We start from the raw sequence: 43,313 nt of genomic DNA on the forward strand, positions 1-43,313 counted from the left end.
TGCCACTACCAAATGGAAAAGTAAAGAAGCTTCGTGCGTCATACTACCTAATGGGTGCAATGCTAGGTCGTTTCAAAAAAGCGGTTATAGGATTACCTGGGGGATGTCATCTTGGTCCTCGACCAATTGATCAACATATTAAAGGATTTGAAGCTTTAGGTGCTCAAATCACAAACGAACAAGGTGCCATTTATCTCCGCGCGGACGAGCTGCGAGGAGCCCGAATTTACTTGGACGTTGTGAGTGTAGGAGCAACAATTAATATTATGCTTGCTGCTGTATTGGCAACGGGCAGAACAATTATTGAAAACGCTGCAAAGGAACCAGAAATCATTGATGTTGCAACTTTACTTACGAGTATGGGTGCAAAAATTAAAGGAGCTGGAACTGATGTAATCCGAATTGATGGAGTTGAACGCCTACATGGGTGCCGCCACTCAATCATTCCGGATCGAATTGAAGCTGGAACTTACATGATAATCGGAGCTGCAATGGGCAAAGAAGTCATGATTGATAATGTCATTCCACTTCATTTGGAATCACTGATTGCAAAGTTTAGAGAGATGGGAATTCACGTTGAAACGAGTAATGACCAAATCTTAATTCTTGGCGGTCAAAAAGAAATAAAGACGGTTGATATTAAAACATTGGTGTACCCCGGATTTCCAACTGATCTTCAGCAACCGTTTACTTCACTGTTAACAAGAGCTACCGGTACAAGTGTGGTAACTGACACGATTTACTCCGCTCGATTTAAACACATCGATGAGTTAAGAAGAATGGGCGCGAAAATTAAAGTGGAAGGTCGATCTGCAATTATTACAGGTCCGACTAAGCTACAAGGTGCAAAAGTAAAAGCTAGTGACTTACGCGCTGGGGCTGCACTCGTTTGTGCTGGATTAATGGCAGATGGTGTTACTGAGATTACTGGTCTCGAGCATATTGACAGAGGGTACAGTCAGCTGGAGGAAAAGCTTGTAGGAATAGGTGCTACAATTTGGCGTGAACGACTGTCTGAGAAAGAAATAGAGCAGCTTCAAAGCTCATAAAAAGAATTGCAACAAAGGGGAGGAACACAGGGTGGAAAGAAGTTTATCAATGGAACTAGTACGCGTTACAGAGGCAGCAGCATTAGCTTCTGCAAGATGGATGGGACGCGGTAAGAAGGATGAGGCAGATGAAGCAGCAACTTCTGCAATGCGAGATGTTTTTGATACAGTGCCTATGAAGGGGACCGTTGTAATTGGTGAAGGGGAAATGGATGAAGCACCAATGCTCTACATCGGAGAAAAATTAGGTACAGGCTATGGACCACGTGTTGACGTTGCAGTAGACCCACTAGAAGGGACCAATATCGTCGCTTCAGGTGGTTGGAATGCACTGGCTGTCATTGCAGTTGCCGATCATGGAAATCTACTAAATGCACCAGACATGTATATGGAAAAAATTGCAGTTGGTCCAGAAGCAGTTGGATGTATTGACATTGAAGCGCCAATAATTGATAACCTTAGAGCCGTTGCAAAAGCAAAAAATAAAGACATTCAAGACGTTGTTGCAACGGTTCTTAACAGATCTCGACATGAACACATCATTAATCAATTAAGAGAAGCAGGAGCTCGTATTAAATTGATTAACGATGGTGACGTTGCAGGAGCGATCAATACCGCTTTCGATCATACTGGTGTTGATATTTTATTCGGATCTGGTGGCGCACCTGAAGGAGTTCTAGCTGCTGTTGCATTGAAGAGCCTCGGTGGAGAAATCCAAGGAAAGCTTTTACCACAAAGTGATGAAGAATTAGAACGTTGCATTAGAATGGGATTAGATGTTCATAAAATCCTACTTATGGAGGACCTTGTAAAAGGGGATGACGCCATTTTTGCAGCAACAGGTGTAACAGACGGGGAACTTCTCCGAGGCGTTCAATTTAAAGCCTCAATTGGGACAACCCATTCAGTTGTTATGCGTGCAAAATCAGGAACCGTTCGTTTTATAGATGGAACACATAGCTTGAAGAAAAAGCCGAATTTAGTTTTTAAATGACAAAAGCGGAAGCGCATGGTTCAGCCTTAGGCATAGGATAAGCCAATTATAAATAGAAGGCGGGTTTCTGCCTTCAATTTATAATTGGCTTATGACCTCGAGGCAGTCAAAAACGGGACGTCAATCGCCATGACTGCACTAGCACGTCCTGTGCAACTATTGTTATAATATCTCTTAAACTTTTCATTTTTATTTCAAATGTTAGGAAACCATTGATTAAATTTAGAAAATAGGGTAAAAATAAAGAGTGCTATCTTTAACAAAGAAAAAGTTTTAAACTGCAAAGACTACTTCAACGTTTACCTTCATTTCCTTCTCTATCCATTTACAAGTATTTTTAACTTCAAAAGTTCAACTAGGATGTTATCACGTTTTTTTACGTATACGTCCAAGTCTTTTTTACTGTTCAAGTATGAAACTTTTAAGAATGAAATATGGTGGATGAAATTTGTTAGTTAATTGTACATGAATCCTATTAGAAAAAAAGTTGGTGTTTATATGAGTCAGGTTTCAATTTCGAGCTTAGAACATATGAAATTGAAGGAGTTATATGAGCTTGCACGTCGTTTTAAGATATCTTATTACAGCAAGCTTACAAAAAAAGAATTAATTTTCTCCATTTTAAAAGCAAACGCAGAACAAGAAGATTTACTATTCATGGAAGGTGTATTGGAAATTATCCAATCAGAAGGCTTTGGTTTTCTACGTCCAATTAATTACTCGCCAAGCTCTGAAGATATTTACATATCTGCATCCCAAATTCGTCGTTTTGATCTTCGTAATGGAGATAAAGTTTCAGGAAAAGTGCGCCCGCCTAAAGAGAACGAACGCTACTATGGCTTGCTTCATGTTGAGGCAGTTAATGGTGATGATCCAGAATCTGCGAAAGAGCGTGTTCATTTCCCGGCACTTACACCTCTATATCCAGACCGTCAAATTTTCTTAGAAACAACTCCGAATGCACTATCTACACGTATTATGGATGTGTTAGCACCAGTAGGTTTTGGACAACGTGGCTTAATTGTCGCACCTCCAAAAGCGGGTAAAACCATGCTTTTAAAAGAAATTGCAAACAGCGTAACGACAAATAATCCTCAAGCAGAACTAATTGTTCTGTTGATTGATGAAAGACCAGAGGAAGTAACTGACATTGAGCGCTCAGTAGCAGGAGATGTTGTAAGCTCTACATTTGATGAGGTTCCTGAGAATCATATTAAAGTAGCAGAGCTTGTTCTTGAACGTGCAATGCGCCTTGTGGAACATAAAAAAGACGTTATTATCTTAATGGACAGCCTCACACGTTTGGCTCGTGCTTATAATTTAGTCATTCCACCAAGTGGTCGAACATTATCAGGTGGGATTGACCCCGCTGCCTTCCATCGCCCAAAACGCTTCTTTGGAGCAGCTCGTAACATTGAAGAAGGCGGCAGCTTAACGATTCTTGCAACAGCACTTGTTGATACGGGATCAAGAATGGATGACGTGATTTATGAGGAATTCAAAGGAACAGGAAACATGGAGCTTCATTTAGACCGTTCACTAGCAGAAAAGCGAATCTTCCCAGCAATTGATATTCGTCGATCTGGAACACGTAAAGAAGAACTTCTTATTCCAAAAGATCATTTAGAAAAGCTTTGGGCGATTCGTAAGTCAATGACAGATTCTCCTGACTTTGTCGAAAAGTTTTTAAGAAAGCTAAGACAAACTAAATCAAATGAAGAGTTTTTCAGTAACCTTGATGCAGAGATGAAGTCAGCTGGTATTACACCAGGAAGACGTCACTAAGTTTTTGTAGGAAAAAGGGGTGTCCTTCCAAATCAGGAAATAGTCCTCAATAACTAAACCTTGATTTTAAAGTGAACCCTTGTTATAATTTTTGCATGTGCTTTCTAGGGTAATGTATGGTGAGTTCTTAGGACGAGTCATGCTCCCGAGGGAACGATAACTCTGTTTCGAATGATTCAGGGCAGAAGGAGATGAAAAAGAATGAAAACAGGAATTCATCCAAACTTTAAAAAAGCTATGGTGAAATGCGCTTGTGGTAACGAATTTGAAACGGGTTCTGTAAAAGAAGAGATCCGCGTAGAGGTTTGTTCTGAGTGTCATCCATTCTACACTGGACGTCAAAAATTTGCTGATGCAGGTGGACGTGTAGATAAATTCAACAAAAAATACGGCATTAAGTCAGAACAACAACAATAAGCTATTATTCAAACAGGCAAGATCGTGTTCTTGCCTGTTTTTTTACGCGCTAAAACTTGTTTTTGTCCTTTATTTATACATTTTTATCCAAATACCTACATATTCAACAGTAGGCTTTGAAAAGTAAGTAGGGCGAAGGGAGAGACCGTTTGCATGTATGTTATGAAGCAAAGTGGTTGGCTTGAAGTCATCTGCGGTAGCATGTTTTCCGGTAAATCAGAAGAGCTTATTCGTCGAGTTCGTCGAGCTCAGTTTGCTAAACAAGAAATAAAGGTGTTTAAACCAGTAATTGATAATCGCTATAGTGAAGAAGCGGTTGTTTCACATAACGGTACAGCAATCATTGGGATACCTGTGGCATCTTCTAATGAGATATTGAATCACGTCACACAAGATACGGATATTGTGGCAGTGGATGAAGTGCAATTCTTTGATGAAGGTGTAACAGAGGTGCTAACATTGCTTGCAAATCAAGGCTACCGCGTAATCGTGGCAGGTCTTGATCAAGACTTTAGAGGTGAACCGTTCGGAGTCGTGCCAGAATTAATGGCAATTGCTGAATCAGTTTCCAAACTTCAAGCGGTCTGCTCAGTTTGCGGATCGCCTGCAAGTAGAACGCAGCGTCTCATTAACGACAAACCTGCTTCTTATCACGATCCAATCATCCTTGTTGGTGCTTCTGAATCATATGAACCGCGTTGTCGCCACCATCACGAGGTACCGTCAAAGCCTGTAAAAAGCTTTGTAAAAGAAGATCACACATCAAGTAGCGTATAGCCTAGAGCTATACGCTTTTCTTCTGTATAAAAAACACTGAAATATAAAATCCCCTTTTTGAGTCTGATTTTTTGTACTTTTGCATTCATGGAACATTTAGTGTTAGGGCATCTTAATTTTAGGAGGTGCTTTTGATGAAGAAATTCTTTTTTATTGTTGTATTAATGATGCTTTTACCAGCTTGTGCAGGAAATCAAAACGTAGCTCACCCGTATGATCGAGAGGACAGCAATGGTACAAAGCTTATGACCAACCGGGAAGGCAATGGAATTTATAACCGTGAATTAGATGATGATCGAACAAACACAAATCAGAATCCTAACTTCATTGATCTAAGTGAGTCTCGTCCAAATTATGGTACTGACGAAAATAAACTTTCTGAAGCATTGATTGGTGAAGAGGGTTTAACGATGGGGCCTGTCGTAAGAAATGGACAAGATATCAGAGTAACGGTCTATACAAGCGATGATCTGTCTAAAAAGGAATTACGAGACAGAGAAGAGGAGCTTCATAATAAAATGGTCCGTGCTCTGCCAAGATATCATATTAAAATTAATCTTGAAAAACGATAAAAAGACCTGAGTATATAATTCGGAATGCAGGTCAAAAATGCGCTGCGAATGGACGTCGCAAACTTAGCCTTTCTTCCTTTTGTATATGTCACCCTAAACTTTTCAAAAACTAAACAAAGAGCTGATTAGATTTTTTCGTTTTGTTTTTTTAGGTGCTTGTCGATGATCGAAAACAAGTATATTATCTTTTGGTTGAGATTTAGGTTGACTCTCTAACAACTCGACCTTTTCTTCAAGACGATTAATTTTTTCTAATAGCTCTTCCATTTCACGTCGATGCTGTAGCAATTGATAGGAAACGACGGCATCTGCTTTGCTGTTGACCTTACGTTCAATTTCATCAAGACGAGAGGCTAGTTTTTTTACACCTTCACGATCGGAATCTGATAAAACGCGTGTTGTTCCTTGACGAGTTGCTGGCTTTTGAACAACAATTTCTTGTAGTAATATTCCTTCACTCAGCTGTTGCTGTACTTTTTTTAGTCGATCAACATCCTGTTCAGAAAAAAGGTAATGACCAAGTTCGTTCCGTTCCATTTGCAGACTTAGTTGTTTAACCCATCTTTGCACCGTTTTTGGAGAGACACCAAGGATCTTTGCGACAGTAGCAGTATTCACGTTTCTTCCCCCTTATAATTGTTAGTAAGGAAGGTTTTCTACGTTATTACCGTATTCCCTTCACGTTAGACAAAACAAGTACTCATTCGGCAAAGAAAGTGGTTCTTTTACGAAATCTGCTGAACTTTTGTCGAGAGACGTTACTTTTCGTAGAATTCAAGCGGAAGTCCGTCTGGATCTTGAAAAAAGGTGTATTTTTTGTTTGTGATTGGATCCACTCTAATCGGTTCAACATCAACTCCCTTAATAACAAGCTCTGAGACGCACTCTTCAATATGATCCACTTCAAAAGCAAGATGCCTCAAACCCGCTGCCTCAGGACGGGTGGGACGAGCTGGAGGATTAGGGAAAGAAAATAGCTCAATCTGATAGTGGTCACCTACCAGTAAATCAAGTTTATAAGAGTTCCGTTCTTCTCGGTATGTTTCAGACAGAACGGTTAATTCAAGTGTGTGTACATAAAAGGCTTTTGATGTTTCGTAATTAGAACAAATAATGGCTACGTGGTGAATTCGGTTTAATTTCATTCGTTTCCTCCTAGGGAATAGTTTTTAGCTGAGTTAGGAATTATTCTACAGTGGAATTCCCTTAATATAAAGCGAAAACATGTGAATTTGCTTTTGACGCTTGAAGTAACCTATACTATAATTAGAATGTTATGGATTAAAATTGAGGTGACGTATAGTGTTAGATCGGTTACAATCATTAGAATTTCGTTATGATAAATTAAATCAGCTTTTGATGGATCCTGATGTGATTGGTGATTCTAAAAAGCTTCGTGAATATTCAAAAGAACAATCAGATTTACAAGAAATTGTTGAAGCTTATCGCGAGTATAAGGAAATTCGTGATCAAATAGCAGAAACGAAGGCAATGTTAGATGAAAAGCTTGATTCTGATATGCGTGAAATGGTAAAAGAAGAGCTATCTGAGCTTGAAGAACGTAATGAGGCAATACAAGCAAAATTGAAAATTCTCCTAATACCAAAGGATCCCAACGATGATAAAAACGTAATCGTGGAAATTCGCGGAGCAGCAGGTGGAGAAGAAGCAGCATTATTTGCTGCGAACTTATACCGTATGTATAGCCGTTTTGCAGAGGTTCAAGGGTGGAAAACGGAAGTAATGGAAACAAGTGTGACTAGCTCTGGTGGGTACAAAGAGATCATCTTTATGATCAATGGAAAAGGTGCCTACTCGAAATTGAAATTTGAGAACGGTGCACACCGCGTTCAACGTGTTCCTGAAACAGAGTCCGGCGGAAGAATTCATACGTCAACCGCCACTGTTGCGGTCTTACCTGAAACAGAAGAGTTAGAAGTGGATATACACGACAAAGACATTCGTACAGACACATTTACTTCCAGTGGACCTGGCGGACAAAGTGTAAACACGACAATGTCTGCTGTTCGCTTAACACATTTACCAACAGGCGTGGTTGTGTCATGTCAAGATGAAAAGTCACAGATTAAAAACAAAGAAAAAGCGATGAAGGTACTACGTGCTCGTGTTTACGATAAATTCCAACGTGAAGCACAAGCTGAAATTGATCAAACCCGTAAATTAGCTGTTGGAACAGGCGATCGCTCTGAACGGATTAGAACGTACAATTTCCCGCAAAATCGTGTCACAGATCACCGAATTGGCTTAACTATTCAAAAGCTAGATCAAATTCTCGAAGGAAAGCTTGATGAAATCGTCGAGACATTAGTCATCGAAGACCAATCAAGTCGACTTCAAGAGGCTGGAGAGTAAGATGAACTACGTATACGAAGCCCTCAAATGGGCTTCTTCTTTTTTAATTGAAGCCGATCGAGATGAAAATGCGGGAGAAATATTGCTGAAACATCATTTAAACATGGATCGTTCGACGTTGCTTTCTAACTTAAGAATGAAAATGGACACAGAAATAGTAACAGCTTTTCAAAACGATGTAGAAAAACACGCAAATGGCGTTCCAGTACAATATATGACTGGCTGGGAAGAATTTTATGGACGTTCTTTTGACGTTAATAAGGAAGTGTTAATTCCGCGGCCTGAAACGGAAGAGCTTGTAGCTGGAATTCTCGAGCGCTCATCCATTCTTTTTGAAAAGGATGAGCAGGTAAAGGTTGTGGATGTTGGAACAGGTAGTGGAGCGATCGCGATTACACTTGCATTAGAAAATCCAAAGTTCACCGTGAAAGCCATCGACATTGCCGAAGAGTCAATTGAAGTAGCGAAGAAAAATGCTAGTAAATTAGCTGCTACTGTAGAATGGGTCCATGGCGATCTATTGAAACCTCTAATCGGTGCTACTAAAATCGATATCATTGTCTCCAACCCACCTTACATTCCCAATCAAGAAATAAACACACTGTCAACAGTTGTGAAAGACCATGAACCAATGCGTGCCTTAGCAGGTGGCGAAGATGGCCTGGATTTCTATCGGAAACTAGCCGAACAAATACCAAAGGTCATATCAAAACGTGCTTTAGTTGCCTTTGAAGTAGGTGCTGGTCAAGGGGAGCAAGTAAAAACAATGCTTGAACAGTCACTTTCAGCTGCGCATGTAGAAGTAATTAATGATATTAACGGAAAAGATCGAATGGTTTTCGCAACGATTAAGTAAATAAAATGAAAAACCGTCAAGAAGTGTCGAGCTATTTTTACACTTTTTTTCGGTTTTTTTTCATACACCAGAATTTATATAATTTAAAAAGTAATCATCCAATCCTAGTGAAGTCTAATTTTTTCTAGTTTACTAGATTTTTTCTAAAAACTAGTTTAAGAAGCTTATCCCCTGTCCATACTGCTTTTATAAGGGGAGGCGTTAAATATGAAAAAACAATTAATGGTTATTATATATATCTTTTTACTTTTAATAGGTGGAATTGCTAGTGTTTATAAAGAGCCAATCGAGGCGAATGCACAAGCACAAGCACCAGTGGTCATTCCTGATGAGGCGATTCGCCTTCGGATTTTAGCAAATAGTGATTCCGAACAGGATCAGGCCTTAAAACGTTTAATAAGAGATGAAGTGAACGCTGAAATCACACAGTGGGTTGAAAAGCTAACGTCAATTGAAGAGGCTAGACAATTAATTCAGTCGAGATTACCAGAAATAGAAACAATCGTAGAAGGCGTTTTAGCACGAGAGAATCAGCCGCAATCCTATACAGTCAATTTCAATAACGTTAGTTTTCCGACGAAATTATACGGTAATTATATCTATCCAGCAGGAGACTATGAAGCAATTTTAATTACACTAGGTAAAGGACAAGGTGCGAATTGGTGGTGTGTCTTATTTCCGCCATTATGTTTCTTGGATTTTTCAAACGGTGAAGCGGTTCAAGCTGCAGAACAAGAAGAAACTAGTGATAAAAATGACAGTGAAAAAACCAAAGAACAACTATCCTCGCTAATTGTAGATGAGGAAGAAGAAAAAGTTGAAGTGAAGTTCTTTTTAGTAGAATGGTTTCAAGGCCTATTTTCATAAGTGGTATCAAAACTCAGTAAGTTAACGCAAAAATGATGTTAAAATGGTATATTCTTAATTTCATCTCATAGATTTGTAGTAGGAAATTAAATGGGGTGAAATAATGTTTTATCAATTAAAAATTGCAGAAGAGAATGATGGGAATAAATTAACAGAGTTTGTTGAAAAGGCAGGCGTAAGTTCAGAGGGTATTACGTCGATGCTTGATTACTTTGTGATGATGGAAGATGGTGAAAACGAAGTAGTTGCCTGCATTGGAGTTGAACCAGTAGGAGAAGATGGAATCCTGCGTTCACTTGTCATTTCGGACAAGCTTAAGCAAGCGCATGTTTTGACACTCTTTCAAAGCGTTCAAACATTAAGTCAGCAAAAAAATATGAACAACTTATATTTAGTTACAAACAAAAAAGCATCGGTAGATTTTATGCTGCTAATGGGATTTGATGTTGTGGAACTCAATGATGTACCTGGTCATTTATCCACATCAGAACATATAAAAAACTCATTACTATCACCAGATACAACCGTAATGGTAAAAAACAATTAAAAAGTAACACTTGGTGCATATCCACAAAGTTGTCCACAAAATAACAAGTCTTATCCACAATTTGTGGATAAGGCTTGTATTATTTTGTCGATTCTTTTATACTTTCATCATTAAAAGGTTGTTTACTCGCTAGTAAACAAAGTAATAATGGAAAACCGAGGGAGTTATTATAGATGGAAACAAAATGTTGGACTGTGGATGAAGCTGTTGATATATCCAAAGCTTATCCACAAATTGCACAAGCTGCAAAATTACTGAAGGAAAATGAGGTTGTAGCGTTTCCTACTGAAACGGTGTATGGACTAGGCGCAAATGCTTTTTCAGACGAAGCGGTACAAAAAATATACGAGGCAAAAGGAAGACCAAGTGATAATCCACTGATTGTCCACATTTCCTCTGAGGATCAAATAAATGAAATTGCCACTGATGTTCCAGACTACGCAACGACTTTAATAAATAGCTTCTGGCCTGGTCCTTTAACACTTGTTCTCAATAAAAAAGGAGGGTTATCCACATTTGTCACCGCTGGTTTAGACACAGTTGCTGTCAGAATGCCTGATCATCTCCTTGCACTTGCTCTTATCAAAGAGGCAGGTATACCAGTTGCAGCTCCAAGTGCAAACCTTTCTGGAAAACCGAGTCCAACACGAGCTGAGCATGTTCTCAATGACTTAGACGGTAAAATAGCAGGGATTGTAAATGGAGGTCCAACAGGTGTAGGGCTTGAGTCAACGGTGCTAGATTGTTCTGGTGCTACACCAGTCATTCTAAGGCCGGGTGGGATAACAAAAGAACAGCTACAGTCTGTAATTGGACATGTCGAAGTTGATCCAGTGTTAGAAGATACCAATTCTTCACCAAAATCACCAGGAATGAAATATACTCATTACGCACCAAATGCACCTTTAGTTGTTGTGGATGGAAGTCTGATGTTTATCCAAACGTTAATAAAGAAAGCCCAAGCAAATGGAAAAAAAGTTGGAGTTTTAACCACAGAGGAAGCTAAGCGGAGCTACGTGGCAGATACCATTTTAGCTTGTGGACAACGTGTGAATATAGAAACTGTCGCAACCCAGCTATATAGTGTATTAAGGGAATTTGATGAACATGATGTCGATGTTATTTTTAGTGAAAGCTTTCCTACAGCAGGAATGGGCCAGGCGGTAATGAATCGACTATTAAAGGCAGCTGGTCATCAAATTATCAATGAAAAATAGGATTGTGTTGTCACTCCTATAACAGTTCTAGAAATGTTCTATTCCAAATCGGACGTGCATAAATTTAACTAGGCGTGTCCGAGGAGGTTACTATGAATATTGAAAGTATAATAGGAGAATTTTTCACCTTATTTATTATGGCGTTTGCATTAGGAATGGATGCTTTTTCAGTTGGACTCGGAATGGGTTTAATTAAATTAAAAGTACGTCAAATCTTTTACATAGGACTTACAATAGGTGTTTTTCACATATGGATGCCTTTGATTGGCATGGTAATAGGAAAGTTTCTAAGTAATACATTTGGAATGATTGCTACATTAATTGGCGGAGGGTTATTAATTTTCTTAGGTATTCAAATGATTTATGCTTCATTTAAAAAGGAAGATGAACCACTAATTACACCGATCGGCTTTGGATTAATTATTTTTGCTCTTAGTGTAAGTCTTGATAGTTTTTCGGTAGGACTAAGTCTAGGAATCTATGGAGCAAAAACGATCGCAACCGTTATTATGTTTGGAGTCGTTAGTATGATGCTAACATGGGTCGGTTTACTAGTCGGAAAACGAGTTCAAAGTTGGATCGGCCCTTATAGTGAAGCACTAGGAGGAAGTATTCTACTCGCTTTTGGAATCAAACTAATTTTTCCAATCTAACCATATATAAAAAACACCACATTTTGAGTCATGTGGTGTTTTTTATATTACGAAAGTTCGCTGAGCTTTCCCTCCATTTTTCTTTCCATTATAATAATAGTAAGGGAGTGACCGATGATGAAAAAGATCCTGTTTGTTTGTACTGGGAATACGTGTCGAAGTCCGATGGCCGAAGCGATTTTTAACCATCTCAAGCAATCGAATCAACTAGCTGTAAAATCGGCAGGAGTGTTTGCAAATGATGGAAGTGATGCGTCACAATTTGCAAAAGAGGCGCTAAACGAAAAGGGCATTCTCTGTAAGCATAATTCATCACTTTTAAGTGAAGAACATGTTGAATGGGCGACCCTCATCCTTACAATGACAAATAATCATAAGCAATTGGTCATTGAACGATTTCCGCATGCAGGGAGAAAAACGTATACATTGACTGAATATGCTCAGGATGATTATGCCACTTCACAAGACGTATCAGACCCTTTTGGTGGTACACTTCACAACTATCGAAACACACGAGATGATCTCGAAGTGTTATTAAAAAAGTTACTCGGAAAATTAGAAGAATAGCTCGAACGGAATATTAGATTACGATAGACAATTAGGAGGATTCAGATATGAAAGTTGCAATTGCTTCAGACCACGGTGGAATAAATATTCGCGAAGAAATCAAACAATTAATGGATGAACTGAAGATTGACTATACGGATTTAGGTTGTGAGTGTGATACTTCAGTAGATTATCCAGACTATGCAATTCCTGTTGCAGAAAAGGTCGTAAACGGAGAAGTAGATCGGGGAATCCTAGTGTGCGGGACAGGAATTGGCATGAGTATAGCTGCTAATAAAGTAAAAGGCATTCGTTGTGCATTAGTTCATGATGTTTTTAGTGCAAAAGTAACTCGCGAGCACAATGATTCAAACATTTTAGCGATGGGTGAACGAGTAATTGGACCGGGACTAGCGCGTGAAATAGCAAAAATGTGGTTAACAACAGAATTTGAAGGTGGCAGACATGAAACAAGACTAGGTAAAATAACGCATTACGAGAAAAAACACCTTTAAAAGGAGCTTTTGCTTATGACGAATATACAAGAATGGCAAGCACAGCTCACGACAATCTTACAAGATTTTGAAAAGCAGGCTAGTTTTGAAACTAGCGAATTACTTGTAGTTGGATGTAGTACAAGTGAAGTGATTGGCGAAAAAATTGGCACAGCTGGAACAATGGAAGTAGCGGCTATGATCTATGATAAGCTAAAACAACTCCAAGGTAGAACAGGTATTGACCTCGCTTTTCAATGCTGTGAACATTTAAACCGGGCATTGGTTGTCGAACGTGAAGTAGCCAAAAAGCATTTTCTAGAAAAAGTAACCGTTATCCCTGTAAGAAAAGCTGGTGGAGCAATGGCGACTTATGCCTATCAACATGCGAAAGATCCAGTTATGGTTGAAAAAATTAGTGCAGATGCAGGTATTGATATAGGTGATACGTTTATTGGCATGCACTTAAAACCTGTAGCGGTCCCAATTCGAAGTTCAATAAAAGAACTAGGCCATGCCCATGTCACAATGGCTAAAACACGTCCGAAGCTAATTGGTGGATCAAGAGCAGTTTACGAAGTGAATGATGAAAATGAATCGTGTTCGTAAAATTTTTGGATCAGACTGACTCTTAAAGGGTTAGTCTCTTTTTTCTATTGTAGTGATAATATTTCAAGAAAAACTCATTCATTTTAAATAAAAGTGCACATAAAAATGGGTACAAGAGAAGAAGATATTGAGGTGCCAAAAAAAAGCAATAGGAGGATATAAAAATGCCACAACCAATTGATACGGAACAATTAAAAAGAGCTGCAGCAGCAGTGTCACTTTCTAAAGGACTTATTACACAAGCAATTGAGCAGTCTGCTGCTGATCAACTTCAATGTGAAGAAGCATTAAAGCAAGCCTCAACTGAGATCGCACAAGCACAAACCCTGGTCAGTCAAGTTCAGTCGTCGCTTCAGGCAAGTCAACAATCATAATAAGTTAATTAATATTTTAACAAAAAGACACTGGTGATAAATCAGTGTTTTTCCAATTTGTAGAAAACTTAATTGAGGCGATTGTTATTCAAGGTGTTACTTTTGCTATTATTCTAAGGTACTCTTGGTTTTTAACGAATAATGAAATTATGTTTATAGGTAAATGTTCGCATTTAGAGGAAAAGAGTCCCGTTATATTGGATATTAGAAAAAAAATTTAATAAATCTTTTACAATCCCTATTTGAAACGTGTACAATAGTAGTGATAATTGTCGTAAATTAGATTGAAAAAATCAATGGTTTGAATGAAAGGGGATCTCACATGAAACATTTGCCAAAGCAAGATGAGCGAATTTTTGAAGCGATTCAAAAGGAACGTACACGTCAAGAAACGAAGATAGAATTAATTGCATCTGAGAATTTCGTGAGTGAAGCAGTAATGGAAGCGCAAGGCTCTGTTTTAACAAACAAATATGCAGAAGGATATCCAGGACGTCGTTATTATGGTGGATGTGAACATGTAGACGTTGTTGAAGACATTGCAAGAGACCGCGCAAAAGAAATCTTTGGTGCTGAGCATGTAAATGTTCAACCTCATTCAGGCGCACAAGCGAACATGGCTGTGTACTTTACGATTTTAAATCATGGTGACACGGTACTCGGTATGAACTTGTCTCACGGTGGACATTTAACACACGGAAGTCCAGTGAACTTTAGTGGAGTTCAATATAACTTTGTTGAGTATGGTGTAGATTCAGTTACTCATCGTATTAACTATGAAGATGTGCTAGAAAAGGCTAGATTACATAAACCAAAATTGATAGTAGCTGGAGCAAGCGCGTATCCACGTGAAATTGATTTCAAGAAATTCCGCGAGATTGCAGATGAAGTAGGGGCTTACTTTATGGTAGATATGGCTCACATTGCAGGATTGGTTGCGGCTGGTTTACATTCAAATCCAGTTCCTTATGCAGACTTCGTGACAACAACAACACACAAAACACTACGTGGACCTCGCGGCGGAATGATTCTGTGTAAAGAAGAATGGGCTAAGAAAATTGATAAATCGATTTTCCCTGGAATTCAAGGTGGCCCACTTATGCACGTGATTGCTGCAAAAGCAGTTTCATTTGGTGAAGTACTACAGGATGATTTTAAACAATATGCAAGCAACATTATTGATAACGCGAAACGACTTGCTGAAAGCTTAAAATCAGAAGGAATTACACTTGTTTCAGATGGAACTGATAATCATCTTGTCTTAATTGATGTTCGTTCTTTGAATTTAACAGGTAAAGTTGCTGAGAATGTTTTAGATGAAATCGGAATTACTGTAAACAAAAATACAATTCCATTTGATCCAGAAAGTCCTTTTGTAACAAGCGGAGTTCGAATTGGAACAGCTGCAGTAACAAGTCGTGGATTTGGTGGAGAAGAAATGGATGAAATCGCGAAACTAATTGCTTTTTCATTAAAAAATCATGAAGATGAAGCAAAACTTGAAGAAGCAAAACAGCGTGTTGAAGCACTTACAAGTCGTTTTCCTTTATACCAAAACTTATAATAGTGTCGAAAAAACAACTGTTGCTAACTGGCAACGGTTGTTTTTTTATATACTTACCTGGTAAGACCTGTTATTCTAGACAATGTCCTTGAAACGGGTAAGGGTTTTATGTAAAATCTATTGAAGTGCCTAAATTAAAAAGGAGATGAGTAAATGGGGAAAGTATTTGTATTTGATCATCCGTTAATTCAACATAAACTTACATATATTCGTGATAAAAAGACAGGAACGAAAGAGTTTCGTGAACTTGTAGATGAAGTAGCAAGCTTAATGGCGTTTGAAATTACAAGAGATCTGCCTTTAGAAGAGGTAGACGTTGAAACTCCTGTATGTATGGCAAAATCAAAAGTACTATCAGGTAAGAAATTAGGGATCATCCCTATTTTACGTGCTGGTTTGGGGATGGTAGACGGAATTTTAAAGCTTATTCCTGCTGCGAAGGTTGGTCACATCGGCTTGTATCGTGATCCGGAAACTCTCACACCTGTCGAGTATTATGTAAAGCTTCCTTCAGATGTTGAAGAGCGTGATTTCATCGTTGTTGACCCAATGCTAGCAACAGGTGGCTCTGCAGTTGAGGCAATTAATAGTCTGAAGAAACGCGGCGCAAAAAACATCAAATTCATGTGCCTAATTGCAGCTCCAGAAGGCGTGGAAGTAGTGAAGAAAGCTCATCCAGACGTAGATATCTATATTGCAGCTCTAGATGAAAACTTAAATGACCATGGCTACATCGTTCCAGGACTAGGGGACGCTGGGGATCGTTTATACGGTACGAAATAAAGGAAAAGCGCTCGGACTTTGCTCCGGGCGCTTTCCTTTTTTATACTATCAGACTTAATCTGTCAATTAAGTGAAATGAGTATTTTAGATTGGTTACCAACCATAGATCATCAACTTAATTTCTAATCCAAGTTAGCATGTTTTAAATCCACTTCGTAAACACTATATATGAGGTGGAAATATGAAAATCTATAGAAAAACATTTCTATTTGTTATGCTTCTTTTCATACTAACTCCAATATCATTAAGCGTTGATGCAGAAACCTTTCCAAAAAGACCGCCATTACCAAATGACACCCACGAAACTGAGCAAGTCATCTTAGTAGTAAAGAATGAGCAGTTCCAGACTTTTAAAAAGGAAGTTCTTGATCAGTATTCTGAAATCAAGATTCATCGAACATACAAAAAAGTATTTTTCGGCTACTCCATCAGCGGTCCAACAAACACCATTCAAAAAATAACAAAAGATTCTGCTTTACTTCATTCAAGCCCTGTTTCATCCTATTCCTCCCATATTGAAGAAAGCATTCCGTTCATTGGTGGAAGCGAAGTCCGGGGTATATTTGATTCTAATAACCATCGACTAACTGGAAAAGGAATTAAAGTAGCTGTGATTGATACGGGTGTCGATTATCGTCATCCTGACTTACGCAGAAATTATCGCGGAGGATTTGATGTAATTGATGGTGACGAGGATCCGATGGAAACCTTGGCAACCGATGGAACAGAAACCATTCATGGTACGCATGTTGCAGGAATTATTGCGGCTAATGGAAAGTTGCAGGGAATTGCACCAGAAGCAGAAATCATTGCATACCGAGCCCTAGGTCCAGGCGGGTTTGGCACATCAGATCAAGTGATTGCCTCAATTGAGAAAGCAATAGAAGATAGAGTAGATGTTCTCAACCTGTCCTTGGGAAATACGGTAAACGGTCCAGATTGGCCAACTAGTTTAGCTTTAGACAAGGCGGTTGAAGAAGGAATTATTGCTGTTACCTCAAGTGGAAACTCAGGTCCTGAAGTATGGACAGTGGGTTCGCCTGGAACTTCTTCTAAGGCCATTTCAGTGGGAGCATCCACCCCTCCAATGAATGTACCTTACTTACAAATTTCCGGGTTGACGAAAGCGATTCCGTTACGATCACTTCAAGACTCAATGGCTTGGAATTTGAAAAGTGCTGATCAAATTGTCTATGCAGGAATAGGCGAGGAAAATGAGTTAACCGAAGAGGTAAAAGACAAGGTAATTTTAATGAAAAGAGGAAAACTGACCTTTACAGAAAAAGCGATGAATGCAAAGAAAAAAGGTGCAAAAGCTGTGATTATTTTCAATAACGTGAAAGGAAGCTTTTCGGGATCACTAGAAACCAAGTTGAACATTCCAGTTGTTTCAATATCAAAAAAAGATGGTCAAGCAATCTTAAACCAGTTAAGTGAAAAGCCTATTATGCGAACCACCTACAAGAAAGAGCAGGATCTGTTGGCAGACTTTAGCTCGCGTGGCCCGGTAACCGTGACGTGGGAGATTAAACCAGACATAGTTACACCTGGCGTAGCAATAGATAGCACTGTTCCGAAAGGTTATTTAGCTCTCCACGGAACAAGTATGGCTGCACCACACGTCGCAGGTGCAAGCGCATTAATCAAACAAGCACACCCAAATTGGAGTCCAGAGCAAGTAAAGGCAGCACTTATGAATACTGCAGTGCCTCTATATGACAAGACTAGATCTCTATATTTGCCGATTGAACAAGGTACCGGAAGAGTTGATGTAGCAAAAGCAATTGCAACAGAAACACTGATTTATCCTGGCTCACTTTCTTTTGGACAATATGAATCAACACATCCTAGAACACAAAAATCAAGAATCCTCACTCTTGATAATCAATCAAACAAAGAGAAAACGTTTTCATTTGAGATACCTAAACATCAGCAGGGTGTTCAGTGGAAGTTGCCGAAAACAGTAACGGTTCCACCAAAGGAGAAAAGAAACATAAATGTAGCATTAGATATAACCCCATCTGTCATTAATAAAGGAATTAAACAAAATTGGTTACAGATAGAAATAGATGGAGAGACTTTAAAGCTACCTTATATTTTTGTGATAGATGAACCGAACTATCCTAGGGTAATGGGATTTGAATTTGCACTTGGTGATAAATTAGACACCTATAAATATCAGTTATACCTACCAGGTGGAGCAGATGAAATGGGGATCGCACTCTATGATCCTGATACGTTGAGATTTCTAGGATTTATGGATTGGAAAAGAGATGTTCCAAGAGGTGTGTTGGAAGAAGTCTTAACAAAACAGGAATTACCCTTTGAAAATGGAGTATACAAAGCACTTATTTTTGCCAAAAAAGGCAACAAAGAAGACTCGATCGAGACGGACCTCATTTTAGATGAGCATTTTTATCGACAGTAGTATGAAAATGTGAACAAATTGTGATGGCTATGTCAATTGTGAACTTTTCGACATGAAACGCATTGACATAGCCTATGTGAAATTGTTATGCTAAACGAGGGTAAAATGAGAAGGTTTTCATAACCTGTAGAAACCATTTTACACACCCCTGAAATCCTTTATAAATCAAGTAGCGAGGATTTATAGTATGCGACAAAAACAACGTCATCCAATTCAAGCTATGGGACTCATGTCAGCAATTCTCTCACAATTAGTAGGCTCGATATTGATTGGGATTTTTGCAGGACAATGGCTAGATGGTTATTTCCATAGTAAGCCGCTGTTTTTGATTGTAGGCCTTCTGCTTGGACTAGCCACTGGAGTTTACGCAATGCTAAAGTTAGTCCACCACTTTTTCTCAGGAGATTAAACCAATCCATGTTTGATATGCATCTGATGTTCGGCAGATACCGCAAGTACATATTCTATTTACTTTCCCTGTATGCTTTAGGTTGGGGTTTTACAGAATATCAGTCTGTTTTTTTAGGACTTATTCTTGGTACAAGCATCAGTCTGTATAATTTATGGTTCATGGTGAGGAAGCATAACCAGTTTGATCGAGTTATGCAAGAAGGTGGTAAAGTAAAGTCTCTAGGGACAGCATCGCGAATGGCTTCAGCAGGAGTAGCTGTGTTTATAGCGATGAAATTTCCCGAACAGATTCATTTGATTAGTGTGGTTTTTGGATTAATGACGATGTATTTTGTCATTATGATAGATTATGCAGTACAACATTCACGCACTTAGCCGGGAAGAGAGGTGAATATATTGGGTCACGAAAGTCCTGTGGTCGAGTTTCTGGGTATGTCATTTAACTTATCCAACGTATTAATGATTACGATATCCAGTCTTATCGTTTTCCTCATTGCATTCGTTGCTACTCGCAACTTAGCGATGAAGCCTACTGGAATGCAAAACTTTATCGAATGGGTAGTCGACTTCGTAAAGAATATCATTAACAGTACAATGGACTGGCAAACAGGTGGACGTTTTATTACATTAGGTATGACCTTATTAATGTATATTTTTGTAGCAAATATGATAGGGTTACCGTTTGCCGTTATTGTCGATCATGAATTGTGGTGGAAATCACCTACCGCAGATCCTGTCATCACACTGACACTAGCTGTGATGGTTGTTGCGTTAACACATTATTACGCAATTAAGATGAAAGGTCCAAAAGAATACGGTAAAGATTTCTTCAAGCCGTTACCTTTCCTTTTCCCACTAAAGATTATTGAAGAGTTTGCAAACACTTTAACGCTTGGTCTTCGTCTTTACGGGAACATTTTCGCAGGTGAAATCCTTCTTGGATTACTTGCAGGACTTGCAACAAATGGCTATGCACAAAGCGCAGCCAGCGGAATTATTGGAACAATCGTTGCAGCAGCACCTATGATAGTGTGGCAAGGATTTAGTATTTTCGTAGGTGCAATTCAAGCATTTATTTTCGTTATGTTAACGATGGTTTATATGGCGCACAAAGTGAGTCATGATCATTGATTAATAAATGTTAAACTAGTTTGAACTTATTACAAGAAAAAATATTTTTTCATACATTGAAGGAGGAAATTTAACATGGGTTTATTAGCAGCTGCAATTGCAATCGGTTTAGCGGCACTAGGTGCTGGTATTGGTAATGGTCTTATCGTATCTCGTACAGTAGAGGGAATCGCGCGTCAACCTGAAGCGCGTGGAATGTTACAAACAACAATGTTCATCGGGGTTGCATTAGTAGAGGCGATTCCAATTATCGCGGTAGTTATCGCATTCATCGTAATGGGTAGCTAATTGAATTAACAGGATATGTTTCGAGATGGCGAAGATCACTCCAAAGCGAACCTTCGCCATTGCTTTATGTCTCAACCTAGACGTACACGTTCGAAAAAACTACACTAGTTTTCGAATGAATATTACTCATAGTACCCATTCAGGGAACTCTTGAAGGGGGTGAAACCGAGCTATGTTAACATTTGATCTTGCATTAGGTGCTTCTGGTCTAAACACTGGAGATATCGTATTCCAGCTCGTCATTTTCTTGATATTACTTGCACTACTAAGTAAATATGCTTTCGGTCCTGTTATGAATATCATGAAAACACGTGAAGGCCATATAGCGAATGAAATAAATGCTTCTGAAGAAAAGCATCAAGAAGCAAAAAAATTAGTAGAAGAACAACGCGAACTTTTAAAACAAGCTCGCCAAGAATCACAAGGCTTGATCGAAAATGCGAAAAAGCTTGGTGAAGTGCAAAAAGAAGATATCATTCGTACTGCTCGTGCAGAGGCAGAACGTATGAAAGAATCAGCAATAAAAGAAATCACACAAGAAAGAGAAAAAGCAGTTGCTGCACTACGTGAGCAAGTTGCCTCTCTATCTGTATTAATTGCTTCTAAAGTGATTGAAAAGGAACTTAACGAACAAGAGCAAGACAAATTGATCAGTGACTACATCAATGAGGTAGGCGAAGGTCGATGAGTAATGGAATCGTTGCAAAACGTTATGCACTCGCTCTTTTTGAACTAGCAAAAGAAAATAATGCAATTGATCAGTTTGAAACAGAATTAACAATTGTAAAACAAGTATTTTCAACGAACCAAGAGCTTTTTGATGTGTTCGATCATCCAAAAGTCAGTGTGGACAACAAGAAAACAATCGTGAAAGAGTCACTAGCAGGCCTTTCACAGCATGTAGTGAATACCCTGCTAATCCTTGTCGAACGCCACCGTATGTCAATCATTACAGATCTTGCAGATCACTTTGTAAGTCTTGCGAATGAAGCGCGTGGTACAGAAGATGCAACAGTCTATTCAGTTAGACCTTTAAAGGAAAATGAATTGTCTAGCATCTCGACTGTGTTTGCAAGCAAGATCGGTAAAACGTCCCTTCGCTTACAAAACATTGTTGACAAGAGCTTAGTTGGTGGAATTAAGCTACGGATTGGTAATCGTATATATGATGGTAGTGTAAGCGGTAAGCTTGAAAGAATAGAGCGACAACTGGTCGCAAATAGATCGTAGATAGGGGGTTAAACTCATGAGCATCAAAGCTGAAGAAATTAGTGCGCTGATTAAAAAGCAAATCGAAAACTATCAGTCTGATATAAAAGTTAGCGATGTTGGTACTGTAATCCAAGTGGGTGACGGTATCGCTCGTGCTCATGGCCTCGACAATGTCATGGCTGGAGAGCTTGTAGAATTCTCGAATGGCGTTATGGGTATGGCTCAGAACCTTGAAGAGAATAACGTAGGTATTATCATTTTAGGACCTTACACAGATATTCGTGAAGGTGATGAAGTACGTCGTACAGGACGTATTATGGAAGTTCCTGTAGGCGAAGCATTAATTGGTCGTGTTGTGAACTCACTTGGACAACCTCTAGATGGTCTTGGCCCAATTGAAACAACAAAAACTCGTCCAATCGAAAGTCCAGCACCAGGTGTTATGGACCGTAAATCAGTTCATGAGCCTTTACAAACTGGTATTAAAGCAATCGACTCATTAATTCCGATTGGCCGTGGTCAACGTGAGTTAATTATCGGTGACCGTCAAACTGGTAAAACAGCAGTTGCAATCGATACAATCTTGAACCAAAAGGATCAAGATATGGTATGTATCTATGTAGCAATTGGACAAAAAGAATCCACAGTACGTGGTGTTGTTGAAACATTACGTAAAAAAGGTGCATTAGATTACACAATCGTTGTAACTGCTTCTGCATCACAACCTGCACCATTATTATTCTTGGCACCATATACAGGAGTAACAATGGGTGAGGAATTCATGTATAACGGCAAGCACGTATTAGTTGTATATGATGATCTTTCTAAGCAAGCTTCGGCATACCGTGAGCTTTCATTATTACTTCGTCGTCCTCCAGGTCGTGAAGCATTCCCTGGTGACGTATTCTACTTACATTCACGTTTATTAGAGCGCGCTGCAAAGCTAAGTGATGCAAAAGGTGCTGGTTCATTAACAGCTCTTCCATTCATTGAAACTCAAGCTGGTGACGTATCTGCATACATTCCGACAAACGTAATTTCGATTACAGACGGACAAATCTTTCTTCAATCTGACTTATTCTTCTCAGGGGTACGTCCAGCGGTAAACGCAGGTCTATCCGTATCTCGTGTAGGTGGATCAGCACAGATTAAAGCAATGAAGAAGGTATCTGGTACATTACGTCTTGATCTTGCTTCATACCGTGAGTTGGAAGCATTTGCTCAATTCGGTTCAGACCTTGACAAAGCAACACAAGCGAAGCTTAATCGTGGAGCTCGTACAGTTGAAGTACTAAAGCAAGGCCTTAACAAGCCACTTCCTGTTGAAAAGCAAGTAGCGATTCTTTATGCACTTACAAATGGTTTCTTAGATGATATTCCAGTGGAAGACATCGGTCGTTTTGAAGAAGAATACTACGCATATTTAGATACAAATAACAAAGAATTGCTTGATACTATTCGTACTACTGGTGGATTACCAAAAGACGACGAGTTCAAAGCAGCAATTCACGGCTTCAAAAAAACATTCGCAGTTTCTGAATAATTAGGTGCTGTTGTGACTCCTTAAAGGATTTCACAACGCACTTTCCTTATGAATTCACACGGACGACCCGAACAAGAGCGGGAAGCTCAAACTCGGTAAAAAAAGTTATACTTTTCTTATCCTTTAAAAAAAGGTGGTGAGAACCTTTGGCATCATTACGCGACATAAAAACAAGAATTACCTCAACAAAGAAAACAAGTCAAATTACCAGGGCCATGCAAATGGTTTCAGCTGCAAAGTTAAATCGTGCTGAAAACAACGCAAAAGCTTTTGGTCCCTATATGGGAAAAATTCAAGAGGTAGTGGCAAGCATTGCTCATGGCAGTTCTGGTGTTAGTCATCCAATGCTTGAAAACAGACAAGTTAAAAGAACTGGTTACCTCGTTATTACGTCTGATCGTGGATTAGCAGGTGCTTTTAACAGCAATGTCCTTCGTTCAGTATACCAAGCGATGCAACAACGGCATCAATCCCAAGAGGAATATGCTGTCATAGCAATTGGTAAAATTGGACGCGAGTTTTTCAGAAAACGTGGAGTAAACGTAATCTCAGAAATTACTGGGATTGGTGATGAAACGTCTTTTGCGGATATTAAAGACATCGCAAGTCAAACAGTAAATATGTATGCGGATGGTACTTTCGATGAATTATACATGTTCTATAACCATTTTGTGAGTGCAATTCAACAAGATGTTACAGAGAAAAAGCTACTGCCTTTAACGGATTTATCAACTAGCAAAAACATGACTTCATACGAATTCGAACCTTCGCAAGAAGAAATTTTAGAAGTGTTGTTACCGCAATATGCTGAAAGTCTCATCTATGGAGCACTGTTAGATAGTAAAGCTTCAGAGCATGCTGCGCGTATGTCAGCAATGAAAAGTGCAACAGATAACGCGAAAGAAATTATTAACGGACTTACTCTTTCTTACAACCGTGCACGTCAAGCTGCAATTACCCAAGAGATCACGGAAATTGTCGGTGGAGCATCAGCACTAGAGTAGAAAAGTATGATAGAGTTCCGGACTATGACACCCATCGTGCTTAGCACGGGGGTATAAGTAAGTTAGGAGGGAAAACGATGAATAAAGGACGCATTACTCAAGTTATGGGTCCGGTTGTTGACGTAAAGTTCGAAAGCGGTCAACTGCCAGACATTTATAACGCCCTTAAAATTAATACCGTTGCGCAAAGCGCAAACGAAGTAAATATTGAGTTAACACTCGAAGTTGCCCTTCATCTAGGTGACAACACAGTTCGTACGGTTGCGATGGCTTCTACTGACGGTGTTGTCCGTGGGTTAGAGGTACTTGATTCAGGTTCACCAATTTCTGTTCCAGTTGGCGATATCACTTTAGGACGTGTTTTCAACGTACTAGGAGAAAATATTGACTTAGATGAGCCAATCGCTGCAGACGTTCGTCGCGATCCGATCCACAGACTAGCACCTAAATTCGATGAGCTTTCAACAGAAGTTGAAATTCTTGAAACGGGTATTAAAGTAGTAGACTTACTTGCACCTTACATCAAAGGTGGAAAAATCGGTCTATTCGGTGGTGCCGGTGTAGGTAAAACGGTTCTTATTCAAGAGTTAATTAACAACATCGCTCAAGAGCACGGTGGTATCTCTGTATTCGCTGGTGTTGGTGAGCGTACTCGTGAAGGAAACGACCTTTACCATGAAATGACTGACTCAGGTGTTATTAAGAAAACTGCAATGGTATTCGGACAAATGAATGAGCCACCTGGTGCACGTATGCGTGTAGCATTAACAGGGCTTACAATGGCTGAATATTTCCGTGACGATCAAGGACAAGATGTTCTTTTCTTCATGGATAACATTTTCCGCTTTACACAAGCAGGTTCTGAAGTATCAGCCCTATTAGGACGTATGCCTTCAGCGGTTGGTTACCAACCAACATTGGCTACTGAAATGGGTCAATTGCAAGAGCGTATTACATCTACAAACCTAGGTTCTGTTACGTCAATTCAAGCAATTTACGTACCAGCGGATGATTACACGGATCCAGCTCCTGCAACAACTTTCGCTCACTTAGATGCAACAACTAACTTAGAGCGTAAACTATCTGAGATGGGTATCTACCCAGCGGTTGATCCGCTTGCTTCAACATCTCGTGCATTATCACCTGAAGTCGTTGGCGATGAGCACTATGAAATTGCTCGTCAAGTTCAACAAACACTTCAGCGTTATAAAGAGCTACAAGATATTATCGCAATCTTAGGTATGGATGAGCTTTCAGATGAAGATAAATTAACAGTAAATCGCGCACGTCGCATTCAATTCTTCTTATCTCAAAACTTCCACGTAGCAGAACAATTCACTGGACAAAAAGGTTCATATGTACCCGTGAAAGAAACTGTTCAAGGCTTTAAACAAATTCTTGAAGGTAAGTATGATCACCTTCCTGAAGATGCTTTCCGTCTAGTTGGAAGAATTGAAGAAGTAATTGAAAAGGCAAAGCAAATGGGTGTAGAAGTATAATCTTGGGACCTAGGAGGGTATGAGTATGAAGACAGTATTAGTCAATGTCGTTACTCCCGATGGCCCAGTTTACGATGCAGACGTTGAAATGGTAAGCGTAAAGGCTCAAAGTGGTGAGCTCGGTATCTTACCAGGTCACATTCCAATGGTGGCTCCATTACGAATTGGAGCAGTTCGCCTGAATAAAGGAAGCAGCACGGAACTCGTGGCTGTTAGTGGAGGCTTTATCGAAGTGCGTCCAGACAAAGTGACAATTTTAGCCCAAGCTGCTGAAGTTTCTCAGTCAATTGACGTTACTCGTGCTGAAGCTGCGAAAACTCGCGCTGAAAAGCGTCTAAGTCAACAAACGGACGATGTCGATTTTAAGCGTGCAGAATTAGCACTTCGTCGTGCAATGAACCGTTTAAATGTAACGCAGAATAAATATTGATGAGAAAAGGATGGCCATTGGCCATCCTTTTTTTTGGTTTTCGGATAAGGTAGAGGGGAGCGCATGGGCGAAAATTGTCGTAAGGTGTCGACTGGCTTATAGAACTCTCATATTGGCTTATAGAATGCTTGATTTGGCTTATAAGAAGCGAGAATTGGCTTATAGAATATCAAAATTCGCTTATAGAGCACTAATTTGTCATAGAAAGTGAAGTTGAATTATAAAAACGAGAGTTTTATATCATGCTTCTTATGCCTTTTTCCTAACCATCCTCAAATATCGCTTATAAATCGTTTGCTTGCTAGCATCTTTACAGCTTAAATAGTGCTTTTCAAATAAGTTTTGAAAATGAGTCGTAAAACGGCCACTTCGAATGCCCATTGTATACGTTCCTTCCACAAATGGATACTCCCTAACTACCCATTCAGCATCCAAACTATTTCTCACAATAACTTCTCCGAAATAGATAGATAAATACTCTTCAAATTCCTCATTAGTAAGTGATAGATCATAGAATAAGTTATTTTTCATCATATCAAAATAAATTCTCTCTAAAGCAATCAAGCTTTCTGGTGAGTAGTCTAATTTTAGATCGAATTCTGCTACTATTTCACCAAAAATTAATAGCTTTTCTGTTCTTAACTCATAGTAATAGACTTGTGCTGCATATATATGATCAAAGGAAGGTAAATTTTCTGCGTAATCCTTCTCAGTGTGATAATTGAATTCTGGTAGCATAAAATCACTCCTTATGAATAAATGATAACTTTTCAAAGTATATCATGGCTGATTCAGGTTTAAAGACACTTACAATAATAGTATAATCAAGGAAACAAATGGTATTTGTGCATCAGATCGCTTATCGACACTTACTGTATAAAGATGGTATAATGGTAGCGGTTACATAACAGAATATTAAAATTGATTGGAAAAATATAAAAGATTTAAGGAGGAGAAACTTGGAGTCACTGAATGTTTACCTCAATAACTATACGATCGTGTTTGTGTTTTTGTTATTAGGAATACTCCTGCCTATTGTCGCATTAACAATTGGGAGAATTTTACGACCACATGCTCCTAGTGATGCGAAGCAAACAACTTATGAGAGTGGAATTGATCCGTATCATGACTCTCGTGTACAATTTAATGTTCGATACTACATATTTGCCTTACTGTTTGTCATTTTTGATGTTGAAACGGTCTTTTTATATCCATGGGCTGTTGCGTACGAGAAATTAGGCGTATTTGCATTAATTGAAATGTTCATTTTTGTATTTATGCTTGTCATAGGCTTACTATATGCGTGGAAAAAGAAGGTGTTAAAGTGGACGTAAGACTAATTGATATACCAGAAGAGGAATTAGCAGAGTTAAGACAAAGTGTTTTTTTAACAACATTGGAACAAGTGAAGGGTTGGGCTCGAAGTAATTCTCTGTGGCCACTAACATTCGGGCTTGCCTGTTGCGCTATTGAGATGATGGGTGTGGGTTCTTCTCACTATGACCTTGATCGCTTTGGCTCTTTTTTCAGAACCTCTCCTAGGCAATCAGATGTGATGATTGTTTCTGGAACTGTCACAAAGAAGATGGCTCCTGTTTTAAAAAGACTTTATGACCAAATGCCAGAACCTAAATGGGTCATTGCTATGGGCTCCTGTGCAACAGCTGGAGGACCTTATGTCAAATCGTATGCTGTTGTAAAAGGTGTCGATCAAATTGTTCCTGTTGATGTTTACATTCCAGGATGTCCACCTAATCCTGCCGCCCTTATTTACGGAATTAACAAATTAAAGGAAAAAATCCAGTATGAGGCGAAGACAGGAAAGAGGGTGATCTAACATGAGTGATGAACTAGACCTTGCAAAAAAGAAAGCCGCTGCCGCCGCAAAAGCCAAGGCCGCCGCACTTGCCAAGCAAAAAGCAAAAGAAACAGGGGAAGTAACGAGCGAAGAAGATAAAGAACTAGCGAAAAAGAAAGCCACCGCTGCCGCAAAAGCCAAGGCTGCCGCACTTGCCAAGCAAAAAGCAAAAGAAACAGGGGAAGCAACGAGCGAAGAAGATAAAGAACTAGCCAAAAAGAAAGCCGTTGCCGTTGCAAAAGCCAAAGGCGCCGCAGCTGCAAAAGCGAAGATGAGCGCACAATCTCAAGAAAACAAAAGTGAAGACGAGCTAGCGAAAGAAAAAGCTAAAGCAATTGCCATCGCAAAAGCCAAAGCTGCTGCAGCCGCCAAAGCAAAAGCAGCGAATGTGGAAGGTGTCACTCAACTAGATGAAACAGCAGTTAAGCCCTCACGAAACCAACCACTACTTAATACATATGTAAAGGTTATTGGAGATCACCTTGGTGACCAAGCTTTAGAAGATGCTTACATTAATGGACTCTCCAAGGACGTTCCAACGCTTATTGCAACAAAGGATTCCTACTTTAAAGTCGCACAATATTTAAAGTTTAACGAACAACTATCATTTGATTATTTATCAGAGCTGCATGGTTCAGACTTTGAAACACATATGGAGATATATTTGCATTTATATTCTTATAAAAATAAGCAATCAGTTGCATTAAAAGTGAAGATTGACCGTGACCAACCTGAAATTCAGACAGTTCAACCGTTATGGGAGGGAGCAAATTGGCCTGAACGAGAAGCGTTTGATTTGCTTGGAATCAAATTTAGTGGTCATCCGAAGCTAGAACGGATTATGCTACCAGACGATTGGGTTGGCTATCCTTTACGTAAAGACTATGAACCTTACGATGTGGAGGTGTAGTAGCATGATTCGAACAGAAGAAATGCTCTTAAACGTTGGGCCACAGCATCCGAGTACACATGGAGTGTTTCGGTTAGTCATTAAAATAGATGGTGAAATCATTAAAGAAGCGACACCAGTTATCGGTTATTTACATAGAGGGACAGAAAAGCTTGCTGAGGATTTGCAGTATACACAAATTATACCTTATACAGATCGTATGGATTATCTATCTGCGATGACGAATAACTACGTGCTCTGTCATGCAGTTGAAACAATGATGAATCTTGAGGTTCCTGAACGAGCGGAATATTTAAGAATTCTCGCGATGGAGCTTGGGCGTGTCGCAAGTCATCTCGTTTGGTGGGGAACGTATTTACTTGATATCGGTGCGGTCAGCCCATTTCTCTATGCTTTCCGAGAAAGAGAGATGATTATTAACCTATTAAATGAGCTGTCAGGTGCGCGCTTAACTTTTAATTATATGAGGGTTGGCGGAGTGAAGTGGGATGCGCCTGAAGGCTGGATCGAAAAAGTTGCTGAATTCGTACCCTATATGAGAGAACAGCTGAAAGGCTATCATGATCTTGTATCAGGGAATGAAATTTTCTTAAATCGTGTAAAAGACGTTGGAATTTATACAAAAGAAGAAGCAATCGCCTACTCACTTAGCGGGGCGAACCTCAGGTGTACGGGTGTAAAATGGGATCTCAGAAAAGATGAGCCATACTCAATCTATGATCGCTTTCAGTTTGACATACCTACCGAAGAAAAGGGAGATGCTTTTGCACGATACAATGTCAGAATGGCGGAAATCGAAGAATCATTAAAAATCATTGAACAAGCTGTAGAACAGTTTCCTAAAGAAGGCCCCATTATCGCAAAGGTACCTCGGATTATCAAAGCACCAAAAGGAGAAGCCTACGTTAGAATCGAGTCTCCTAGGGGAGAAATAGGTTGCTATATTGCAAGTGATGGAAAGAAAGAGCCATACCGACTCAAATTTAGAAGGCCATCTTTTTACAATTTGCAAATACTCCCTAAGCTATTAGAGGGTGAAAACATGGCAAACTTAATTACCATTCTCGGTGCCATTGACATCGTTCTAGGGGAGGTCGATGGCTAATGATTCAAGGGTTGCTTCAGTCGACACCAGGTTTAATGAATTTCTTTATTTTCTTTGGGCTAGCAACTGCTTTTCTATTCGTCGTTTTAGGCTTTGTTACGTATGGAATTTTAGCAGAGCGAAAAGTAATGGGATATATGCAAGGAAGACATGGTCCGAATCAAGTCGGCGGTAGCTGGGGCTTGCTTCAAACGGTTGCAGATGTGCTGAAGCTTTTATTAAAAGAAGACACGATCCCAAAAGCAGCTGACCGTCCACTGTTCATCTTAGCACCCGTGATTGCTTTCACACCGGCATTTTTAGTGCTCGCAACAATGCCGTTCACAGATGCCTTTCAGTTTGCTGATATTGGGGTAGGGTTGCTTTACTATATTGCCATCTCGGGTCTGACAACAATAGGTGTTGTGACCGGTGGTTGGGCATCGAACAATAAGTATGCCCTATTAGGTGGTATGCGTGCTGCGGCACAAATGATTTCATATGAAATCCCACTGGTGATGTCAGTGATTGGTGTTATTTTGTTAGCGGGAAGCTTGAATTTAAATGAAATCGTCGCAGCTCAGGAAAATGTCTGGTTTATTTTCGCCCAGCCGATTGGATTTGTTATTTTTATTATTGCGTCAGTTGCCGAGTTAAACCGAACACCTTTTGACTTGCCAGAAGCGGAGTCCGAACTGGTTGCAGGGTATCATGTTGAATATTCAGGATTTAGATGGGCATTTTTCATGCTTTCTGAATATGTATACTTTTTTGCAATGGCGTCGTTAACAACCGTCCTATTCTTAGGGGGATGGCATCCTGTTCTTTTTCTAGACTTCATTCCAGGCGCCGTTTGGTTTGCGTTAAAGTTTAGCATCGTCGTTTTTGTGTTAATTTGGTTCCGTGTGACGTTCCCACGGATCCGAGCAGATCAGCTAATGGAATTCGGATGGAAGGTCCTGTTACCTATTGCATTAGCAAATATTTTTATAACCGCAATCGTCAAAGAAATCTTTTTTAAATAAGATAGGGGTGAAAAAATGCTAGGCTTAGTCAAAGGTTTAAAATATACCCTACAAAGCTTAACAAAGAAAAAAGTAACCTATGATTATCCAAATGAACCGCTCGAATTACCTGATCGCTTTCGAGGCATTCAAAAGTTCTATCCTGAAAAATGTATTGTTTGTAATCAATGTGCAGCGATTTGTCCAACTGATTGTATTTTGTTGACAGGAAAAAAACATCCTGATCCAACTAAAAAGGGGAAAATCATCGACACCTATGATATTAACTTTGAGATTTGCATTTTGTGTGATTTGTGTACAGAGGTATGTCCAACTGAAGCCATCGTGATGACCAATAACTTTGAGCTAGCAGAGTATAGCCGAGATGAACTTTTTAAAAATTTAGAGTGGCTCGATGAAAATGACCAAAACATACGGAGGGAGAATAAAGTGTGAGTATATCTGGAGAATATCTAGCATTCATCGGACTTGCAATCGTTGCAATCGGCGGAGGAATTCTCATGCTCAATGTGACCAAAGTTGTTTATATGGTCGTATCACTCGTCTTCACATTCGTGAGCATCGCAGGATTATACGTCCTGCTTTCAGCTGAATTTGTCGCCGCCGTTCAAATTATGATTTATTCTGGTGCGATTACGATTATTATGTTGTTTGGGATTATGCTCACGAAGCATCAAGATGAACAACCGACCATTGGAATTGGCAAAAGACTACTCGTTTTTAGTGGGATAGCCGCCTTTGCAGTTGCTGTATATATTGGAATCTACCAGCTCGATTTTGGGGAGCAGGCAAATACATTGCATGAAAATAATACGGAGCAAATAGGAATTTCACTTTACACTCATTATGTTATTCCGTTTGAGTTAACGTCTGTGTTGCTGCTTGTTGCCTTAATAGGTGCAATTATTTTAGCGAAGAAAGACGAAGAGCCGAATGAGGAGGTTAAAGAGGATGAGTAGTGCACCTCTGTCTGCTTATTTAGTGTTAGCGTTAATTCTCTTTTGCATTGGATTATATGGTGCATTAACGAAAAGGAATACGGTGATTGTCTTGATTTCAATTGAGTTGATGCTAAATGCCGTGAACTTAAATTTAGTTGCGTTTAGTAAGTTCGGTGTGACGCCTAGTATTACAGGACAGATTTTTACATTATTTACGATTACGATCGCTGCTGCAGAAGCTGCTGTTGGACTAGCCATACTATTTGCACTATATCGAAACCGCAAAACGGTGAATATTGATGAATATAATACGATGAAACACTAGCCTTTGGAGAGGGTGGCACTACTGCCTCTAGAATAAGAAGGGGATTGTGATACGATGATGGAATTAGCTTGGATACTACCTCTTTTCCCACTTTTTTCGTTTTGTTTGTTGCTAGTAATCGGAAAACGGTTAAGGGAGAGGAGTGCCTACATAGGAATCACACTAGCTGGCTTTTCATTTCTGCTTTCAATTTTTGTTTTGCTCGATCGGTTGCAGAATGCAAACTTCAAATCAGAGGCAGAATGGTTAAGCATAGGAGAGCTGCACCTAACGTTTGGATATGAAGTCAATCAGTTGAACGCATTAATGCTGTTTGTTGTCTCATTTGTTAGTTTGCTCGTACATATTTATTCCAAAGGATATATGCAACACGATGAAAGATTGCATGTTTTCTATGGATATCTAGGATTATTTACCTTTTCAATGCTTGGTCTTGTCATGACACCTAATTTGCTACAGCTCTATTTTTTCTGGGAGCTTGTGGGTGTAGGGTCCTTCCTGTTAATCGGTTTTTATTTTGCAAAAGAAGAAGCAAAAGCTGCAGCAAAAAAAGCCTTCATTATGACGCGAATTGGTGATGTAGGCTTGTTCATTGGGATGCTGCTCCTATTCTGGCAGGTTGGTAGTTTTGAATTTGACGAGATTTTTCAGGCTGTTGCAGAAGGCTCACTACAAGGAGAGATGATTACACTGATCTCCCTATTAATCTTTGTCGGTGCAGTCGGAAAATCCGGACAATTCCCACTCCATACATGGCTTCCTGACGCGATGGAGGGTCCAACACCGGTCTCTGCTTTGATCCATGCGGCGACAATGGTTGCGGCGGGTGTTTACTTAGTGGCTGTCATGTACCCTGTGTTTGCAGCAAGTGAAACGGCATTGCTGATTGTAGCAATTATTGGAGGGTTCACGGCGATTTTTGCCGCAAGCATTGGACTCGTCCAAACAGATATTAAAAGAGTATTAGCTTACTCTACCGTTAGTCAGCTAGGCTACATGATGCTTGCGCTAGGTTCAGCAGGGTATGTGGCAGGTGTTTTTCACCTTGTGACACATGCATTTTTCAAAGCATTACTGTTTTTGGCGGCCGGAAGTGTCATTCATGCGGTACATACTCAAAACATTGAAGAAATGGGCGGTCTCTGGAAAAAACTTCGCATCACAGGGCCACTGTTTTTAATCGGTACACTTGCAATCAGTGGGGTTCCGTTGCTATCAGGTTTTTTTAGTAAAGAAGAAATTTTAGTATCGGTGTGGAATCATGGAAATCCAGCTCTTTTTTGGATAGGAGTTTTCACAGCATTTTTAACTTCATTTTATATGTTCCGGTTGTTCTTTTTAATCTTTGTTGGAAAAGAGCGAGCTAGTCAGAAGTATGTTAAAGAATCTCCAATTAGTATGACAGTCCCAATGATTGTTTTAGGCTTTTTTGCTATTTTTGCAGGCTATATCAATACTCCGTGGTTTGGAACATTTTTAGGCGATTGGCTGACTGAAGGGTCTGATGTTGTTGCTCATGGTCATGAGTCTGCGCCTGTTTGGATCATGCCTGTTGTAACTGCTGTGTCACTTGGTGGAATCTTGCTTGCCTACTTAATGTATAGTAAAAAATCACTGAAAAGAGATTGGGCTGCGGTTCGTGCACCAATGACGTATGGAGTTTTGAAGAACAAGTATTACATGGACGAGATTTACCGAAATACGGTCATTCTTCTAACGAAAACCATCAGTATTTTTTGTAAGTATATCGAAAAGTTTCTAATTGAAGGACTGGCTAACTTATTGATCTCGAGTGTGACCTCGGTTAGCAAATTAGGATCTCGGATGCAATCGGGTCAAGTACAAACATATGGGGCGGTTGCAATTGTTGGTTTAGCGGTCTTACTTGTTTTATTTGCGATCACAGGAGGGGATTTATAATGAACGAATCGATTTTGCTATCTGTTCTTATTTTTTCCCCACTTTTAGGAATCCTCATATTAACCTTCATGAATAAAAATGAGAATGCCACGCTTAAGCTGGTTGGATTTTTAGCAACCTTGCCCGCTGTCTTGATATCCGTCTATCTTTTTGTGCAGGTTCAGCTAGGTATCTCGCTTTCGACTTTTGCTGAGAAAGCAAAGTGGATTTCATTTGGGGCATTTTCAGGTGGAGATAATCGACCATTTACAGTCAATTATGAGCTAGCAATCGACGAGTTTTCGTTAATTATGCTTCTATTGACGTCAATTTTAGCGGCATTATCAGCGGCTGCTTCCATTCACATTAAGCAAAATGTAAAAGGATATTTTCTCCTGTTTTTAGTTTTACAAATTGGAATGCTCGGTGTTTTTGCAGCACAAAACTTAATTCTCTTCTTCATTTTCTTTGAAATTACCCTGATTCCAATGTTCTTTCTTATTGGTAAGTGGGGGTATGTTGAGCGGGAAAGAGCTGCCTACCATTTCTTAATGTACAACGGATTCGGTTCGGCAATCTTGCTTATCGTGATTATGATTTTGTTCACAAAAACAGGAACCACAAATATTCAACTGCTGCAAGAAATGATGGGTGGAACAAATGTACCGATGGTTGGAGCGATGTCCGAAGATCTTCGACTGGGCTTGCTTATTGCGTTGTTGATCGCGTTTGGAGTGAAGCTACCAATTTTTCCACTTCACCGCTGGATGTTGAAAGTCCATGTTCAAGCGCCACCGCCAATCGTCATGCTGCACTCAGGCATTTTGTTGAAAATTGGTGCATATGGATTAATTCGTTTCGGAATTGGAATTTTTCCAGAGGAATTTAGTAGGCTCGGCTACCTGTTAATGATTTTTGGAGTCATCAATTTGCTATACGGTGCTTTTTTAGCACTCATTCAAGAGGAATTTAAGATGGTCCTGGCCTACTCAAGTATTTCACACATGGGAATTGTGTTAATTGGCTTAGGGGCTATGAATGAAGCGGGTGTACAAGGAGCGATTTTCCAAGTCGTTTCACACGGACTTATATCAGCACTTCTCTTCTTTTTAGTAGGCGTGCTAACTGAACGATTGCAGACAACACGAATAAACCAACTAGGTGGTGTTGCAAAGCTAATGCCGCTAACTGCAGGAAGCTTACTTGTCGGCGCAATGGCATCACTCGGATTACCCGGAATGTCGGGATTTATTAGTGAAGTAACGGCTTTTCTAGGGGCATTTGAAGTTGCACCTGAACTGGCGGCACTCGGTACAATCGGAATAATTTTAACCGCAGCCTATCTTCTCCGAGCCGTGCTTTCGATCACGTTCGGTCAAGTGAAAAAAGAGCATCGGCCGTTAAAAGATTTAACCTGGTATGAAGGTGGACCCGTTTTGATCATGATTTTCTTAATCGTAGCCATTGGTGTTTATCCAAACGTGCTGGCTATACCACTTCAAGCGACGGTAGAAGCGATAACAAAAGGGATAGGAGGGTGATAAGCGATGGATATGAATACTCTATTAAGCTTTAACTGGAGTGCGATGCTACCAGAATTTATCGTCCTTGGAACAGCAACCCTATTATCGTTACTTGACTTGTTTATGGGTGCGAAAAAAGATCGAAGGATACTTGGATGGATTGGATTAGCCGGGATCTCTGCTGCGTTAATTAGTTTACTAAGCCTGTTCGGTCCAGACGAAGTGACAATTTTATATGATACATTTGTCCTGGATCCTTTTGCAAAAGCATTTAAAACAATCTTTTTACTAGGATCAGCGATTGTTTTTTTATTGGCCATTTCATATGACCCGAAGGACAAAATTGAGCGGGGCGAGTTTTATTATTTACTTTTAACGGCCCTTCTAGGTGCAATGATTATGTCATCAAGTCGAGACTTGATTACGCTTTTTGTTGGATTAGAATTGCTGTCATTGTCATCGTACATTTTAGCAGGAATAAGGAAAAAACAGTTAAAATCAAACGAAGCGGCTTTAAAATACCTTGTTAACGGAGGAATTTCCACAGCGCTCACGTTGTTTGGAATGAGTTATTTGTACGGCATAACAGGTACGACAAATTTAATTGAAATGCAGCCGCAGCTCAATCAAATAAACGATCCAAGTATCTATTATGTTCTTGGAATATCGTTTCTAATGATTTTTGTAGGCTTATCTTTTAAAATTGCCACGGTTCCTTTCCATATGTGGGCGCCTGATGTTTACGAAGGCTCACCGACACCTGTTACTGCATTTTTGAGTGTCGTCTCAAAAGCAGCAGGATTTGTGCTCATCCTTCGTCTGTTTTTATGGGTATTTGCAACAATCCCAGTTAACTCAATTTCTGAATCAATGCTTGTTAGCATGCAAGGATTTGTCGCAATCGTAGCTGCAATAACGATGGTAGTTGGAAATACGATTGCCATCAGGCAAAAAAATGTCAAACGGATGCTTGCTTACTCATCCATTGCCCATGCTGGTTACTTATTAGTTGCATTATCTTCTTTTTCAACTTTATTTTACTTAGATACGATTTGGTTTTATTTAGTAACATATGTGTTCATGAATCTTGGAGCATTTGCGGTTCTTCAGCTTGTAATGAAGGAAACTGGATCAGAGGATCTTACAGCTTTTGCAGGGTTAGCTAAGAGATCTCCATTTATCGCGATTAGCTTGACTGTGTTTTTGTTATCGTTAGCGGGAATTCCTGGAACAGCTGGATTTATAGGAAAGCTTTCCATTTTTATGAGCACTCTTACCTCGAGTACACCGCAGATTGTTTTAGCTGCGATCATGATTGCAACGACTGTCATTTCCTATATTTATTATTTTGGAATTCTAACTCAAGTGTACTTTAGAACTTCAGAAGAGGTTAAAAAAATTCACTTGAAGAAGCCTGTAATCCTAGTATTAATCGTTTGTATTGCAGGTACGATCCTACTGGGGCTTTTCCCGACAATTGCACTCGACTTTTTCTACTCTACATTCTGACAATTCGAAATGTATGCTATAGAAAAGTTAAAGTTATGTAAAATTTAAGATGAAAGCATCATTCAATTAAAGTACTATATAATGGAGAAGGGGATAAACCTCTTCTTTTTTTAATTGGAAAAAATTGTACAATTTTGACATAGTATAGGTCGAAAATAACTTGTATTTTTTAAAAAATGTTGTATGATAAAAACTTCTCTAGTTATATAAAAAAGAAGTAGGTCTTTTTTTAATCTCCCGGCTTTACATAGGAGGGGAAAATCGTGCCCGATTTCGGACAACAAGCACTTCTTAGTTTACTTGTTAATTTATCCTGCATCGTTATCACATGGTGGGCATTGCAAGCAATCAACTTAGAAAAAATAATAAAAAAGGGCAAAGTGATTCAAGCAAAAGTCTTGTTAATACTCTTAACGATAACTATTGCCTCGATAGTAAGCAGTTTTTTCATTAATTACTTACTATGGTCACAACAATTACCATTTTTATTTTGACAATAACGTTTACACTAACAAGAAGTGGGGAAAAAGAGCTACAGTAATAGGCTGAAATACCCCCTATTCTAACACTGGAAATAAACAATAATTACCAGTTTCGCAATAGGGTTTAGTTTGTCTGATATTGACGACTTTTTCCACGTATGACTACTCTCCTCTCCGGCAACAATGTTAGTAAGGAGAGGAAGTGTACGGCTTTGAAAAAGAGAAATAATACCTTAGTAATTCTAATTTTTACAGTATTTGTGTTAATGACACTTTTCACTAACCATAGTGGAGCGGCAAACAATGAGGCAACGATTTCCACCATTTTAACTGGAATGCAAAACCAAAACATTTCTGTTGATGAGTGGTCGCTATATACGAAGAAAACTGTCGATTTAAATTCCATACAAGAAGTGAAACAATTGACCGAGCAATATCGTCAATACAAGTGGAGATATGAAGAAACAGATGACGTCTATAAAGCGATCGGGATTTTCAAAAACGAAGAAAAAAATGTAACAGAGAAGCTTCAACTATTGTCTACCCTCACAAATCATCATTCACAGTCGTATATCCTTTATGAGTTAAAAGCAACAGGCTCGCGTGGAAATGAAAAAGAGTTACACGATTACTTTAAATCGCAGTCATTCGACATATTTCATGAAAATACTACAATTTTCACTTGTGTAAAGGGCCATTTAGATGATATGATGAAAGATGTTTTGCATGGTAAGTCAGAGGATTTGCTTAAAGAATTTAACGCAGTACCGATTGAACAAATGAAAGAACAATATTTTGTCTCGGTTTCGGCTAAAACGTCAGTTTGGGATGAAAGCATTCCAACAGTTAAAGGCAACATGAATATTCAAATTGCACTTCGTAGTGCAGGATTGGGCGATAAAACTACAGTCGTTGTAGGAACACCAATCATAACGTCTGAATATTAATATAGAGAAATTGGGACGCGGAGGGGAATACTTTGGAAAAAATCATCGTCCGCGGCGGTCGTAAGTTAAACGGTACAGTGAAAGTCGAAGGAGCTAAAAACGCCGTTTTACCTGTAATCGCTGCATCCTTGTTAGCAAGTGAAGAAAAGAGCATCATATGTGATGTACCTACGCTCTCCGATGTGTATACAATTAATGAAGTTCTGCGCCATTTAGGTGCAGACGTCCATTTTGAAAATAATCAAGTGATTGTAGATGCATCAAAAGAGCTAACTACTGAAGCACCATTTGAATATGTACGTAAAATGCGTGCATCTGTTTTAGTCATGGGTCCATTACTTGCTCGTAATGGAAAATCTCGAGTTGCATTACCAGGTGGGTGTGCGATTGGATCACGTCCAATTGATCAACATTTAAAAGGTTTTGAAGCAATGGGAGCCACGATTAAAGTAGGAAATGGTTTTATTGAAGCAGAGGTAGCTGGAAGACCTCAAGGAGCTAAAATTTATTTAGATTTCCCAAGTGTAGGGGCAACAGAGAATCTTATGATGGCTGCTGCGCTTGCAGAAGGTACAACAGTACTAGAAAACTGTGCAAAAGAACCAGAGATTGTCGATGTAGCAAATTATATCAATGCAATGGGTGGGAAAATTCGCGGGGCTGGAACAGGAACAATGCGAATTGAAGGAGTAGCTACATTAAGAGGAGCTAAACACTACATCATTCCTGACCGTATTGAAGCTGGCACATTTATGGTTGCAGCTGCGATAACAGGAGGAAACGTACTCGTAAAAGGTGCTGTTCCTGAACATCTTTCATCTCTTGTTGCTAAAATGGAAGAGATGGGTGTACAGATCCATGAAGAAGCAGATGGTCTAAGAGTTATCGGACCAGAAAAATTAAAGTCAATTGACATTAAAACAATGCCACATCCAGGTTTCCCAACGGATATGCAATCGCAAATGATGGCTTTATTACTTTGTGCAAACGGTACAAGTATGATTACTGAAACGGTATTTGAAAATCGCTTTATGCATGTTGAAGAATTCCGTCGCATGAATGGCGACATTAAAATTGAAGGACGTTCTGTCATCATCAATGGTCCAGGTCAACTACAAGGTGCGGAAGTAGCAGCAACAGACCTACGCGCTGGTGCAGCACTAATCCTAGCAGGACTATGCGCAGATGGCTACACACGCGTAACTGAACTAAAACATTTAGACCGTGGCTATGTAAACTTCCACAACAAATTAGCAGGTCTTGGTGCCGATGTTGAACGGATTGAAGAAGAAGAATTTGTTCAAAACGAACAAAAAGTCGCTTCTGACCGTAACGCATAATAACTTAAAACCAAGAAGTTAGTGTCTCCCAAAAGACGCTAGCTTCTTTTTATTATGTAAGGAAATCAACACCTTTAATAGAATGTCTGTTTTTATGAAAATTTATACGTGAAAAATAAAAAAAGCTCAAGCGCCTTGTTCAGAGGAAGAAAGGCTAAATTCGCAACGTCCTGTTGCAAGGCCTTTCTCACCTTTATCCTGAAGGCGTCCGACAAGCATAAGGCGATTCTAAATAGAAGGCGTCCTCGAAATACAAGGACTAATGCGCAGACTTCAGATCTTCTCCAAATAGGTACCTTATTAGTTTTCATCCCCACAAACTTTAAGTCATAAATGCCTGTCCACCTCCATAGAATTCAATATAGACAATTAACCACTCAATTGGAGGACAAAAAATGAACTCAATGAAACCACTTGTTTTCGTACTAGGAGGTCTATTTATCATCATCTTAATGATCCCAACTCTACTCGTCGCACCTTTTTCGGAAAAATCTAAGGGGCAGCTCGGAGAAGAGATCCAGCCAGCTCAAAAAGAAAAAGTGGTATTAGCTGAGTCTCCTGTTGATGTGCCAGTTTATCGCAGTCAACAAAAAAAGTTGAAAATATTCCACTTGAAGAGTACGTTGTTGGGGTGGTTGCCTCAGAAATGCCGGCAGAATTCGAAGACGAGGCATTAAAAGCACAGGCACTCGCTGCAAGAACTTACATAGTTAAAAGAATGATGAACAACGAAACTCTGGGTGCACCGGAGGGTTCAATTGTTACAGATACGGTAAGTCACCAAGTTTATAATGACAAAGAAGATTTAGCATCAGAATGGAAAAATAATTATAAGTCGAAATTAGAAAAAATTACAGCTGCAGTCGCAGCAACACAAGGCCAAATTTTAACGTATGAAGACAAGCCGATTGACGCACTATTTTTTTCAACAAGCAACGGCTTTACTGAAAACTCAGAAGCTTATTGGGCGAGCGCATTTCCCTATTTAAAAAGCGTTGACAGCTCATGGGATAAAGAATCACCGAAATTTCATGATAAAAAGGTCATATCAATCAGTGAATTCGAAAATAAGCTAGGTGTTAAATTAGGCGGAAATGGATCAGTAGGTAAAATCATCGAAAAAACTCCTGGCAATCGAGTCGCGACAGTTGATATAAATGGGAAAAAATTCTCAGGCAGGCAAATTAGAGATAAATTAGAATTACGTTCATCAGACTTCACATGGGAAATCAAAGACAATCAGGTAGTTATCTCAACAAAAGGCTTTGGCCATGGAGTTGGCATGAGCCAATATGGCGCGAACTTTATGGCAGAGGATGGAAAAACCTTCAATGAAATCCTCAGCCACTATTATAGTGGAACGAAGATCGCAGGGGCTGACCCATTTTTAACTAAATACACGGCACAAAACTAAAACACACTAGGGGCATCATGCTCCTAGTGTGTTTTAGTTTTTCTCTTCAATTCTCCGAAATACCCTCGTTACAATAGAACCCTCTCTCATCGCAAAGTATGTTTTTCTCACAATATAATAAGAAACAAGCACACCAATCGTATCTTTTACAAAATCAATCACAGTCGCCGAACGATATGGAACAAAGTATTGGTGGATTTCATCTATAGCCCCATAACTAATCGAAATCACAGCAGCTACAATGCTCATCTTTTCATCCCACTTTCTATTTGAAGCAAAAGAAAATGCAAGAAGCCAGTATAAAATGGCAAACTCAATAAGATGTAACGACTCCTTTAAGAGAGAATCAAACGAAAACGATGTATCGAGAATCGCATCAGCTGGAAGGCTCGATAGTACCCAGACAAAAAGTATATAAACAATGGGTAAACTAGTAAGAATCACTTTAAACACTGACTTTTGAAGCATAGGTATCTCCCTTTTATTGTTATTTATGAAGAAAATTTATAAAGATTTACATATTATCATACACAATGCACATACTAATTTTAAAAATTTTTTTTAGTAAATGTATATATTTTCAGAATTCTGTTCAGAATGGTTGGTGAGGTGATGATAAAATGAGAGATGAAGAAAAGAAACGTACTTCTCAAAACACAAGTTTCCAAGCATTCTTTAGAAAACGTTGGGTATTCCCGGCAATCTACCTAATCAGCGCAGCAGTAATCTTAACTGCAGTCCTATGGTATCAAAGCATTGGGAATAATGTAACAGATGATTTGGCATCAGACACTGAACAAGGTACAGCCCTTACAGATGAGCCTACAGCTGAGGTAAACGTGGCCATTGAAAATGTTAACTTGCCAGCATTAGATCCTGAATCTGTAAAAGTCGTCAAAAAGTTCTACGATCCAACAGCAACAGAGGAAGAGCAAGCAGCAGCACTCGTATTCTATAATAATACGTACAGTCCGAACAAAGGAATCGACCTTGCCCGCGCGGATCAAAAAGAATTTGATGTTGTTGCATCCCTAAGTGGAACAGTCACAAAAGCAGAAAAAGATCCAATCTTAGGTTACGTAATTGAGATTGAACACAAAGACAATCTTGCAACAGTTTATCAATCATTACAAGAAGTATCTGTAGCAGCAGGTGACAAAGTTGAACAAAACGAAATCATTGGTAAAGCAGGCAAAAATCTCTTTAACGAAAAAGATGGTATACATGTTCACTTTGAAATCCGTCAAGATGGCACAGCTTTAAACCCATCAACATATTTGGACAAGCCGGTAACATCTATCGCTGAAGAAGCACAAAAAGAAGACTCTGAAGCTGGGGAAGCGACAGAAGATGAAGCTACAAAAGAAGACGAGTCTAAAACAGAAGATGAATCAAAAACAGATGATGAAAAAGAAAAAGAAGACGCTGGAGAAGAAAAATCTGAGGGCACTGAAAATTTAAATCAACCCGAAGCTTCTAAAGGCACACTAAACTCATAATTAAACCACAAACGTCTATCCAAAATGGGATAGGCGATTTTTTTGTGTGCCAGGCATGTTCATCAACTAGACGGTGGAAGTCCGTTATGGGCGTTGGGATATGCGAACCATTAGTCGAAGGCAAGGGTGTCCAC

At 39.3% G+C, this 43,313-nt stretch carries 48 protein-coding genes and 1 pseudogene (1 of these 49 only partly in view); 45 read left to right on the top strand and 4 right to left on the bottom strand.

The window, feature by feature from the left end; all coding sequences use genetic code 11:
* From murA (ACFFIX_RS13530) to ACFFIX_RS13555, 6 genes are all read left to right on the top strand, one after another.
* Window positions 1–1,049, top strand: partial view of a UDP-N-acetylglucosamine 1-carboxyvinyltransferase gene (gene murA / locus ACFFIX_RS13530; protein ID WP_378934747.1) — the 3' portion only. 241 nt of this gene lie to the left of the window's left edge; the window shows 1,049 of its 1,290 coding nt (coding positions 242–1,290); its start codon lies off the left edge, out of view; the stop codon is at window positions 1,047–1,049.
* A 31-nt stretch (window positions 1,050–1,080) separates the two neighbouring features.
* Window positions 1,081–2,043: a class II fructose-bisphosphatase gene (glpX, locus tag ACFFIX_RS13535; RefSeq protein WP_378934749.1), complete on the top strand. Its 963-nt coding sequence runs from the start codon at window positions 1,081–1,083 to the stop codon at window positions 2,041–2,043.
* A gap of 498 nt (window positions 2,044–2,541) precedes the next feature.
* Window positions 2,542–3,828: a transcription termination factor Rho gene (gene rho, locus ACFFIX_RS13540; RefSeq protein ID WP_378934866.1), complete on the top strand. Its 1,287-nt coding sequence runs from the start codon at window positions 2,542–2,544 to the stop codon at window positions 3,826–3,828.
* 201 nt (window positions 3,829–4,029) lie between these two features.
* The gene (gene rpmE / locus ACFFIX_RS13545; RefSeq protein WP_378934752.1) at window positions 4,030–4,245 is read left to right on the top strand and encodes a 50S ribosomal protein L31; all 216 of its coding nucleotides are present in this window, start codon (window positions 4,030–4,032) and stop codon (window positions 4,243–4,245) included.
* 153 nt (window positions 4,246–4,398) lie between these two features.
* Window positions 4,399–5,022, top strand: a complete 624-nt coding sequence (locus tag ACFFIX_RS13550) for a thymidine kinase (RefSeq protein WP_378934754.1) — start codon at window positions 4,399–4,401, stop codon at window positions 5,020–5,022.
* A 134-nt stretch (window positions 5,023–5,156) separates the two neighbouring features.
* Window positions 5,157–5,594 (top strand): hypothetical protein, encoded by a 438-nt coding sequence (locus ACFFIX_RS13555; RefSeq protein WP_378934756.1) that lies wholly within the window; start codon window positions 5,157–5,159, stop codon window positions 5,592–5,594.
* Window positions 5,595–5,696: 102 nt separating this feature from the next.
* Here the strand turns inward: ACFFIX_RS13555 and ACFFIX_RS13560 are convergent, their stop codons facing one another.
* Together ACFFIX_RS13560 and gloA2 are read right to left on the bottom strand one after the other, a co-directional pair.
* A complete protein-coding gene (locus ACFFIX_RS13560; RefSeq protein WP_378934758.1) occupies window positions 5,697–6,212 on the bottom strand; it encodes a MerR family transcriptional regulator in 516 nt (171 codons plus the stop codon).
* Window positions 6,213–6,352: 140 nt separating this feature from the next.
* On the bottom strand, window positions 6,353–6,739 hold the full coding sequence (gene gloA2, locus ACFFIX_RS13565; protein WP_378934760.1) for an SMU1112c/YaeR family gloxylase I-like metalloprotein: 387 nt from the start codon (window positions 6,737–6,739) through the stop codon (window positions 6,353–6,355).
* A 157-nt stretch (window positions 6,740–6,896) separates the two neighbouring features.
* Between gloA2 and prfA the strand changes: the two genes are divergently transcribed.
* From prfA to ACFFIX_RS13680, 23 genes are all read left to right on the top strand, one after another.
* Entirely contained in the window at window positions 6,897–7,967 is a 1,071-nt protein-coding gene (gene prfA / locus ACFFIX_RS13570) for a peptide chain release factor 1 (protein ID WP_378934762.1), read from the top strand.
* 1 nt (window position 7,968) lies between these two features.
* Entirely contained in the window at window positions 7,969–8,823 is an 855-nt protein-coding gene (gene prmC, locus ACFFIX_RS13575) for a peptide chain release factor N(5)-glutamine methyltransferase (RefSeq protein WP_378934764.1), read from the top strand.
* 207 nt (window positions 8,824–9,030) lie between these two features.
* Window positions 9,031–9,690: a stage II sporulation protein R gene (gene spoIIR / locus ACFFIX_RS13580; RefSeq protein WP_378934766.1), complete on the top strand. Its 660-nt coding sequence runs from the start codon at window positions 9,031–9,033 to the stop codon at window positions 9,688–9,690.
* A 103-nt stretch (window positions 9,691–9,793) separates the two neighbouring features.
* Complete coding sequence (locus ACFFIX_RS13585; RefSeq protein ID WP_378934769.1) at window positions 9,794–10,237, top strand: GNAT family N-acetyltransferase; 444 nt, start codon at window positions 9,794–9,796, stop codon at window positions 10,235–10,237.
* A gap of 173 nt (window positions 10,238–10,410) precedes the next feature.
* Window positions 10,411–11,454, top strand: a complete 1,044-nt coding sequence (locus tag ACFFIX_RS13590) for an L-threonylcarbamoyladenylate synthase (RefSeq protein ID WP_378934771.1) — start codon at window positions 10,411–10,413, stop codon at window positions 11,452–11,454.
* Between the two features lie 92 nt (window positions 11,455–11,546).
* The gene (locus ACFFIX_RS13595; RefSeq protein WP_378934773.1) at window positions 11,547–12,107 is read left to right on the top strand and encodes a manganese efflux pump MntP; all 561 of its coding nucleotides are present in this window, start codon (window positions 11,547–11,549) and stop codon (window positions 12,105–12,107) included.
* Window positions 12,108–12,221: 114 nt separating this feature from the next.
* On the top strand, window positions 12,222–12,674 hold the full coding sequence (locus ACFFIX_RS13600; protein ID WP_378934775.1) for a low molecular weight protein arginine phosphatase: 453 nt from the start codon (window positions 12,222–12,224) through the stop codon (window positions 12,672–12,674).
* A 47-nt stretch (window positions 12,675–12,721) separates the two neighbouring features.
* Window positions 12,722–13,168 carry a ribose 5-phosphate isomerase B gene (rpiB, locus tag ACFFIX_RS13605; RefSeq protein WP_378934777.1) on the top strand — a complete coding sequence of 149 codons (447 nt, stop codon included), beginning with the start codon at window positions 12,722–12,724 and terminating at the stop codon, window positions 13,166–13,168.
* Between the two features lie 15 nt (window positions 13,169–13,183).
* Window positions 13,184–13,756 carry a TIGR01440 family protein gene (locus tag ACFFIX_RS13610; RefSeq protein WP_378934779.1) on the top strand — a complete coding sequence of 191 codons (573 nt, stop codon included), beginning with the start codon at window positions 13,184–13,186 and terminating at the stop codon, window positions 13,754–13,756.
* A 164-nt stretch (window positions 13,757–13,920) separates the two neighbouring features.
* Complete coding sequence (locus ACFFIX_RS13615; protein ID WP_378934781.1) at window positions 13,921–14,130, top strand: hypothetical protein; 210 nt, start codon at window positions 13,921–13,923, stop codon at window positions 14,128–14,130.
* 322 nt (window positions 14,131–14,452) lie between these two features.
* Window positions 14,453–15,694, top strand: a complete 1,242-nt coding sequence (gene glyA, locus ACFFIX_RS13620) for a serine hydroxymethyltransferase (RefSeq protein WP_378934784.1) — start codon at window positions 14,453–14,455, stop codon at window positions 15,692–15,694.
* Between the two features lie 153 nt (window positions 15,695–15,847).
* A complete protein-coding gene (gene upp / locus ACFFIX_RS13625) occupies window positions 15,848–16,477 on the top strand; it encodes a uracil phosphoribosyltransferase (RefSeq protein WP_378934786.1) in 630 nt (209 codons plus the stop codon).
* Window positions 16,478–16,658: 181 nt separating this feature from the next.
* Window positions 16,659–18,905, top strand: coding sequence for a S8 family serine peptidase (locus ACFFIX_RS13630; protein ID WP_378934788.1), 2,247 nt, complete (start codon window positions 16,659–16,661; stop codon window positions 18,903–18,905).
* Window positions 18,906–19,092: 187 nt separating this feature from the next.
* Window positions 19,093–19,314 (top strand): AtpZ/AtpI family protein, encoded by a 222-nt coding sequence (locus tag ACFFIX_RS13635; RefSeq protein WP_378934790.1) that lies wholly within the window; start codon window positions 19,093–19,095, stop codon window positions 19,312–19,314.
* An 8-nt stretch (window positions 19,315–19,322) separates the two neighbouring features.
* The gene (locus ACFFIX_RS13640) at window positions 19,323–19,691 is read left to right on the top strand and encodes an ATP synthase subunit I (RefSeq protein WP_378934792.1); all 369 of its coding nucleotides are present in this window, start codon (window positions 19,323–19,325) and stop codon (window positions 19,689–19,691) included.
* Between the two features lie 21 nt (window positions 19,692–19,712).
* Window positions 19,713–20,447: a F0F1 ATP synthase subunit A gene (gene atpB, locus ACFFIX_RS13645; protein ID WP_378934794.1), complete on the top strand. Its 735-nt coding sequence runs from the start codon at window positions 19,713–19,715 to the stop codon at window positions 20,445–20,447.
* A 75-nt stretch (window positions 20,448–20,522) separates the two neighbouring features.
* Window positions 20,523–20,735: a F0F1 ATP synthase subunit C gene (atpE, locus tag ACFFIX_RS13650; protein WP_378934796.1), complete on the top strand. Its 213-nt coding sequence runs from the start codon at window positions 20,523–20,525 to the stop codon at window positions 20,733–20,735.
* 172 nt (window positions 20,736–20,907) lie between these two features.
* The gene (gene atpF, locus ACFFIX_RS13655) at window positions 20,908–21,423 is read left to right on the top strand and encodes a F0F1 ATP synthase subunit B (protein WP_378934798.1); all 516 of its coding nucleotides are present in this window, start codon (window positions 20,908–20,910) and stop codon (window positions 21,421–21,423) included.
* Window positions 21,420–21,965 (top strand): F0F1 ATP synthase subunit delta, encoded by a 546-nt coding sequence (locus tag ACFFIX_RS13660; protein WP_378934801.1) that lies wholly within the window; start codon window positions 21,420–21,422, stop codon window positions 21,963–21,965. Before atpF ends, ACFFIX_RS13660 begins: the two co-directional genes overlap by 4 nt.
* Before the next feature lie 16 nt (window positions 21,966–21,981).
* The gene (gene atpA / locus ACFFIX_RS13665; RefSeq protein WP_378934803.1) at window positions 21,982–23,490 is read left to right on the top strand and encodes a F0F1 ATP synthase subunit alpha; all 1,509 of its coding nucleotides are present in this window, start codon (window positions 21,982–21,984) and stop codon (window positions 23,488–23,490) included.
* Window positions 23,491–23,636: 146 nt separating this feature from the next.
* Window positions 23,637–24,494 carry a F0F1 ATP synthase subunit gamma gene (locus ACFFIX_RS13670; protein WP_378934805.1) on the top strand — a complete coding sequence of 286 codons (858 nt, stop codon included), beginning with the start codon at window positions 23,637–23,639 and terminating at the stop codon, window positions 24,492–24,494.
* A gap of 77 nt (window positions 24,495–24,571) precedes the next feature.
* Window positions 24,572–25,993 (top strand): F0F1 ATP synthase subunit beta, encoded by a 1,422-nt coding sequence (gene atpD / locus ACFFIX_RS13675; protein ID WP_378934807.1) that lies wholly within the window; start codon window positions 24,572–24,574, stop codon window positions 25,991–25,993.
* A 25-nt stretch (window positions 25,994–26,018) separates the two neighbouring features.
* Window positions 26,019–26,423 (top strand): F0F1 ATP synthase subunit epsilon, encoded by a 405-nt coding sequence (locus tag ACFFIX_RS13680; RefSeq protein WP_378934809.1) that lies wholly within the window; start codon window positions 26,019–26,021, stop codon window positions 26,421–26,423.
* Window positions 26,424–26,672: 249 nt separating this feature from the next.
* Here ACFFIX_RS13680 and ACFFIX_RS13685 read toward each other — a convergent pair whose 3' ends face one another.
* A complete protein-coding gene (locus ACFFIX_RS13685; RefSeq protein ID WP_378934811.1) occupies window positions 26,673–27,161 on the bottom strand; it encodes a YwmA family protein in 489 nt (162 codons plus the stop codon).
* 221 nt (window positions 27,162–27,382) lie between these two features.
* Here ACFFIX_RS13685 and ACFFIX_RS13690 point away from each other — a divergent pair, with 221 nt between their 5' ends.
* From ACFFIX_RS13690 to spoIID, 15 genes and pseudogenes are all read left to right on the top strand, one after another.
* Window positions 27,383–27,757, top strand: a complete 375-nt coding sequence (locus ACFFIX_RS13690) for an NADH-quinone oxidoreductase subunit A (protein ID WP_378934813.1) — start codon at window positions 27,383–27,385, stop codon at window positions 27,755–27,757.
* The gene (locus ACFFIX_RS13695; RefSeq protein WP_378934815.1) at window positions 27,748–28,260 is read left to right on the top strand and encodes a NuoB/complex I 20 kDa subunit family protein; all 513 of its coding nucleotides are present in this window, start codon (window positions 27,748–27,750) and stop codon (window positions 28,258–28,260) included. The genes ACFFIX_RS13690 and ACFFIX_RS13695 overlap by 10 nt, the downstream gene beginning before the upstream one ends.
* Before the next feature lies 1 nt (window position 28,261).
* Window positions 28,262–29,191: an NADH-quinone oxidoreductase subunit C gene (locus ACFFIX_RS13700; RefSeq protein ID WP_378934817.1), complete on the top strand. Its 930-nt coding sequence runs from the start codon at window positions 28,262–28,264 to the stop codon at window positions 29,189–29,191.
* 4 nt (window positions 29,192–29,195) lie between these two features.
* The gene (locus ACFFIX_RS13705) at window positions 29,196–30,296 is read left to right on the top strand and encodes an NADH-quinone oxidoreductase subunit D (RefSeq protein ID WP_378934820.1); all 1,101 of its coding nucleotides are present in this window, start codon (window positions 29,196–29,198) and stop codon (window positions 30,294–30,296) included.
* Window positions 30,296–31,300 carry an NADH-quinone oxidoreductase subunit NuoH gene (gene nuoH, locus ACFFIX_RS13710; protein WP_378934822.1) on the top strand — a complete coding sequence of 335 codons (1,005 nt, stop codon included), beginning with the start codon at window positions 30,296–30,298 and terminating at the stop codon, window positions 31,298–31,300. Before ACFFIX_RS13705 ends, nuoH begins: the two co-directional genes overlap by 1 nt.
* 15 nt (window positions 31,301–31,315) lie before the next feature.
* Complete coding sequence (gene nuoI, locus ACFFIX_RS13715; protein ID WP_378934824.1) at window positions 31,316–31,735, top strand: NADH-quinone oxidoreductase subunit NuoI; 420 nt, start codon at window positions 31,316–31,318, stop codon at window positions 31,733–31,735.
* A 2-nt stretch (window positions 31,736–31,737) separates the two neighbouring features.
* Window positions 31,738–32,259: an NADH-quinone oxidoreductase subunit J gene (locus tag ACFFIX_RS13720; RefSeq protein ID WP_378934868.1), complete on the top strand. Its 522-nt coding sequence runs from the start codon at window positions 31,738–31,740 to the stop codon at window positions 32,257–32,259.
* On the top strand, window positions 32,252–32,566 hold the full coding sequence (nuoK, locus tag ACFFIX_RS13725; protein ID WP_378934826.1) for an NADH-quinone oxidoreductase subunit NuoK: 315 nt from the start codon (window positions 32,252–32,254) through the stop codon (window positions 32,564–32,566). Before ACFFIX_RS13720 ends, nuoK begins: the two co-directional genes overlap by 8 nt.
* 54 nt (window positions 32,567–32,620) lie before the next feature.
* A complete protein-coding gene (nuoL, locus tag ACFFIX_RS13730; RefSeq protein ID WP_378934828.1) occupies window positions 32,621–34,486 on the top strand; it encodes an NADH-quinone oxidoreductase subunit L in 1,866 nt (621 codons plus the stop codon).
* Window positions 34,486–36,006, top strand: coding sequence for an NADH-quinone oxidoreductase subunit M (locus tag ACFFIX_RS13735; protein WP_378934830.1), 1,521 nt, complete (start codon window positions 34,486–34,488; stop codon window positions 36,004–36,006). Before nuoL ends, ACFFIX_RS13735 begins: the two co-directional genes overlap by 1 nt.
* 6 nt (window positions 36,007–36,012) lie before the next feature.
* The gene (gene nuoN, locus ACFFIX_RS13740) at window positions 36,013–37,497 is read left to right on the top strand and encodes an NADH-quinone oxidoreductase subunit NuoN (RefSeq protein ID WP_378934832.1); all 1,485 of its coding nucleotides are present in this window, start codon (window positions 36,013–36,015) and stop codon (window positions 37,495–37,497) included.
* A gap of 260 nt (window positions 37,498–37,757) precedes the next feature.
* Window positions 37,758–37,991, top strand: a complete 234-nt coding sequence (locus tag ACFFIX_RS13745) for a DUF1146 family protein (protein ID WP_378934870.1) — start codon at window positions 37,758–37,760, stop codon at window positions 37,989–37,991.
* A gap of 200 nt (window positions 37,992–38,191) precedes the next feature.
* The gene (locus ACFFIX_RS13750) at window positions 38,192–38,926 is read left to right on the top strand and encodes a YwmB family TATA-box binding protein (protein WP_378934835.1); all 735 of its coding nucleotides are present in this window, start codon (window positions 38,192–38,194) and stop codon (window positions 38,924–38,926) included.
* Window positions 38,927–38,958: 32 nt separating this feature from the next.
* Window positions 38,959–40,266 carry a UDP-N-acetylglucosamine 1-carboxyvinyltransferase gene (murA, locus tag ACFFIX_RS13755; protein ID WP_378934837.1) on the top strand — a complete coding sequence of 436 codons (1,308 nt, stop codon included), beginning with the start codon at window positions 38,959–38,961 and terminating at the stop codon, window positions 40,264–40,266.
* 395 nt (window positions 40,267–40,661) lie between these two features.
* Window positions 40,662–41,680, top strand: a pseudogene (spoIID, locus tag ACFFIX_RS13760) (stage II sporulation protein D).
* A gap of 33 nt (window positions 41,681–41,713) precedes the next feature.
* On the opposite strand, the gene ACFFIX_RS13765 reads toward spoIID, so the two are convergent.
* A complete protein-coding gene (locus ACFFIX_RS13765) occupies window positions 41,714–42,148 on the bottom strand; it encodes a VanZ family protein (protein WP_378934839.1) in 435 nt (144 codons plus the stop codon).
* Between the two features lie 152 nt (window positions 42,149–42,300).
* Between ACFFIX_RS13765 and spoIIQ the strand changes: the two genes are divergently transcribed.
* Entirely contained in the window at window positions 42,301–43,179 is an 879-nt protein-coding gene (gene spoIIQ / locus ACFFIX_RS13770; protein WP_378934841.1) for a stage II sporulation protein SpoIIQ, read from the top strand.
* Window positions 43,180–43,313: the final 134 nt, after the last annotated feature.

The sequence above is a fragment of the Metabacillus herbersteinensis genome (genome assembly GCF_042433335.1).
Taxonomy (GTDB): domain Bacteria; phylum Bacillota; class Bacilli; order Bacillales; family Bacillaceae; genus Metabacillus; species Metabacillus herbersteinensis.

What these genes read in the sequence shown, in the direction of transcription:
- ACFFIX_RS13660 (WP_378934801.1), top strand. Translation starts at nt 21,420, where the DNA reads ATGAGTAATGGAATCGTTGCAAAACGTTATGCACTCGCTCTTTTTGAA.
- ACFFIX_RS13635 (WP_378934790.1), top strand. Translation starts at nt 19,093, where the DNA reads ATGCGACAAAAACAACGTCATCCAATTCAAGCTATGGGACTCATGTCA.
- ACFFIX_RS13700 (WP_378934817.1), top strand. Translation starts at nt 28,262, where the DNA reads ATGAGTGATGAACTAGACCTTGCAAAAAAGAAAGCCGCTGCCGCCGCA.
- ACFFIX_RS13630 (WP_378934788.1), top strand. Translation starts at nt 16,659, where the DNA reads ATGAAAATCTATAGAAAAACATTTCTATTTGTTATGCTTCTTTTCATA.
- rpmE (WP_378934752.1), top strand. Translation starts at nt 4,030, where the DNA reads ATGAAAACAGGAATTCATCCAAACTTTAAAAAAGCTATGGTGAAATGC.
- nuoI (WP_378934824.1), top strand. Translation starts at nt 31,316, where the DNA reads ATGCTAGGCTTAGTCAAAGGTTTAAAATATACCCTACAAAGCTTAACA.
- spoIIQ (WP_378934841.1), top strand. Translation starts at nt 42,301, where the DNA reads ATGAGAGATGAAGAAAAGAAACGTACTTCTCAAAACACAAGTTTCCAA.
- ACFFIX_RS13550 (WP_378934754.1), top strand. Translation starts at nt 4,399, where the DNA reads ATGTATGTTATGAAGCAAAGTGGTTGGCTTGAAGTCATCTGCGGTAGC.
- atpF (WP_378934798.1), top strand. Translation starts at nt 20,908, where the DNA reads ATGTTAACATTTGATCTTGCATTAGGTGCTTCTGGTCTAAACACTGGA.
- gloA2 (WP_378934760.1), bottom strand. Translation starts at nt 6,739, where the DNA reads ATGAAATTAAACCGAATTCACCACGTAGCCATTATTTGTTCTAATTAC.
- nuoN (WP_378934832.1), top strand. Translation starts at nt 36,013, where the DNA reads ATGGATATGAATACTCTATTAAGCTTTAACTGGAGTGCGATGCTACCA.
- rpiB (WP_378934777.1), top strand. Translation starts at nt 12,722, where the DNA reads ATGAAAGTTGCAATTGCTTCAGACCACGGTGGAATAAATATTCGCGAA.
- upp (WP_378934786.1), top strand. Translation starts at nt 15,848, where the DNA reads ATGGGGAAAGTATTTGTATTTGATCATCCGTTAATTCAACATAAACTT.
- nuoL (WP_378934828.1), top strand. Translation starts at nt 32,621, where the DNA reads ATGATGGAATTAGCTTGGATACTACCTCTTTTCCCACTTTTTTCGTTT.
- ACFFIX_RS13555 (WP_378934756.1), top strand. Translation starts at nt 5,157, where the DNA reads ATGAAGAAATTCTTTTTTATTGTTGTATTAATGATGCTTTTACCAGCT.
- ACFFIX_RS13590 (WP_378934771.1), top strand. Translation starts at nt 10,411, where the DNA reads ATGGAAACAAAATGTTGGACTGTGGATGAAGCTGTTGATATATCCAAA.
- glyA (WP_378934784.1), top strand. Translation starts at nt 14,453, where the DNA reads ATGAAACATTTGCCAAAGCAAGATGAGCGAATTTTTGAAGCGATTCAA.
- ACFFIX_RS13735 (WP_378934830.1), top strand. Translation starts at nt 34,486, where the DNA reads ATGAACGAATCGATTTTGCTATCTGTTCTTATTTTTTCCCCACTTTTA.
- ACFFIX_RS13640 (WP_378934792.1), top strand. Translation starts at nt 19,323, where the DNA reads ATGTTTGATATGCATCTGATGTTCGGCAGATACCGCAAGTACATATTC.
- ACFFIX_RS13685 (WP_378934811.1), bottom strand. Translation starts at nt 27,161, where the DNA reads ATGCTACCAGAATTCAATTATCACACTGAGAAGGATTACGCAGAAAAT.
- nuoH (WP_378934822.1), top strand. Translation starts at nt 30,296, where the DNA reads ATGATTCAAGGGTTGCTTCAGTCGACACCAGGTTTAATGAATTTCTTT.
- ACFFIX_RS13610 (WP_378934779.1), top strand. Translation starts at nt 13,184, where the DNA reads ATGACGAATATACAAGAATGGCAAGCACAGCTCACGACAATCTTACAA.
- ACFFIX_RS13585 (WP_378934769.1), top strand. Translation starts at nt 9,794, where the DNA reads ATGTTTTATCAATTAAAAATTGCAGAAGAGAATGATGGGAATAAATTA.
- ACFFIX_RS13615 (WP_378934781.1), top strand. Translation starts at nt 13,921, where the DNA reads ATGCCACAACCAATTGATACGGAACAATTAAAAAGAGCTGCAGCAGCA.
- rho (WP_378934866.1), top strand. Translation starts at nt 2,542, where the DNA reads ATGAGTCAGGTTTCAATTTCGAGCTTAGAACATATGAAATTGAAGGAG.
- ACFFIX_RS13705 (WP_378934820.1), top strand. Translation starts at nt 29,196, where the DNA reads ATGATTCGAACAGAAGAAATGCTCTTAAACGTTGGGCCACAGCATCCG.
- ACFFIX_RS13595 (WP_378934773.1), top strand. Translation starts at nt 11,547, where the DNA reads ATGAATATTGAAAGTATAATAGGAGAATTTTTCACCTTATTTATTATG.
- nuoK (WP_378934826.1), top strand. Translation starts at nt 32,252, where the DNA reads ATGAGTAGTGCACCTCTGTCTGCTTATTTAGTGTTAGCGTTAATTCTC.
- atpA (WP_378934803.1), top strand. Translation starts at nt 21,982, where the DNA reads ATGAGCATCAAAGCTGAAGAAATTAGTGCGCTGATTAAAAAGCAAATC.
- ACFFIX_RS13600 (WP_378934775.1), top strand. Translation starts at nt 12,222, where the DNA reads ATGATGAAAAAGATCCTGTTTGTTTGTACTGGGAATACGTGTCGAAGT.
- ACFFIX_RS13680 (WP_378934809.1), top strand. Translation starts at nt 26,019, where the DNA reads ATGAAGACAGTATTAGTCAATGTCGTTACTCCCGATGGCCCAGTTTAC.
- atpE (WP_378934796.1), top strand. Translation starts at nt 20,523, where the DNA reads ATGGGTTTATTAGCAGCTGCAATTGCAATCGGTTTAGCGGCACTAGGT.
- atpD (WP_378934807.1), top strand. Translation starts at nt 24,572, where the DNA reads ATGAATAAAGGACGCATTACTCAAGTTATGGGTCCGGTTGTTGACGTA.
- ACFFIX_RS13765 (WP_378934839.1), bottom strand. Translation starts at nt 42,148, where the DNA reads ATGCTTCAAAAGTCAGTGTTTAAAGTGATTCTTACTAGTTTACCCATT.
- prmC (WP_378934764.1), top strand. Translation starts at nt 7,969, where the DNA reads ATGAACTACGTATACGAAGCCCTCAAATGGGCTTCTTCTTTTTTAATT.
- spoIIR (WP_378934766.1), top strand. Translation starts at nt 9,031, where the DNA reads ATGAAAAAACAATTAATGGTTATTATATATATCTTTTTACTTTTAATA.